The 57,671-nt window shown below is 55.4% G+C and carries 51 protein-coding genes (2 of these 51 cut by a window edge); 24 read left to right on the plus strand and 27 right to left on the minus strand.

Annotated features, from left to right (window positions below):
- The 3 genes from HOV93_RS17430 to HOV93_RS17435 all read right to left on the minus strand — a co-directional run.
- Positions 1 to 615, minus strand: partial view of a hypothetical protein gene (locus HOV93_RS17430; protein WP_207397813.1) — the 5' portion only. It extends 102 nt beyond the left edge of the window; the window shows 615 of its 717 coding nt (coding positions 1-615); its start codon is at positions 613 to 615; its stop codon lies off the left edge, out of view.
- Between the two features lie 13 nt (positions 616 to 628).
- Entirely contained in the window at positions 629 to 754 is a 126-nt protein-coding gene (locus HOV93_RS26195) for a hypothetical protein (RefSeq protein WP_261358620.1), read from the minus strand.
- A gap of 168 nt (positions 755 to 922) precedes the next feature.
- Positions 923 to 2,701 carry a serine/threonine protein kinase gene (locus tag HOV93_RS17435; protein ID WP_207397814.1) on the minus strand — a complete coding sequence of 593 codons (1,779 nt, stop codon included), beginning with the start codon at positions 2,699 to 2,701 and terminating at the stop codon, positions 923 to 925.
- A gap of 296 nt (positions 2,702 to 2,997) precedes the next feature.
- Between HOV93_RS17435 and HOV93_RS17440 the strand changes: the two genes are divergently transcribed.
- Positions 2,998 to 3,267: a glutaredoxin family protein gene (locus tag HOV93_RS17440; protein WP_207397815.1), complete on the plus strand. Its 270-nt coding sequence runs from the start codon at positions 2,998 to 3,000 to the stop codon at positions 3,265 to 3,267.
- 64 nt (positions 3,268 to 3,331) lie between these two features.
- Positions 3,332 to 4,486 (plus strand): glycine oxidase ThiO, encoded by a 1,155-nt coding sequence (thiO, locus tag HOV93_RS17445; RefSeq protein ID WP_207397816.1) that lies wholly within the window; start codon positions 3,332 to 3,334, stop codon positions 4,484 to 4,486.
- Here thiO and HOV93_RS17450 read toward each other — a convergent pair.
- On the minus strand, positions 4,483 to 5,610 hold the full coding sequence (locus tag HOV93_RS17450) for a protein-glutamate methylesterase/protein-glutamine glutaminase (RefSeq protein ID WP_207397817.1): 1,128 nt from the start codon (positions 5,608 to 5,610) through the stop codon (positions 4,483 to 4,485). The genes thiO and HOV93_RS17450 overlap by 4 nt on opposite strands.
- Before the next feature lie 280 nt (positions 5,611 to 5,890).
- Here HOV93_RS17450 and HOV93_RS17455 point away from each other — a divergent pair, with 280 nt between their 5' ends.
- Positions 5,891 to 7,099: an NAD(P)-binding domain-containing protein gene (locus HOV93_RS17455; protein ID WP_207397818.1), complete on the plus strand. Its 1,209-nt coding sequence runs from the start codon at positions 5,891 to 5,893 to the stop codon at positions 7,097 to 7,099.
- 313 nt (positions 7,100 to 7,412) lie between these two features.
- Positions 7,413 to 8,453, plus strand: coding sequence for a hypothetical protein (locus tag HOV93_RS17460; RefSeq protein WP_207397819.1), 1,041 nt, complete (start codon positions 7,413 to 7,415; stop codon positions 8,451 to 8,453).
- Here the strand turns inward: HOV93_RS17460 and HOV93_RS17465 are convergent, their stop codons facing one another.
- From HOV93_RS17465 to HOV93_RS17480, 4 genes are all read right to left on the minus strand, one after another.
- The gene (locus tag HOV93_RS17465) at positions 8,454 to 9,986 is read right to left on the minus strand and encodes a glycosyltransferase family 39 protein (RefSeq protein ID WP_207397820.1); all 1,533 of its coding nucleotides are present in this window, start codon (positions 9,984 to 9,986) and stop codon (positions 8,454 to 8,456) included. It lies immediately after the preceding gene.
- A 243-nt stretch (positions 9,987 to 10,229) separates the two neighbouring features.
- Positions 10,230 to 11,051 (minus strand): ExeA family protein, encoded by an 822-nt coding sequence (locus HOV93_RS17470; protein ID WP_207397821.1) that lies wholly within the window; start codon positions 11,049 to 11,051, stop codon positions 10,230 to 10,232.
- Positions 11,052 to 11,090: 39 nt separating this feature from the next.
- On the minus strand, positions 11,091 to 12,191 hold the full coding sequence (locus HOV93_RS17475; RefSeq protein WP_207397822.1) for a tyrosine-protein kinase family protein: 1,101 nt from the start codon (positions 12,189 to 12,191) through the stop codon (positions 11,091 to 11,093).
- Positions 12,192 to 12,262: 71 nt separating this feature from the next.
- On the minus strand, positions 12,263 to 13,600 hold the full coding sequence (locus tag HOV93_RS17480) for a hypothetical protein (RefSeq protein ID WP_207397823.1): 1,338 nt from the start codon (positions 13,598 to 13,600) through the stop codon (positions 12,263 to 12,265).
- 319 nt (positions 13,601 to 13,919) lie between these two features.
- Between HOV93_RS17480 and metH the strand changes: the two genes are divergently transcribed.
- Entirely contained in the window at positions 13,920 to 17,630 is a 3,711-nt protein-coding gene (metH, locus tag HOV93_RS17485; RefSeq protein WP_207397824.1) for a methionine synthase, read from the plus strand.
- Between the two features lie 70 nt (positions 17,631 to 17,700).
- On the opposite strand, the gene HOV93_RS17490 is transcribed toward metH, so the two are convergent.
- The 3 genes from HOV93_RS17490 to HOV93_RS17500 form a co-directional block, all read right to left on the minus strand.
- Positions 17,701 to 18,528 (minus strand): CBS domain-containing protein, encoded by an 828-nt coding sequence (locus HOV93_RS17490; protein WP_207397825.1) that lies wholly within the window; start codon positions 18,526 to 18,528, stop codon positions 17,701 to 17,703.
- A gap of 317 nt (positions 18,529 to 18,845) precedes the next feature.
- Entirely contained in the window at positions 18,846 to 19,919 is a 1,074-nt protein-coding gene (locus tag HOV93_RS17495; protein WP_207397826.1) for a leucine-rich repeat domain-containing protein, read from the minus strand.
- Positions 19,920 to 20,000: 81 nt separating this feature from the next.
- Positions 20,001 to 21,254: a BaiN/RdsA family NAD(P)/FAD-dependent oxidoreductase gene (locus HOV93_RS17500; RefSeq protein WP_207397827.1), complete on the minus strand. Its 1,254-nt coding sequence runs from the start codon at positions 21,252 to 21,254 to the stop codon at positions 20,001 to 20,003.
- Positions 21,255 to 21,430: 176 nt separating this feature from the next.
- On the opposite strand from HOV93_RS17500, the gene HOV93_RS17505 reads away from it, so the two are divergent.
- The 5 genes from HOV93_RS17505 (at position 21,431) to HOV93_RS17525 (ending at position 27,859) form a co-directional block, all read left to right on the plus strand.
- Positions 21,431 to 22,801, plus strand: a complete 1,371-nt coding sequence (locus HOV93_RS17505; protein ID WP_207397828.1) for a c-type cytochrome — start codon at positions 21,431 to 21,433, stop codon at positions 22,799 to 22,801.
- 173 nt (positions 22,802 to 22,974) lie between these two features.
- On the plus strand, positions 22,975 to 24,312 hold the full coding sequence (gene thiC / locus HOV93_RS17510) for a phosphomethylpyrimidine synthase ThiC (protein ID WP_207397829.1): 1,338 nt from the start codon (positions 22,975 to 22,977) through the stop codon (positions 24,310 to 24,312).
- 648 nt (positions 24,313 to 24,960) lie between these two features.
- Complete coding sequence (locus tag HOV93_RS17515) at positions 24,961 to 26,292, plus strand: MFS transporter (protein WP_235990579.1); 1,332 nt, start codon at positions 24,961 to 24,963, stop codon at positions 26,290 to 26,292.
- Complete coding sequence (locus HOV93_RS17520) at positions 26,292 to 26,900, plus strand: SIS domain-containing protein (RefSeq protein WP_207397831.1); 609 nt, start codon at positions 26,292 to 26,294, stop codon at positions 26,898 to 26,900. The genes HOV93_RS17515 and HOV93_RS17520 overlap by 1 nt, the downstream gene beginning before the upstream one ends.
- Positions 26,897 to 27,859 carry an ROK family protein gene (locus HOV93_RS17525; protein ID WP_207397832.1) on the plus strand — a complete coding sequence of 321 codons (963 nt, stop codon included), beginning with the start codon at positions 26,897 to 26,899 and terminating at the stop codon, positions 27,857 to 27,859. Before HOV93_RS17520 ends, HOV93_RS17525 begins: the two co-directional genes overlap by 4 nt.
- Positions 27,860 to 27,967: 108 nt before the next feature.
- Here HOV93_RS17525 and HOV93_RS17530 read toward each other — a convergent pair whose 3' ends face one another.
- The 3 genes from HOV93_RS17530 to HOV93_RS17540 form a co-directional block, all read right to left on the minus strand.
- Positions 27,968 to 28,327: a hypothetical protein gene (locus HOV93_RS17530; protein ID WP_207397833.1), complete on the minus strand. Its 360-nt coding sequence runs from the start codon at positions 28,325 to 28,327 to the stop codon at positions 27,968 to 27,970.
- A gap of 8 nt (positions 28,328 to 28,335) precedes the next feature.
- A complete protein-coding gene (locus HOV93_RS17535; protein ID WP_207397834.1) occupies positions 28,336 to 28,659 on the minus strand; it encodes a hypothetical protein in 324 nt (107 codons plus the stop codon).
- 199 nt (positions 28,660 to 28,858) lie between these two features.
- Positions 28,859 to 30,238, minus strand: a complete 1,380-nt coding sequence (locus HOV93_RS17540; protein WP_235990581.1) for a sulfatase — start codon at positions 30,236 to 30,238, stop codon at positions 28,859 to 28,861.
- Between the two features lie 440 nt (positions 30,239 to 30,678).
- Here HOV93_RS17540 and HOV93_RS17545 point away from each other — a divergent pair, with 440 nt between their 5' ends.
- The gene (locus HOV93_RS17545; protein WP_207397835.1) at positions 30,679 to 31,635 is read left to right on the plus strand and encodes a DUF1559 domain-containing protein; all 957 of its coding nucleotides are present in this window, start codon (positions 30,679 to 30,681) and stop codon (positions 31,633 to 31,635) included.
- Between the two features lie 56 nt (positions 31,636 to 31,691).
- A complete protein-coding gene (locus HOV93_RS17550; protein WP_207397836.1) occupies positions 31,692 to 32,153 on the plus strand; it encodes a hypothetical protein in 462 nt (153 codons plus the stop codon).
- A gap of 132 nt (positions 32,154 to 32,285) precedes the next feature.
- Here HOV93_RS17550 and ubiG read toward each other — a convergent pair whose 3' ends face one another.
- Together ubiG and HOV93_RS17560 are read right to left on the minus strand one after the other, a co-directional pair.
- Positions 32,286 to 33,080 (minus strand): bifunctional 2-polyprenyl-6-hydroxyphenol methylase/3-demethylubiquinol 3-O-methyltransferase UbiG, encoded by a 795-nt coding sequence (gene ubiG, locus HOV93_RS17555; RefSeq protein WP_207397837.1) that lies wholly within the window; start codon positions 33,078 to 33,080, stop codon positions 32,286 to 32,288.
- A gap of 54 nt (positions 33,081 to 33,134) precedes the next feature.
- Positions 33,135 to 34,379 carry an FAD-dependent oxidoreductase gene (locus HOV93_RS17560; protein ID WP_207397838.1) on the minus strand — a complete coding sequence of 415 codons (1,245 nt, stop codon included), beginning with the start codon at positions 34,377 to 34,379 and terminating at the stop codon, positions 33,135 to 33,137.
- Between the two features lie 248 nt (positions 34,380 to 34,627).
- Here HOV93_RS17560 and HOV93_RS17565 point away from each other — a divergent pair, with 248 nt between their 5' ends.
- Entirely contained in the window at positions 34,628 to 35,944 is a 1,317-nt protein-coding gene (locus tag HOV93_RS17565; protein WP_207397839.1) for a sulfatase family protein, read from the plus strand.
- Positions 35,945 to 36,195: 251 nt separating this feature from the next.
- Here the strand turns inward: HOV93_RS17565 and HOV93_RS17570 are convergent, their stop codons facing one another.
- From HOV93_RS17570 to thrC, 4 genes are all read right to left on the minus strand, one after another.
- Positions 36,196 to 36,951: a 3-keto-disaccharide hydrolase gene (locus tag HOV93_RS17570; RefSeq protein ID WP_207397840.1), complete on the minus strand. Its 756-nt coding sequence runs from the start codon at positions 36,949 to 36,951 to the stop codon at positions 36,196 to 36,198.
- 169 nt (positions 36,952 to 37,120) lie between these two features.
- Complete coding sequence (locus HOV93_RS17575) at positions 37,121 to 37,771, minus strand: hypothetical protein (RefSeq protein ID WP_207397841.1); 651 nt, start codon at positions 37,769 to 37,771, stop codon at positions 37,121 to 37,123.
- A 72-nt stretch (positions 37,772 to 37,843) separates the two neighbouring features.
- Complete coding sequence (gene dapB / locus HOV93_RS17580; protein WP_207397842.1) at positions 37,844 to 38,638, minus strand: 4-hydroxy-tetrahydrodipicolinate reductase; 795 nt, start codon at positions 38,636 to 38,638, stop codon at positions 37,844 to 37,846.
- Positions 38,639 to 38,847: 209 nt separating this feature from the next.
- Positions 38,848 to 40,248: a threonine synthase gene (thrC, locus tag HOV93_RS17585; RefSeq protein ID WP_207397843.1), complete on the minus strand. Its 1,401-nt coding sequence runs from the start codon at positions 40,246 to 40,248 to the stop codon at positions 38,848 to 38,850.
- 719 nt (positions 40,249 to 40,967) lie between these two features.
- Here thrC and HOV93_RS17590 point away from each other — a divergent pair.
- The 8 genes from HOV93_RS17590 to gatB all read left to right on the plus strand — a co-directional run bounded on the left by HOV93_RS17590 (position 40,968) and on the right by gatB (position 48,068).
- Positions 40,968 to 41,378 carry a TraR/DksA family transcriptional regulator gene (locus HOV93_RS17590; protein ID WP_207397844.1) on the plus strand — a complete coding sequence of 137 codons (411 nt, stop codon included), beginning with the start codon at positions 40,968 to 40,970 and terminating at the stop codon, positions 41,376 to 41,378.
- A complete protein-coding gene (locus HOV93_RS17595) occupies positions 41,371 to 41,913 on the plus strand; it encodes a signal peptidase II (protein WP_207397845.1) in 543 nt (180 codons plus the stop codon). The genes HOV93_RS17590 and HOV93_RS17595 overlap by 8 nt, the downstream gene beginning before the upstream one ends.
- 531 nt (positions 41,914 to 42,444) lie before the next feature.
- The gene (locus HOV93_RS17600) at positions 42,445 to 42,957 is read left to right on the plus strand and encodes an RrF2 family transcriptional regulator (protein WP_207397846.1); all 513 of its coding nucleotides are present in this window, start codon (positions 42,445 to 42,447) and stop codon (positions 42,955 to 42,957) included.
- 85 nt (positions 42,958 to 43,042) lie between these two features.
- Positions 43,043 to 43,861, plus strand: a complete 819-nt coding sequence (gene hisN / locus HOV93_RS17605; protein ID WP_235990583.1) for a histidinol-phosphatase — start codon at positions 43,043 to 43,045, stop codon at positions 43,859 to 43,861.
- Between the two features lie 100 nt (positions 43,862 to 43,961).
- The gene (gene rpmB / locus HOV93_RS17610) at positions 43,962 to 44,237 is read left to right on the plus strand and encodes a 50S ribosomal protein L28 (protein WP_105329255.1); all 276 of its coding nucleotides are present in this window, start codon (positions 43,962 to 43,964) and stop codon (positions 44,235 to 44,237) included.
- Between the two features lie 118 nt (positions 44,238 to 44,355).
- Positions 44,356 to 44,649, plus strand: a complete 294-nt coding sequence (gene gatC, locus HOV93_RS17615; RefSeq protein WP_207397847.1) for an Asp-tRNA(Asn)/Glu-tRNA(Gln) amidotransferase subunit GatC — start codon at positions 44,356 to 44,358, stop codon at positions 44,647 to 44,649.
- Positions 44,650 to 44,893: 244 nt separating this feature from the next.
- Positions 44,894 to 46,432 carry an Asp-tRNA(Asn)/Glu-tRNA(Gln) amidotransferase subunit GatA gene (gene gatA, locus HOV93_RS17620; protein WP_207397848.1) on the plus strand — a complete coding sequence of 513 codons (1,539 nt, stop codon included), beginning with the start codon at positions 44,894 to 44,896 and terminating at the stop codon, positions 46,430 to 46,432.
- Positions 46,433 to 46,595: 163 nt separating this feature from the next.
- Positions 46,596 to 48,068: an Asp-tRNA(Asn)/Glu-tRNA(Gln) amidotransferase subunit GatB gene (gene gatB, locus HOV93_RS17625; RefSeq protein WP_207397849.1), complete on the plus strand. Its 1,473-nt coding sequence runs from the start codon at positions 46,596 to 46,598 to the stop codon at positions 48,066 to 48,068.
- Positions 48,069 to 48,087: 19 nt separating this feature from the next.
- Here the strand turns inward: gatB and HOV93_RS17630 are convergent, their stop codons facing one another.
- On the minus strand, positions 48,088 to 48,465 hold the full coding sequence (locus HOV93_RS17630) for a hypothetical protein (RefSeq protein ID WP_207397850.1): 378 nt from the start codon (positions 48,463 to 48,465) through the stop codon (positions 48,088 to 48,090).
- Between the two features lie 114 nt (positions 48,466 to 48,579).
- Between HOV93_RS17630 and HOV93_RS17635 the strand changes: the two genes are divergently transcribed.
- The 3 genes from HOV93_RS17635 (at position 48,580) to HOV93_RS17645 (ending at position 51,297) form a co-directional block, all read left to right on the plus strand.
- Positions 48,580 to 49,395, plus strand: a complete 816-nt coding sequence (locus HOV93_RS17635) for an SAM hydrolase/SAM-dependent halogenase family protein (RefSeq protein ID WP_207397851.1) — start codon at positions 48,580 to 48,582, stop codon at positions 49,393 to 49,395.
- A 110-nt stretch (positions 49,396 to 49,505) separates the two neighbouring features.
- Positions 49,506 to 49,793, plus strand: coding sequence for an SAM hydroxide adenosyltransferase (locus HOV93_RS17640; protein WP_207397852.1), 288 nt, complete (start codon positions 49,506 to 49,508; stop codon positions 49,791 to 49,793).
- A 52-nt stretch (positions 49,794 to 49,845) separates the two neighbouring features.
- A complete protein-coding gene (locus tag HOV93_RS17645) occupies positions 49,846 to 51,297 on the plus strand; it encodes an APC family permease (RefSeq protein WP_207397853.1) in 1,452 nt (483 codons plus the stop codon).
- Here HOV93_RS17645 and HOV93_RS17650 read toward each other — a convergent pair.
- The 6 genes from HOV93_RS17650 to HOV93_RS17675 form a co-directional block, all read right to left on the minus strand.
- Positions 51,294 to 53,237 carry an ATP-binding protein gene (locus HOV93_RS17650; RefSeq protein WP_207397854.1) on the minus strand — a complete coding sequence of 648 codons (1,944 nt, stop codon included), beginning with the start codon at positions 53,235 to 53,237 and terminating at the stop codon, positions 51,294 to 51,296. The genes HOV93_RS17645 and HOV93_RS17650 overlap by 4 nt on opposite strands.
- The gene (locus HOV93_RS17655) at positions 53,224 to 53,907 is read right to left on the minus strand and encodes a hypothetical protein (protein ID WP_207397855.1); all 684 of its coding nucleotides are present in this window, start codon (positions 53,905 to 53,907) and stop codon (positions 53,224 to 53,226) included. Before HOV93_RS17655 ends, HOV93_RS17650 begins: the two co-directional genes overlap by 14 nt.
- Before the next feature lie 224 nt (positions 53,908 to 54,131).
- Positions 54,132 to 54,854: a type 1 glutamine amidotransferase gene (locus tag HOV93_RS17660; protein ID WP_207397856.1), complete on the minus strand. Its 723-nt coding sequence runs from the start codon at positions 54,852 to 54,854 to the stop codon at positions 54,132 to 54,134.
- Positions 54,851 to 56,245 carry an adenosylmethionine--8-amino-7-oxononanoate transaminase gene (gene bioA, locus HOV93_RS17665; protein ID WP_235990585.1) on the minus strand — a complete coding sequence of 465 codons (1,395 nt, stop codon included), beginning with the start codon at positions 56,243 to 56,245 and terminating at the stop codon, positions 54,851 to 54,853. Before bioA ends, HOV93_RS17660 begins: the two co-directional genes overlap by 4 nt.
- 45 nt (positions 56,246 to 56,290) lie before the next feature.
- Complete coding sequence (locus HOV93_RS17670; RefSeq protein ID WP_207397857.1) at positions 56,291 to 57,364, minus strand: hypothetical protein; 1,074 nt, start codon at positions 57,362 to 57,364, stop codon at positions 56,291 to 56,293.
- Positions 57,361 to 57,671 carry the 3' end of a hypothetical protein gene (locus HOV93_RS17675; RefSeq protein ID WP_207397858.1) on the minus strand. 1,351 nt of this gene lie beyond the right edge of the window, so only the last 311 of its 1,662 coding nucleotides appear in the window; its start codon lies beyond the right edge, outside the window — the gene reads right to left on this strand; its stop codon occupies positions 57,361 to 57,363. The genes HOV93_RS17670 and HOV93_RS17675 overlap by 4 nt, the downstream gene beginning before the upstream one ends.

A 57,671-nucleotide genomic window follows, 5' to 3' on the forward strand; every position in this document is an offset into this window, starting at 1 on the left:
GTAACGCTCTCGGGCGAGATAGTTGTTATTGCGCGTATCGAGTAAATGTCCCAGTTCATGAATCAGGACATTGTTCAGATAGAAATCCCGGATCGTGTCTTCGGTCCACTCCAGACGCCAGAAACCCTCTTCGTCTTCCTCCCAGATGGCGCCAAACATCTTGGCTTCCACCACTTGCTCAGGCCGGGGTGGATGGGGGAAATACTCGATGAGCGATTCATCCATGGGGTAAAGATAGATCGCAGCACCCCACTGCATGCCGTAACACGGGAAGCTCAGCTTCTTTTTGGTAAGCCGGCTAAGCTGCACGACTTCCAGGTCTTCGATCATCCACGCAGGAAGTTCCTGCAGTCTCGACCGAATCTCTCTCTCAGTCAAAACATGTCGGAAGCCTTCGCCGGGCGACTGATAAATGTACTTGTAGTTCGTCCCAGTATCGCCGGCCGGTTCGTGCCAATCTTCCGGTGGAACGAAATAGCCACCACTTTCGGCCGTCCGCCCCGATTCTCCTCCACGGCGCCGCGACGCTTGCGTCGGCAAACGAAAATCACGCGACGCGACTTTCGTCTTCGCCACTTTCGTATGCGTGATGCCTCTGTACGACATGCGTGCCATGGAATTCTCTGCGTTAGGCCTGTCGAGCGATCGTGGTCACGTCGCTCATGGTGTCAATCTTGGTCGGTCTTCCTGCGACATGCGGAACCGCGAATTCCATTTCTGGTTTGGGGAACAAGTAGCCGCTGTTTGGGCTCATTGTTCTTCTACCTTATCCTACGTCGCGGTCCGAGGAGTTTTCAAGCGATTTTGTTAAGTCATTTGACAGTAATAGGTTAGGTGTGTGCTAGCGATAGGCGGACAGCACGGGTGAATGCAAGAGACAGGCCAGATTAGCTCTGTCAATACACCTCTTTAGAGTGGGTCTCTAGCCGAGAATGCGGGGTGACATGCGAGCGTCTTCCCAGAAAACATGATCTTCAAGATTGGCCTTTTGGGGCTCAACAGGCTTCGAATTCTCTTCTGCCGACTGATAGCTGATGGCGATAAGGATGCCAATCAACATGAAGAGCACCGCCACCACAATCCAGATGACCACAGGGATCCCTTGGACCACAGAGTTAAGATCGACCGATTCGCCTACACCCGATTGTGAAGCGTTTCTTCGCTTCTTGGCCTCGGCCACTTGTCGGTCTTCGGCCTTTTGCTTGAGTTGCGCCGAAGAGATCAAAAGGGAGCCGCCAACATCGCTCGTTGGGACATCCATGCTAAATGGATCTTCTTCAAATTCCTGAGAATCGAACAAAGACGAACCCGACGAAGAAAGGGCTTCGCTCGAAGGTATATCAATGTCTTCGTCATCTTCCAGGGCCTTGGCAACCGGCAAGGACTCGCCGCTGTGATTTGGGTGTCGGGCCGGGTTGGGTCGCTGGGAAGTATCGTTCGACCGGTCGGCCACTGTATCGCCGATGGCGGGATCGAAGTTGCTGGACGAAGGAGATTCCCGCATGTCCGGGGGCAGCAGATCGTCAACATCGTACGAGGAGCCTGCTCCATCCTGTTGATAGCTCGACTGACGAACGGTTCTCGACCGATTGGCGGCCTGTTGAGCCGCGGTGGAAAGGATAGCCGACCCTGGCTTTTCGTCTACATGAGTTGGCTCTTTGCCGTGAGACTCCATCCACGAACGAAGCTCGAAAGCAACTTCCGCCGCGTCGTAGAAGCGATCTTCCGGCTGCTTGGCGAGCATCTTCTCGCAAATTTGCTGCAGCAATGTAGGGCAGTTCGGACGTGATTTCTGAACCGGATCAGGCATCACGCTCTGATGCTTGGCAATCCGCTGGGCAAGGCTACCCTCAGGAAATGGAGGATGCCCTGTCAGTAGGTAATATAAGGAACAGCCCAGGCTATAGATGTCAGCACGATGGTCAACCTTGTGGCTGTTAACCGCCTGTTCAGGCGCCAAGTAATCGGCGGTGCCCAGTACGTTCTCTTCGTGAGCGATCGTCAGCGAGGTGTTGTCGTCCTGCTTAATACGGGCCAACCCCATATCCAGGATCTTGACGATACCACGATCGTCTCGCAGCAGGTTGGCAGGCTTGATGTCGCGGTGAACCACCCCTTTGTCATGGGCGTGTTGCAAGCCATCGGCTGCCTGAGCGATGTAGTCTGCGGCGGCTTCAAAGGGAACCGGTCCATTTTCCCGCACGATCTGCTGCAGATCGGCGCCAGGAACGTACTCCATCACGATATAATGGGTATTGTCTTCGTTGTCGACGTCGAATGCTCGGACAATATTGGGGTGATCCAGGTGAGCGGCTGCCTGAGCTTCTAAATGGAAACGAGCGAGATACGAAGCATCGTTTACGCGGCGGCGAGGGAGCACTTTGATCGCCACTTTGCGATTCATCAAGATGTGCTCGGCCAGGTAAACGCTACTCATTCCTCCGGTGCCTAGATGCCTAAGTAGCCGGTACTTAGATAGGAAAAAGCCCTTATACTTGCCGTTACGGAGCTTCTCGCAGTGCCAAGCTGTGAGGAGGTGCTTCTCGATGAAGTGCTTTTGCAGAACCTCTAAGTCGTCCGGCAGTTGCCCCTCGTTTGAAGCGCGCAGCTCTTCCACTGCCTGTTCCAAGGCAGTCGATTTGACGAGCTTGCTCTTGTTGATCAGCTCGATAAATCGATTGGAATCAACAACTGCTGGCATACTAATCCGAAATAATGCGTAGTGGAGGATCCCTTCGCCTTAGAAGTGCTTTACTTCCAGGGCTGTTGGGCGGAAAATCCCCTAGTCAGGGAAAGTCATTAGACTGATTCAAAGTATAGACTAACAGAGAGATATAGCTCAAAACAACAATCTCTGGCAATTTTCACTCGTTTGAAGCCCTTGGAAATCATCCCTTTTACTAAAGGGTAAAATCAAATCCCTACATGCATTCGTAGTGGTCTTGGTTGGAGGGAATGGCCGTTGGCTTCAACGAATCTTCATAAGGTGATTAATCGGTGAGTTCCGCAGTCTCTCCACAGATCGTTCTGTATACGCGTCAAGGGTGTCATTTGTGCGACGATGCCGAAGTCTTGGTCCGAAAGTTCGTGTCGGACATTACGTTGGTCGATATCGACAACGATCCGGAACTAACGCAGAAATTTAATACCTGTGTTCCCGTGGTCGAAATAAATGGCAAAGTTCGTTTTCGCGGCAAAGTTTCTCCGATGCTGCTCAAACGGACCCTTGCGGCCGAAGCCAAGCAAGCTACAGGGCGTACGTCTTAAGCCAGTTATCATCGTCGCTAACCTCCCTTCCTCTCGCTCCTTCCCTGGGTTTAGGTGATCTGAATTGCCCTCTTGTACCAGTACTCGCCCTGATTTCTTAATTGTCGGAGGAGGGGTGATCGGTCTCTCGATTGCCTACGAGCTTGCCGGCAAGGGCCGCCAAGTCCTGCTTGTTGAGAAGGGGGCGTTAGGCCGCGAGGCCTCGTGGGCCGGGGCCGGTCTGCTACCCCCAGCAAACCAAAGCGAGGCCTGGGATCCGCAAGAACAACTCCGAGGTTTGAGCCATCAGCTATTCCCTGAATGGTCAGCCCGACTGAAAGCGGAAACACAGATTGATAACGAGTTCGAGGTCAGCGGAGGCCTCTATTTGGCTCGCGATCCCGGCGAGGCCGCCTCGCTGCGTATGGCCTGTGTGCATTACGAAGAAGAAGGAGTAGAGGTCCAACGGCTCGATCCCCCGCAACTCGCCGAGCGATTTCCTCATTTGAAATCGAATCAATCGATAAGAGACGCCGTGTTTCTGCCTGGCGAGGCGGTCGTGCGCAATCCACGGCATCTTCAGGCACTTGTGCAAGGTTGCCGAAATCGCGGGGTTGAGTTCCTTGAGAATACCCAGGTCGCACGCTGGCGATTTCAGGGCGAACAACTCACATCCGTCGAGATCGACGGGCAGGAAATTTCCCCAGGCACCTGCTGTTTGGCGACGGGGGCATGGTCGCAGTTGTTGACCGATCAGGTGCTCGATCAGCGAAAGTTTTCTGGTCGGATGCAGCGTCCAGAGATCGAGCCGATACGAGGGCAGCTTGTGCTGCTAGATGCTGGGCAGCGGTTTTTCACGTCGCCGATCAACGAAGGGGTTCGCTACATTGTGCCTCGGCAAGACGGTCTCGTATTGGTGGGAGCGACCGTAGAGGAAGCAGGCTTCGACAAGTCAACCACTCCAGAAGCGATCGAAGACCTCACGCAGTTTGCCCGACAATGGGTCCCGCAACTGGCCGATGCCAGGCAAGTGAAAGCCTGGTCGGGACTGCGTCCGGCGAGTGTCGATCGTATTCCGTACCTGGGGCAATTGCCCGGCATGGCCAACGTGTATCTGGCCGCGGGGCACTACCGTAGCGGCTTGCATCTTTCGCCGGCAACTGCCACGGTAATGAGCCAATTGATGTGTGGCGAGCAGCCTCAGGTCGATCTTCATCCGTTCCGCGTCAATCGAGCCTAAGAAACAGTGGCTGCGGACCACAAGCGGCGAACCTGGGTAGTGACGGTCGTCGCGGCTTCATCCAGTGAAAATTGGCGGTCGACGTTCCCGGCCAGGTAAGCGACTTTATTCATTCCGTAAACGTCGGAAGTCGCTTCGTCTTGCCCCAGCACATAACCGCCGGCGGCTTTGATTGCTCCGCAGCCATCGGAACCATCGCGACCCATGCCCGTCATGATGACTCCTAACAGGCGATCCTGATAAACCTTCACGGCAGACGACATCATCACATCGACCGATGGCCGGTGACCACTGACAAAGTCGCCATCACGGACACGCAGCTTGCCGCCCTTGGCACCATGGCGGTTAACTTCCAGGTGCATTCCGCCGGGCGCCAGGTAGGCATGGCCAGGCAGAAGAATATCGCCGGTTTCCGCTTCTTTCACGTTGACTCTGGAGAGGGAATTCAAGCGAGCCGCAAATGCTTGGGTGAAGTTGGCAGGCATGTGCTGCACGATCACGATCGGGGGCAGGCCTTCCGGCAAAACCTCGAACATCGCCGCCAAAGCAGGCGGGCCGCCTGTCGAGATTCCCAAGGCAATGCACTTGTCGGATATGGGAAGATCGGGCGATTGAATAGGCTTGGGTACCGCTTTGACTTCGTTCGACAGCCCCAATTTTTCGCGACGTTCTTTTCGCTTCTGCGCACGCTCGCGGCGCATCGTCAGAACTTTTTTCACGTCTGTGTTGCCGACCATCCGAATGCGACGAACAAGCTCGGTCCGCAGGGTGGTTTCTGCTTCTTTAAGACCTTCTGGCTTGGCAATGTAATCGATGGCACCGCGGTCGAGTGCCTCGAGCGTGATCTGGCCGCCAAGCTGTGTGGTGGCGCTGACCATAATGACAGGGATCAGTTGCTCAGAGAGAATCGCTTCGAGGGTCGCCAGGCCATCCATTTTGGGCATCTGGACATCAAGCGTAATGACGTCCGGCTTCAACCTGCGAGCTAGTTTCACTGCTTCCTGTCCGTCCGAAGCCGTGGCGATGACTTCGATATCTGCTGCTTCTTCCAGCAGATCGGAGATCAGTGTTTGGATGAGTTTCGAGTCATCGACTACAAGAACACGCAAAGTACGTTGGACCATTAGCTCGCCCCCAAGTGTATGGTTCCATTATTTTTAACTACAAAGGGAATGAACGTCGTTGGTCGTAACGTGCTCAAAAAACCCTGAGCAAATTTAGGCCATGCCTTTCAGAAGGAGCAGCGACTTGCGCTAAACCACATGGTTTTTCCCACTCTGAACCCGACAGGGCGAAGCGAGAGACCGATTCTCCCCTATAATCATTACAAATAGACGTTGCTCAGATCGCACTGAGCCCAATTTGCTTGGCAACCTTTACCTAGTTAATAGCAGAGGCCATCGGATGGCAGTGGAAACGCCTGCCCAGATTGTGATTGTCGGTGCCGGGCCGATTGGCATCGAAGCCGCATTGTATGCCCGTTTCCTGGGGTATCAGGTCACCCTCCTCGATTCAGGAGACGTGGGCGCTCACCTTCGGAAATGGGAACACGTCCGCCTGTTCGCTCCCTTTCAAGCGATTAGTACCCGGCTAGGTAAATCGGCGCTGGCCGCTCAGCATCAAGACCTTGCGCTGCCTCTCGACGAGCAACTGGTTACCGGCGGCCAATATCTGGAACGATACCTTCAGCCGCTGGCCGCAAGCGATCTGATTGCGGATTGCTTAAAGCTTCGCCACACGGTGCTCTCGATCGCGCGAAGTTCGCAGACCAAAGCAGAAAATTATGGTCAGCCAGCGCGAAGCGAGACCCCGTTGGTCACCCTGGCAAAAGACGAAAATGGGCACGAGCATCTTTTTGAAAGCGACATCGTGCTCGATTGCAGCGGTGTCGGTGCTCAGCCCAACTTCATCGGTGGCGGCGGAAGTCCCGCCGTCGGGGAACTGGCAGCTTGCCAGCATTTTGAATCTGGTGTGATCGATGCGCACGGTAAAGATGCCAATCGCTTTGCCAATCAGCAAATACTGTTAATCGGAGCAGGGCACACTGCGGCGACCAATATTTGCCAGCTGAGTATTTTGGCCCGTGAGTCGCTCGAAACGCACATCACGTGGATTACGCGCGAGGGAAAAGCCGACGGCCAAAACGGTCCGGTGACCGTGATCGAGGATGACACTCTTCCGCAACGCAGGCAAGTTGCCTGGGAAGCGAATCAGCTATTGATCGAAGAGAATGGGCACCTTGATCATTGGCCAGAAACGACGGTGAAGGCGGTTCACTACGAACCCCAGAACGATCACTTTCAAGTGACCCTCGCCGGGAAGCACTCCGGCGTCCATTCGTTCGACCGAATCGTGGCCAACGTGGGCTACCGGCCTGATCTCGAGATGCTGCGTCAGATGCAACTCGATCTTTGCCCCAATACAGAAGGGACTAAGAGCCTGATTCAGCCGGAACCCAATTTCTATATCCTCGGCTCTAAAAGCTACGGAAGAGATTCGAGCTATCTGATTTCGGATGGACTCGATCAAATTCGCCAAGTCTTCGCCATCATCGGTGATCGGGATAACCTCGACTTGTACGCGGAACCTCCCGGCGAGTCGAATCAGGCCTAAACGTTGGGTTGTCAGCAGCACGGGATATCCACGACGTAACGTCTATCTGTCAAGTGGACTATGGCTTTGCTATCACGTAATTTGTGATCAAAGTTTGGTCAATCTTGTTGCGATCTTCTTCGGGAATATTTGGAAAGAGCCTGTTTCCTGCGGGAAAATCACGGAAAACGCACGCAGGTCAGGCCAACCATTTCTTCGATGGCTGCGTACAGCTTGGCGTGCATTGGGCTACTTCATCCCTTATATTACGGGGATTATCACGCCTGATACTTCCGAAGATACTGTCCCCCATCGAGTCTACGAAGGCCTGAAGATGAGTTTGCCTGCGGTGCTGAAATCGATTTTTGGAATGATGTTGCTGACGCTTGTCCTGGCAACCAGCTTGCCAGCCGAACCAGTCGAGAGCGATCAACAGCAGGCCATTCGTCGGTGGATTCGTCAACTCGATGGCGATCGCTATGCCGAGCGACAACAGGCCGCCGGCGAGTTGGCCAAGCTCGGCAAGGAAGCGATTCCGGCCATCGAGAAAGCCGCACTTACCGGTACCGGCGAAGTGGCCAGCCGCTCGGTCGACCTGCTCAAAGGTTTCGCCAGCTCTCCCGAGGATGACACCTCGTCGCAGGCCTACTCAGCACTCAAGCGTTTGGCAGCTGGCGGCAATCAGACTGCCGGCTATATCGCCGAGGAAGCCATCGAGCAGCTCAAGCGTAAGCTCGGTCCCGGTCGCATTACCGATGACCAGCCACAGCAGCCGCCAGGTGACTTCAATCGCTCGGTGCAGATCTCCAACGATTTCAATGGTGACAAGACCATCGATGTCACCGAGAACGGCCAACGGGTCGTCGCTCGAACCATGGCCGGCGGGCGAGTAAGCGTTACCTGGCATCTTCCCGGTGGCAAGGCGCGCACCGTCGAGGCCGAAAGCGTCGACAAGTTGCAGACGCAAGATCAACAAGCATTTGCAAAGTTTCAAGAGCTGAATAAGATTGCCGAGGCCGGCCCCCGGCGACTTCCTAACATGCAGAATGCTCCCCGCGTTCATGTCCGCGTTCCCCAACGTGGCGAAGGCTTAGCGCCGTTTGCCGAAGTCGAACAACGGATGGAAGCCATGCGGGCCCGACACGAGCAGTTCGTCGACCAAATGCAAAAGACCATCCGGGCCCATCGCCTGCCTCCGGAAGGGGATGCCCCGCGAAAGATGGTCGATCAAAAGCAGCTCGAAGAAGTACGCCAGCGACTGTCCGACACGCTGAAACGTCTGGAAAACACCGAAGCCGGGACGATCGACCTTCTCGACTTGAAACGTCTTGACGAAGCTCTAAAACACATCGAATCGACGACCGATGCTTCGTAGTTAGTTCCCTTCGTCGGCATTCACATCTTGCGGAAGCAGCACCCGCCACTGCACGCGTGCGGCCTGCGTTTCTGGAATGGTCACTTCGTACTTGCGGTCAGGTACCGAGTTCAGAAAGTTCTTGACGACCTGGTCTGCTGTCTCTCGCGTACCACGCACGATGAGCACAATCGGTCGGTCTGGTGCCGACCGGTGAAGATACTGCGGCGTCGCTTCTCCTGGGCGGGTGTACGTCAGACCGAAATGTTGCCCGGCGTGTTCGGGAAGCGAGTAAATCGATTCGATGGGCAACAGCGAGTACGACTCCCACTTTTCCATGAAGGGGGGCTGACGTTTGGATGGAAGCCGCAGAACATCAGACTCAATGAGCCCCGAGGCAATCAGAACATCGGTGCTTTCCGTTGAATTCTCTAAGTCGGTGGCCACCGACGCGACCACCGTCCGCCAGTCTTCTCCTCGCATCGGTCCCAGGGAATGGGGCGTACGTAAACCGAACGCGATCACCACCGAGACAATCACTCCGCCGATCCGCCACATGCGAGCCGGGACAAGCGAAGCCAGGCTCACCAGTAACAGCGGGATCAGCGTTTCCGACGAGATCAAGTAGCGGCCAAAAAAGATTGCCGCCAGCCCCGTCGCCGTCGTGCACCAGGCCGCTGCAATCGGGAGGAAAACCATCCCGCCGATCAGCACCACGCGTTTCGCTTCCGCTGACCAACGCCGGGCATAGATCGATGCCAGCAGGGCGACCGGCACCAAAGCAGCTAAGGCCGTTACCCAGCGTGTCCATTCATTTTGCGAGGTCGCCGTGATGAACTGGGCCCAATTCTCGCGACGATCAAAGATGCTGCTCAGATGCGTTAAGGCAATCGCGACACCCACGGCCACGCAACCGGACGCCTTCAGTAGGCGATGTCGCTGGGAAGGACTATCGGACAGCAGCCACATGAACGCGGCCAGGCAGATGGAAAACAGCAACGTGCTGTAATGAAAGTAGAAGCTGCCGACGGTCGCGATCACCAAGAAGACCCAGTCTCGCTGGCGATCGTGCTGTACGATCTGCCAGGCAAGCACGACTTGCATCACAGCGATTACTTGCACAAATCCATACACGCGTGCTTCGGTGGCAAAGAAGATCCAGTCGATATCGATCGCGGCAATCGCACCGGCGGCCACGGCCACCCAAACGTCGCGGCTCCAGCGATGGGCGATCATCGTGATCAATGCCACGCAACACACTCCGCCGATCAGCGATGGAAGACGCAGCGACCACTCGCTCAGGCCGGTAAGCTGAGCCCATGCCCAGACGATCAGAAAGTAGAGCGATGCCTGGTTGCCCATCGCGGCCCGCTCTGGAACCTCTTGAATGCCATCCGAGACGACCCATGCCGTGTGCAACTCGTCGACCCACAAGCTTTCGCCCATCGACGGCAGTCGTAACAGAAGAGCCAAAGCGGCAATGCCCAGTCCCAGCAACGCACTGGTCTTCCAAGAAGGGAGGGCAGAGGACAGGTTAGGCTCGTTGGTATTCACGCCGATTGATTCTAATCGGCATACGCGATCAAGCTAGGGTCCTGCTAGGGTAAACCATTGAATAAGTTGCCGGCAATTTCAGCGTGCCAAGTCGCTTGGAACGCCTGCAACGAATTGCCAAAGGGCTTGATGAATGAACCGCCCGGTCACGGAATTCGTTACCAGAATCGTAAGGGCCAAAGCCCCTGGTAGCCGAGCGGCTAGAGAGAAAGTGCGAACGTAATGCTGAAACAACCCCGCGGTCTATTCAGGAGCGACAGTCACCAGTTCTTCGTGAATCGATTCGACCTGAGCGGCATCGATCACGCGGATTTCTTCGGCGTAGCCAATCAAGAGGGCCAGATCGCACAGGCGGTTGATCTCGCGCGGATTGCCGCGGGTGATCTCGAACAAACGCTGTAAACCTTCGGCGACGAAGATATCATCCTCGCAGCCGGCTACTCGCAGGCGATGCGTGACGTAGGCGGCGGTTTCATCCGGCGTAAAGCAGCGCATTAGCGACTTCACGCCGATGCGGCTTTCCAGGGAAGGGAACCGCTCGACCGCCGGGATGATGGCCGTCTGCCCGACGAGAACCAGCGTCAGGTCCAGCTTGCCGTCGGTCTCGAAGTTGGTCAACAGACGTAGCGTTTCCAGCGAAGCATGGTCGCTCAGGAGATGGGCATCGTCCACGACGATCACGGCGTGGTTGCCTGCTCGTGTGTTTGCCGCCAGAAACTGCTGCAATTGCCAGACGTTCTCGCTCGCGCTGCTGGTGCCGCTGGCCTGAGGGCTGCGACCGAGGTTCATCAGCAGATACGGAATCAGGGCATCGCTGGGTAGTTTCGGGAAAACAAGGTGAGCTTTGGGCGAAAACGTGTCAGGTAGTTGCATCAGCAGCGATCGAACTAGCAGGCTTTTACCAAGCCCGCACGATCCGGCCAAGATAGCGGCCCCGCGGCGGTTTTCGACGGCGTAGCGAAGCTTGAGAATCGCGGCCTGAGCCGACTCGGAAGGGTAGTATGCCGCTTCCGAGTAGGTGTTCTCGAACGGACGAGATTTCAGATTCCAGTACGCTTCGTACATCGAGCTCTCTGCTTTCGCCTACCGTAGGGCAGTGCTGACTTATCGCCAGAAGTTTTCGGCGATACCAATCACGTTGATTTTACGCTGCTCGAGCTTGGGCAAGATTTGGCTCAATTCCTGATCGTGAGTGCCTCGGGCATCGCGTACGATCAGAACGCTATGCATCAAAGCCAGACGCTGCCAAGCTTCCGGTCGATCGCCGCCATCCCACAGAACGATATCGTAATCTTGGGTGAACTGCTGCAGTTGACCAGCCGATAACTCGGCCAGGTTTCGATAGCCGGCCGGCAGGATGGCAATCGGTTGATCGGCGGCCTGAATCATCCCTTCGTACAGGGTTTCGACGGGCTCGGTAACAGGGCCAGCTTCGGTCAGGCCCAGGCGAACGGTCAGGCTTTCGTTGCCGCTACCTTCGTCGATGATCAGAACGCGGCGACCCTGAGCAGCCAGCAACTTGGCCAGGCACATGGTCATCGTTGAGCAACCGGTGCCGTCGCCCAGCGAGACAAGGGCCAGCGATTTGATGGTGCTGGAGATGCTGCTGGCCAGTGCTGCCCATTGATCGTGGCACAGATCGAGAACCATGTCGGTTTCTTCCGGCCAGTGAAGCGTTTCGGTTTCCCACTTAGGGTGTGCTAACCGACGCTGACGATAGGCTGTCGTAGCCGTCGCTTCAGACTTTGTGTCTTCCGTTTCTGTCTCGGCCGCTGTGGGCAATTCGGCCTGGGGTGTCCCAGCGACGAACGTGAAGCTGGGTTCATTCGATGGCTCCGGGGGCTGCTCAGGCTGAGGTTCCCACGTATTAATTTCGATGGTTGGAGTCGGCAGTTCTAGTTTCACGGGCTGGGTCGCTTGTGCAGAGACTGGATTGACCGGGGTGTGCTTGCGTCCCGCCCGAACCATCAGGCGATCGAGCGCTTCGGCCACGGCGGCCGTATTTTGGGCAGCGAGCAGGAACTCGTCTTGCATGCCGGCTTGGTCGCTATCCGATTCGTCATACGAACCGATTAGCGGAGAGCCAGGCATATCGATGCGGATGCCTTGGGTTTTCCAATGTTGCAGTTCGCTGAGGGTCGGTTTACGCGACATCGTGCGAACCGGATCGGATGACTTCTGCTGCGATGATTGGGATGAATTCATGACGGACTCCGACGAGTGGGCCGATTGCTCCGAGTTATAAGCACGTATAAAAGCGCGGTCGAGTTGGCTCATTAGCGAGATTCCAAGTCGAGGGGCTGAATTCCGCCCAGGCGAGCACGAGGCTGAGCAGCTTCCTGCGGCATCGACGAGCCTGAGTAGGGACCGAAGCCCCATTGGCCATTGTCTTGTTGAGGACCAGTAGAAGGCGTGTTCTCGGGCCGGTGGCTGTTGACGACTGGAAAGCCAGCCTGATGCTGGTAGCCTTCGTGGATTTCAGGCATTTGTGTGCCAGGCGAGGGACCGCTACCGGTCGAGTTCTTCTCTACCAGGGTTCCATTTTGCATGGCATAGTTGCTTTCTTCTGCCTGCATCCAGTGGCGTCCGCCACCTTCTCCGGCCGGAGGAGCGTACTGCGATGTCCGCGTATCGCCCATGCCCATCGACCCACCAGGCAAAGGACGCGTTTGCGAAGGTTGCGGTTGGCCTGGCTGAGATTGCGAGCCATCGAAGTTCGGTACGTCGCCGGTCGGTGCGGGGCGGTTACTGCCGGAGTAAGGAGTGATCGGAGGCTCTTCGAAGTTCGGCTCTTTGTTAGAAGGACCGAACTGCCAGACTTGATTCGACGGCGAGTCGATGGAAGGAGCACCCAAGCTGCCCCCTTGGGCAGGGTTGCCGTAAGGGCTGGCCGACGTTTCGACGTTCATCGAAGCTGGCGTCGCGATGTTGGTCATCTGCGTGTCGCGAGACGGATTGGACATCATCGTATTGGGTGACATGCTACGCGAGGGAAGCGATGCCATTTGTGTAATCTCGTTATCCAATGGTTCGATTGTGATCGTTTCGCTTGGATCGGCAGCCGAGCCGGCGTTCCAAGCCGGGGCGTCCCCCAGTTCGCCGGTCGAAACGAACAGGTCTTGCGGTACGTTCTCGACGGGTGATTCGTCCGATCCGCCACTGCCGCTCAGCGCCCAAACGCTGACAAACAGAAGAGACACGGCGATACCACCGAGCACCAAGCGGTTCTTCATCTGGCCGCTGAGCAGCGACACACGACGCTTTTGTCGCGTCTCGCCCGAGTTGTGAATGTAGCTTGGTTGGGCCGAAGGGGCAGGCTCTACACGCGGCTCAGGGGCGGCTTCTGCCTTGGGCTGCGGCAGTGGAGCGGCCTCACGTTGGGGCTCCGGCAACGAAGGGGCAGCGGCTGGGACCAGCAAGCTTTCGTGAGTGTCCCCTTCGTGCGGATCTTCTCCCAAGAGGTCTGAGACCCAATCCTGCTGGGGCGCCGGAGCCGGTTCGGCCGGCGGCTGCCAGGTCAGGTCCTTCACACGAAGGACGATCGGATGACCGTAGAAGGTGCCTTGGGTGTCTTGGGTTTCGTGATTGTGGGGAGTACCCAATGGTTTCGTCATCGTTTCGGCTTCCTTGCCTGACGTAAGATCGACGCACAACGACCACGCGCTGAATGTGGCCCGTTGTCCTATCCATCGGTTCGGTTTGTAACGATCTTTAGCTCTAGATAAGAAAAATTGTGATTTCGGGCTAGGTAAACTTTAGCGATTAACTGCCGCTTGCCTGCCGGTTGTGAGGGAAACGGAAATCTGGGATATTTAGTAGGTTTGAAGTAGTGATTTCCCCCTCGCCATACTGCGATACGCTAGCTGGTTGCACCGCTGCTGCCAGCATCTAAGTCGGGTACTGGCGTGTATTTCAGTTCTCCGGAAGTAGTCCATGCCAGGTCCTCGATTCGCCGGTCGCCAGCACTCGATCTTCAACGACATCCAAAAGCGTATTCTGATTCTCGATGGTGCCATGGGTACGATGATTCAGAAGTTCAAGCTGACCGAAGCGGATGTCCGTGGCGAGCAGTTCGCCAACGAAGAAAAGGATCTTCGTAACTTCAGCGATCTGCTCTGTTTGACCAAGCCGGAGATCATTGAAGGGATTCACCGCGACTTTCTCGAAGCGGGCGCCCACATCATCGAGACCAACACGTTTGGTGCTACGCCGATCGCCATGGATGAGTTCGCGCTCAGCGCATCGCTAGCAACCGATATCAATGTTGCCGCGGTGAAGCTGGCCAGAAAGGTAGCCGACGAGTTCAACGACCGCGATCCGGACAATTTGCGTTACGTGGCCGGTTCGATCGGTCCGACCAGCAAGACGGCCTCGATCTCGCGGCGGATCGAAGACCCCGGCTTCCGTGATGTGAACTTCAACCAACTCGTCGATTCGTACCTGGTGCAGATCGACGCGATGGTCCAGGCAGGCGTCGATATCCTCTTTCCGGAAACGACCTTCGATACGCTCAACCTGAAAGCATGTCTGTTCGCGATTGAAAAATACTATCGCGAGCAGAAGATTGAACTGCCGGTGATGACATCGGTCACCATCACCGACGCTTCCGGACGAACGCTGTCTGGTCAAACGGTCGAAGCATTTTGGAATTCGGTAGCGCACTTTCCAATGCTAAGCGTGGGGATCAACTGCGCCTTGGGTGCCGAGCTGATGCGTCCTTACGTGCAAGAGCTTTCGTCGATTTCGTCGTGCTACATCAGTTGCCATCCGAACGCTGGTTTGCCCAACGAAATGGGCGAATACGATCAGACGCCTGATCAAATGGCGGCCACAATTCGCGAGTTTGCCGAGAGCGGCTGGTTGAATATTGTGGGCGGTTGTTGTGGTAGCACGCCGGACCATATCAAAGCGATCGCCGACACGATGCGCGACTTCGAACCTCGCAAACTGCACGAGCAGCCATCGCTAACGCGGTTGAGCGGTCAAGAGCCGTTCACGATCACGCCGAACACCAACTTCGTAATGATCGGCGAGCGAACCAACGTGACGGGCTCACGGCGTTTTGCCCGACTCATTCGGGAAGAGCTTTTTGAAGAAGCGATCGCTGTGGCACTGCAGCAGGTCGAAAGCGGCGCAAACGTGATCGATGTGAACATGGACGACGCTCTGCTCGACGGCGAAGCGGCCATGACGCGTTATTTGAACCTGATCGCGGCCGAGCCAGACATCTGCAAAGTGCCAATCATGATCGACAGCTCGAAGTGGTCGGTCATTGAAGCGGGCCTCCGCTGCGTGCAAGGCAAGTCGATCGTCAATTCGATCAGCCTCAAAGAAGGGGAAGAAGAGTTCCTCAGCAAGGCCCGACTCTGTCGCGACTATGGGGCGGCCGTGGTCATCATGGCCTTCGACGAAGTTGGACAGGCCGTCGAGCTCGATCGCAAAGTCGAGATCTGCAAGCGTGCCTACGACTTGCTGGTCGAGAAGCTCGACTTCGAACCGACCGATATCATCTTCGATCCGAACATTTTAACGGTGGCCACCGGGATCGAAGAGCATAATGACTACGCGATCAACTTCATCGAAGCAACTCGGCGGATCAAAGAAGTTTGCCCCGGAGCCAAGATCTCCGGCGGGGTGAGCAATGTGTCGTTCTCGTTCCGCGGCAACGACGTCATTCGTGAAGCGATCCACGCCGTGTTCCTGTACCACGCGATTAAAGCTGGCCTGGATATGGGGATCGTCAACGCCGGTCAGTTGACTGTCTACGACGAAGTGCCAACTGAATTGAAGGACTTGATCGAGGATGTCCTGTTCAACAAACGCGAGGATGCGACCGAACGCCTTGTCGATTTCGCCGAAACGGTCAAGCATCAAAAGGGCGCCGGCCCGAAGCAAGAGGATCTTTCGTGGCGAGAACAACCGGTCGAAAAGCGGCTGTCTCACTCGCTTGTCAAAGGGATCGACCGCTTCATCATCGAAGATACCGAAGAAGCCCGTCAGAAAGCCGAACGCTGCCTGCATATCATCGAAGGTCCCTTGATGGACGGGATGAATGTCGTCGGCGACCTGTTCGGTGCCGGCAAGATGTTCCTGCCTCAGGTGGTCAAGAGTGCTCGCGTGATGAAGAAGGCGGTCGCGCATCTGCTTCCTTTTATGGAGAAGGAAAAGGAAGAGATGGGCACGACCGACCACGATGCCCGTGGCAAGATTTTGATGGCGACGGTCAAAGGAGACGTTCACGACATCGGCAAGAACATCGTGGGCGTGGTTTTGGGTTGCAACAACTACGAGATCATCGACCTGGGGGTGATGGTCCACTGCGACAAGATTTTAGCGGCGGCGAAAAAGCATGGAGTCGACGTGATCGGCCTGTCAGGGCTCATTACGCCGAGCTTGGACGAGATGGTCCACGTAGCCCAAGAGATGCAAGCCGCCGGTATGGACATTCCACTGCTGATCGGCGGCGCAACCACCAGCGCTAAGCACACGGCGGTCAAGATTGCTCCGGCCTACGATCATGCGGTGGTGCATGTTTTAGACGCGTCACGCAGTGTGGGTGTGGTCGATCGGCTCTTAAGCAAAGAGAACTCGCCGGCCTTTTTAGAAAAGAATCGCACGCTGCAAAAGGAGCTTGTCGATTCGTATCGCAAGCGTCAGGCGATCACGCTCGTTTCGTTAAAACAGGCCCGCGAAAAGCACTTTGAAACCGACTGGTCAAACGTTGACATTGCGACCCCTTCGTTCACCGGTACCAAGACCCTTAAAGAGTTTCCACTGGAAATTCTCCGCGACTTTATCGACTGGTCGCCGTTTTTCAACTCGTGGGAGTTAAAGGGCAAGTACCCGAAGATCTTTGAAGATGAGTACGTAGGCGAAGAGGCGAAGAAGCTGTTCCACGATGCGAACGAACTTCTCGATCAGATCATTTCCGAGAAGCTCTTTACGGCCAACGGCGTGTTCGGCTTCTGGCCCGCAGCGGCCGACGGAGATGACATTGTTGTCTATGACCCGAACGATCCTGAAGAGGAAATCGAACGCTTCTTTACGCTACGTCAGCAATGGGAACGTAAGGGGCAAAAAGACTTCCGAGCCCTGGCCGACTACATCGCCCCGGTAGGAAGTGGACGACGCGATTACATCGGATCGTTCGCCGTGACGACCGGGATTGGCTGTCAGGAGTTGGCGTCTAAGTTCGATGCCGATTATGACGACTACAACTCGATCATGGCCAAGGCTCTCGCCGATCGTCTGGCCGAAGCGTTCGCCGAGTGTCTGCACTTAGAGGCCCGCAAGGCGTGGAAGTTTGGCGAAGGAGAATCGCTTTCCAAAGAAGAGTTGATCAAAGAAGGCTATCGCGGCATCCGTCCCGCCCCCGGCTATCCGGCTCAGCCTGACCATACCGAAAAATGGACTCTCTTCCGTCTGCTCAATGCCGAGCAAGAGACAGGCATCGAACTGACCGAAAGCCTGGCCATGATGCCGGCAGCAAGCGTATGCGGTATGTATTTCGCCCACCCGGCCGCGCGGTACTTCGCCATTCATCAACTGGGTCGCGATCAGGTTGAAGACTACGCCAAGCGTAAAAAGATGCCGCTGAAAGACATTGAAAAGTGGCTCTCGCCAAACCTCTCGTACGACCCGTAAGCGTGCGAGAGTGATCGTAGAAATCAGGATGCGAAAAGCGAAGCGTATCGCACCCTTCTGAAGCTTGGGGCTATGTCGTGCCGACGGCGTTGACGGCTCCTGAAGCGGCGTTCTTGGGCGATAGTACGAGGAACTTGCTTTGGTTGTGATCGGTCACGTCGAACGCGGCGACCTTTCCGATCAAGCTGAAGTGGCGTACGAATCCTTTGGCCGGAATGATCAAGTTGTCGTCTTGAACCTTCGTCGCGATGGCTTCATCGGCGGTTGCGCGGACGAACTTGATCAGGATTCGCCCGGTCGGTGGATCGTAGCCCAGCACGGCGTAGTCCATCCTGGCTCGCTTGTTCTCGATGTTCTTCAGCGGAATGACCAGGTCGCCATTCATTTTGCGAACGTAAGCAGGGCTGCGAGTCTTGGCATCAATCCGCGGCGAGTACATCTGAAAGGCCGTTTCCATGCCTTCGACGTTGTCATCGGCCAGGTACTGAATGATGTCCGAAATCGAAAGCACGCCGACCAGCGTGTGATGGCTATCGATCACCGGCAAACATCCGATTTTGTTGGTTGCCAACACGTAGGCAGCGCGGGCAAGCGGGATGTCAGGTCCGACAGTGATTGGTTTTTCGGTGGTGATCATTTCTTCCACACGCTTGTGCGGAGCTTCGTGCCCTTCCGGCTTCATGCTACTCATCAACGCACGGACGATATCACGCTGCGAAACGACGCCGATCACTTGTTTGGTATTGTCGACCACTACTACGCGGCGTAACGAATATCGGGCCATCAGGTCGGCGACGATATTGACGTGCGTGCCGACGGTCGCGGTATGTACCTTTACCGACATCACGTCTTGGACGTTCCCCTGTAGTTGCTTCGAGATCGTTTCGATAGCGGTCATGCTTCCCTGACGTCTTCTAATATTTCCGGTCGAGAGAGACGGAATAGCCTGCTCTCTGGCGACTCAATCATCATGTTGATTTGCGATAAGTACCGATAGGCTGGCCGGCGTTATTGAGACGCACGCTTTACCTCTTGCCGATCGGTGAAACTATAGCATCGAAAAATCAACGTGGAGGGGTGCGTTATACCGCGGTGCCTGGGCGATGTCCCCAAGGCTTGGAAGAAGGGGGCCGCTATTGACGATTGCAACGATCGCACGGAATTGAGCGGGGTAAATTCCCTTAAGATGCGTGGCCAGTCACCAGAGGAGTAGGTCTAATTTTCCGGCTTGTACACATGCTGAATTTCTGTTTCCGGAAGCTGCGTGGCAAGGGTCGCTGCTCCTTCGCCGGTAACGCCGGTACGGGTGACTATCAGCGTTTTGAGCTGCGTCATCGGCGCAAGTTTTTGCAGTCCGTCGTTGGTCAATGAGGTCGATCCGAGGTGTAGCCAGGTGACGCTGGGAAGCTTGGTCAGCTCTTCAATCTGAGCATCTCCGATCGAGTTGCGGTCGAGGTTCAGCCATTCGAGCGAGGTCAGTTGGGCCACGTTGGGTAGCGACTGATCAGTGATTTTGGTGGCCCACAGATTGAGTTTCTTCAGACCATTGTGGTTCAGCAAATGTTCGACGGCAGCATCGCTGAAATTGGTTTCACTCACATCGAGATCTTCTAGCGCGTTGAGCTCGGCGAGTGACTCGAAGCCGGATCCGTCAATCTTCGTGCCTCGCAAGCGAATACGTTTTAGCTTGGTGAACGGGGCCAGTTTCGCCAGGTTTGCTTCCTGAAAGGGCGTGCCGAACAGGTACAGTTCTTCCAACTGTTTCAGTCCGACCAGTCTGTCGAAGGTGGCTCCTTCGACGGCCGTTTCATCGAGCCCAAGGACCTTCAATTGTGTGAGCCGACCCACATGCTTCAGGTCGGCATCGGTGATCGGATTTCCCCGGAACTGCAGGTTTTTTAGTTTGCCGCATTGGCAAATTTGGCCCATGGTGGCCCCCGTGACCTGGGTTTCTCGTAGGTCGAGTACTTGCAAGTCTTTCGGTGAGCCAATCCCGTTGAACATGGCATTATTCACAGGACAACCTCGTAGAAGCAGCTTCTGCAGTTTGGGAAGCGTCCCGATTCGCTTCATAAGATTCTCGTCGATTGGTTTTCCTGAAAAGTCAACTAGAACGACCGCGCCGCTGCCATCCTTCTCGATGCGTCCGCCAGCATTGACGAGCATTGCTTCGGCGGCCAGTTCATCTTGAGTGGGGGCGTGGGCACCAAGCTGAGAGGGCGACGAGGTATCGTCCGAATTACAACCAACGACTAAACAGCAAAGTAAAAGAATCAACAGCAGACGCATGGCCTAGGGTCCTCAGCAGAAGCAAATCGCGCGGGGTTAATCCTTATTCTAACGCGAACGTGTTATCTCGGCACCGGGAATTCAGACAGAAACTCCCGCGACGTAGCCGCTCGACCAGGCCCACTGGAAGTTGAATCCGCCAATGCGTCCATCGACATCGCAGATCTCACCGCACAGATACAGGCCTGCCGCAATCCTCGATTGCATTGTCTTCAGGTCGATTTGCGAAAGGGGAACACCGCCGGCTGTCACCTCGGCGACCTTGAAACCCAGCGTTCCGGAGACCTCCAACGGATAGTCGAGGACGACACCTACCAAGCTCTTACGCTGAAGCTTAGTCAGGTCGACGCCCGTTTGCTCAGGCCGGATTTCGCAAAATGCCAGCAAGTGATCGACGAGCCGATCAGGCAGACGCTCGCGCAGATAGCCGCGAATCGAACGACGTCCAAGCGATTGCAGGTCGGCTTGCAGCGTTTGGTCAGAGAGCTCAGGCAACCAGCCGACGCTCAGCCGCACCGCTCGTTCGGCTGAAGCGGCGATCCAGTGGCGGCTTATGTCTAAAACGGCTGGCCCCGAAAGGCCCTTGTGCGTGAGCAGCAGGTCTCCGTGAACCGTTTCAATGCGTTTTCCGCTGGCCTCGGTCAGCTGAAGCGTGGTCGGCAGCGAGATACCGGAAAGCTGTTTCAGAGGATCGCCGTCGGCAAGCTGCAAAGGGACCAGGGCAGGGAAGGTCTTCGGGGTTAGCTCGTGCCCCAATCGGCGAGCCATTTCCAGGCCATGTCCGTCGCTGCCTGTCTGAGGGACGCTCTTGCCTCCGGTGGCCAAGATCACCTTCGTGGCGACTAAGTGTCCCCAAGGACCGGTGATCTCGAACGACGGCTGCGCGGATTCATCGGATGAAGCCCGGATGTTCTCGACGCGGTGATTCAAACAGATCTCGATTCCCAGGCGATCGACTTCGGCCAGCATGGCGTCGAGAACGGTGCGTGCTTTATCGGTCGTGGGAAACAGCTTGCCGGTCGGCTCGCGTTTTAGCCGCACGCCTAGCTCGGCGAAGAATTCGATCGTTTGGGGCTGGGTGAACCGGTTCAAGACTTTCTTGATGGTGTTGGGGGAGCTGCCTGAAAAGTCCTTCGGGGTGACCTTTTCGTTGGTCACATTGCAGCGGCCTCCCCCTGCAATAAGTATCTTTGCACCAATGCGTTTGGCCCCGTCCAAAATGACGATCCGTCGTTTGGCATCGGCCCTGGCCGTCCAAATGGCAGCAAACAGCCCGGCCGCACCACCACCTACAATGGCCACATCGGCTCGGTTTGACGTGTTGTTTTCACTCAAGTTAACATTCCCCTAGAGGGTTGTAATGTGCTTGCCCAGAGGGATGCTGGCAAGGGGCCCCATAGTAAACTGGTCGATTCATCACATTGCTTTCTATAATCAAGGACACCGTTGCCTGGTCAGGTGGGGCTACGGTTAGCATAATATTTTTCAAGTTGTATCCTTTTCGAGATTTCATGATGGAGCGAATCTTCGCTATTCTGATTTTGGTCGCGGTGATCTTGCCGTGCGGTCTGGTCGCGGAAGATCGTGCTGCAGGCGATCGTATGGGCGATCCTCAAGCCGGGTACGAACACCTAATCAATACGCCCTATCTGCCCCCTTATTTCGATCAAGAGACCTTCGACAACGTCTGGCGGGTCTGGCCCAAAACGCTTCGCGATCAGGCCGAACAGGCCGATGCTGACCAGCGGCGGCAAATGGCTTTCGAACGTTACGGTCTGACGGGACGTGTCGAGGACCCCACCAAACCGCTGCAGTATGTGGTCGATAAAAAAGGGACGTGGACGCTTAATTGCTTCTCGTGTCATGGGGGGCAAGTCGACGGTAAAACCATCGCTGGTCTGCCCAATAATCGTTTCGACTTCGCCGGAATCACGGACGAAATCCGTCTGACTAAGGCCCTGCTCGGCAAAAAACTGGTGCCGACAGATTACAGCTCTCTGGTCTTTCCGATGGGTAACAACAAAGGAACGACCAATGCCGTGAACTTTGGTGTGGCCTTGTTGTCGCTGCGGGATGCCGATCTGAAACTAGTCCCGGGGGCCAGCTTTCCCAAGATGTTGCATCACGATATGGAGCCTCCGCCGTGGTGGCATTTTGTGAAAAAGGAGAACCTCTACCTCGATGGTTTTGCGCCCAAGGGGCATCGAGGGCTGCTTCAATTTACGCTCGTCAAGGAAAACAAGGCCCAGGCGTTTCGTGACCGCGAAGAGGACTTTCGCGATGTTTACGCCTATTTGAATTCGCTTGAAGCACCCAAGTACCCCGGTAGTGTCGATCAGGCCCAGGCCAAGCAAGGGCGTATCGTCTTTCATAATCATTGCAGCGAGTGCCACGGCACCCACGGCGAAAACGCAGACTATCCCGAACGCATGGTGCCGATCGACGTAGTGAAGACCGATCGGGCCCGTCTCGATTCGCTCTCGCCGGCACATCGCGAAGGATACGGCCAGAGCTGGTTTAATTCGTATGGTCAGCAGGCCGGCTTGATTGCCGATCCCGCCGGTTATGTCGCCCCTCCGCTGGATGGCGTGTGGGCGACGGCTCCTTATCTTCATAACGGCTCGGTACCCACCTTGTGGCATCTGCTGCATCCAGACGAGCGGCCCAAGCTTTGGCGCTGGAAGAGCCTGGGTTACGATCACCAACGAATGGGTATTTCGGTCGAAGTGCTCGATGAGGTTCCCCGCGGGCTGTCTTCGATCGAAAGACGCGAAGTCTTCGATACGTCGCGGTTTGGTAAAAGTGCCTCCGGACACGACTTCCCAAATGTGCTGAACGACACGGAAAAAGCAGACCTCCTCGAGTATCTAAAAACCCTATGATTTTCGGGCGAAAACACGCCACTTGCCCCCTGATTGGCCCCTCTGCCAGATTGACACGGTAGGGGGACTCGATACCATGAATCGTTGAGCGAAAGCCTTTAAAAAATCAGCGGTTACGACCAAACCGCGTCACACGAAACAGGCCGGCGGCCTGAACAAGGATTCTGAATTTCATGTCGACGCAACTGCTTGCAGCGAAAGCGGGGACCATCACCCCGGAGATGGAGTATGTGGCCAAGCGGGAGAACCTCTCTCCTGAGTTGGTGCGAGACGAAGTCGCCTCGGGTCGCATGGTGATCCCAGCGAACACGGTTCACCTTCAAGGTGGCCTCGAGCCGATGGCGATCGGCCTCGCCTCGACATGTAAGATCAACGCGAACATCGGCAATAGCGCCGTGACGAGTGATCTGACTGGGGAGCTCGATAAGCTGCACGTCGCCGTTCATCACGGGGCCGATACGGTGATGGATCTTTCCACCGGAAAAAACATCGACGAAATTCGCGCTCAGATCATCGCGAAGAGCCCGGTCCCCATTGGTACGGTTCCGATGTACCAAATGCTGGAAAACCTGGGCGGCAACATCGAAGACATGACGCCGCAGCACTTCCTGGACATGGTCGAGCATCAGGCCAAGCAGGGGGTCGATTATATGACCATCCACTGCGGCATTCTGCTGGAACACCTGCACCTGACGACCCACCGCGTGACCGGTATTGTCAGCCGCGGCGGTTCGCTGATCGCTAAGTGGATGATGGCCCATCGCAAACAAAACCCGCTGTATACCAGCTTCGACGATCTGTGCGACATCATGCGTCAGTACGACGTGACCTGGAGCTTGGGCGATAGCCTGCGTCCTGGTTCGTTGGCCGATGCTTCCGACGACGCGCAGTTCTCGGAACTCGATGTCCTGGGCGAGCTGACCAAGCGTGGCCGTGCCAACGGAACGCAGGTTATGGTCGAAGGTCCGGGCCACGTGCCGATGGATCAGATCGAAATGAACATGAAGCGTCAGCAGGAAGTCTGCGACGGCGCTCCGTTCTATGTGCTTGGCCCGTTGGTGATCGACATTGCTCCTGGCTACGACCACATCACCAGCGCCATCGGCGCAGCCATGGCCGGCTGGCACGGGGCAGCGATGCTGTGCTATGTGACCCCGAAAGAGCATCTCGGTCTTCCAGAAGCTGACGACGTCAAGCAAGGCGTCATTGCCTACAAGATCGCTGCCCATGCGGCCGACGTGGCTCGACATCGCCCTGGGGCTCGTGATCGGGACGACGCGTTAAGCCGAGCCCGCTTCTCGTTCGACTGGAACGAGCAGTTCCGCTTGTCGCTCGATCCGGAAACGGCCCAGGCCTACCACGATCAAACCTTGCCGCAAGATACCTTCAAGAGCGCACACTTCTGCAGCATGTGCGGTCCGAAGTACTGCAGCATGAAGATCACCGAGGAAATCCGCCAGATGGCCTCGCAAGACGAATTGATCGCCCTGGATACCGAAAAGGGTTCTTAATCTCCTAGGCATAATTTGGGGTGCCCGTGGCAATCGCGCACGCGGCATCCCTGCCTGCTTTGTGTAAAGCTTTGACTGCTCGACCGTAGGGTGTTGAGCAGCGCAGCGAATCGTACCATGTGCAATGGTTCGCGTCTCCATCAAGATCTCCGGTCCCCTCGCCAGGTGAAAGCGCATGCGTGGACGATGTTCGCATGGATTCGGAGCTTCTCCCTGCGACCGTTCACGCTGTTTAAACATCTTTTGCAGGCGATTGAATTCACCCCCTTGCCGTCCAAGCACGTTGAGGTGAAACGAGACCCACGCTAAAGCGCATTCCATTTCATCAGCAGGGTCTTTCTGTGGTGAAGGGGCGACCGGGGTAACTAGCTGCCACACGATCTCGGCCGGAGCTTTCACCAATTCTCCAAAGGCCGAGCAAATAAGGCACTTGCCAGGGTGTACTTGCAATTTATGGGGGAAGCGCTGCAGTGAGATAGTGCGCGCAGAAAATATTTTGTAGGTCCTCGCGCGGGGCAGCACTCTGGGGGCGAATAGGCCGTCTGGTGCAAGAAACTTCCCAGAAATCTAACGCTCTGAGCTCATTTCGCCGCGTTTTCTATGCGCACTCGCCTAGGACGAAAACCCGATAGTGTTGATAATGCTGCCATGGACGCGCCCTCAAATCCGTATGAATCGCCTGCCGATGACGGCACTACTGTTACGATCCCTGATCGCCTAGCTGGGGATCCGTCTTTCTGGGCGACAACGGCCACGCAGTTTTTCGGCGCGTTCAACGACAATATCTTTAAGCAACTGTTGCTGCTGGTGGCCGTGAACCAAGCCCTGCAAGGCAAAGGTGAAACCGATTACCAGGGGCTGGCCATGGTGGTCTTCGCGGCTCCTTTTGTGCTGTTTGCTGGGCCGACCGGTTATCTGGCCGATAAGTTCAGCAAGACGACCATCATTCGGATCTCGAAGGTGCTCGAGATCGTGGCGATGGCGATGGGGGTCGCGGCCTTCTTTTGGTACGACCAATTGGGGATGACCGGGCTGCTGCTGGTGTTGGCGTTCATGGGCTTTCAAAGCACCCTGTTCGCGCCGGCCAAGTATGGGATTCTGCCGGAACTGTTTCATGGCCGAGACCTGCCCAAAGTGAACGGCGTGTTCCTGATGACCACTTTCCTGGCGATCATCTTTGGAACCGTTCTGGCCGGAATTTTGCGAGATTCGTTGCCAGGCATGTTGTGGATGGCATCGTTGGTGTGCGTGGCGGTGGCGGTGATAGGTACGCTGACGACCATTCCCATTCGCCGGACCAGCCGGGCCACGCCCAATGCTAAATTCACGATGCAGGCCATCGGTATCCCTAAGAAGACCCGGCAACTGTTCGTGCAGGATCGCTCGATCTTGAAGGCCTTGCTGGCCTCGTGCATGTTCTGGCTGTGTGCGGGAATCGTGCAGCAGGCCGTCAATTCGCTGGGCAAAGTGCAACTCGAATTAAGCGATACCGAAACCAGTTGGCTCGGCGGGGCCATTGGGCTGGGGATCGGTTTGGGCTGTATGCTGGCCGGCGTACTGTCGAGCGGCAAGATCGAATTTCGCCTGGTGCAGATCGGTGCGTGGGGGATTTTGCTGTGCTTGGCCCTGATGGCGCTACCTGGCGGAAACCATGGTCATCTGCTGGGGTTGTGGGGCAGCTTGCCGGTGCTGGTGCTGATGGGGATTTTCACCGGGATGTTTTCGGTCCCGATACAGGTTTACTTGCAAGCGAAAGCCCCCGAAGACCAGAAGGGTCAGGTCATCGCCGAGATGTCGCGAGCCAATTGGCTCGCGATCTTTCTGTCAGGGTTCTTGTATTCGGTCTTCGATCAGGTTCTGATCTGGGGAGACCTGGCACGCTGTTATTTGTTTGGATTCACCCTACTCATCATGCTTCCGGTGGCTCTGTTTTATCACCCCCAATCGGAAACGCTCGAATCGGATAAGGATACCCAGTAATGCTCGGAGCATCTCTCGACATCGCGGCTTATATCGATCGCTTCAAGGCCGAACTCGACAAACTGGATCAAGACCAGATCAAAGGGTGGGCTGACTTGGTCTACGAGGCCTACGAGAACGGTAAGTTCGTCTACATCTTCGGCAACGGCGGAAGCGGCTGTAATTCAAGCCACATGGCCGAAGATTTCGGTAAGAGTTCGCTTCGCGAGAAAGACCTGGGCGACGAATCGCTGCGACGTCTGAAGGTGCTCAGCTTAACCGATAACGTTGGGTGGATCATGGCCGTGGGCAACGACATCGGCTACGACCAAGTCTTTCTGCAGCAGGTGATGAACTACGGTCAGGAAGGGGACGTTGTGCTGGCGATCAGTGGCAGCGGCAACAGCGAGAACATCTTAAAGGCCGTCGACTGGTCGAATCGGCACGGGCTCAAGACGCTCGGCCTGACCGGCTACGGCGGCGGAAAGCTCCGCGAGATGGCCCACCATAGCTTTCACGTTCCGATGGATGACATGGGCATGGTCGAAAGCATTCACCTGGCCATTTTTCACTGGGTGCTCAACGATGTGTTTGCTCGCATCAATGATGAAGGTCGTTACGCGAAATGAAAATCATCGGCGTAGAAATTGGTGGCACGAAACTGCAGACGACCCTGGCCGATGCCGATACGCTGGAATCGATTTGCTCGCTTCGCGAAGCGATTGTGCCGGCTAAGGGAGCCGAAGGGATACGTCAGCAGTTGGAAGCGATGATCCACTCGCTTCAGTCGCAGCATGAAGTCGATGCGATGGGCATCGGGTTCGGTGGCCCGCTCGATGCGAAGACCGGAATCATCACCACAAGTCATCAGGTTACAGGTTGGGATCAATTCCCGCTGGCTCACTGGTGTCGCGATCAGTTCGACGTCCCGACGGTAATTCGCAACGATTGCGATACGGCCGCACTCGCCGAAGCGACCTTGGGCTCTGGCAAGGGAAAGCAAAGCTCGTTCTATGTAACCGTGGGCAGTGGCATTGGGGGAGGGTACGTTGTCGATGGGCAGCTTATCGGCACGTCGCGACCGGCGTACGGAGAGATCGGTCATCTGCGTCCTGGTGTGCTGCATTCGGAAGCGGCGAACACGGTCGAGGCAGAATCGTCCGGCTTCGGCATCACCGAGGAAGTTCGCCACATCCTGCAAAGCACTGCTGCTGAAGATCAGGGGAACGACTATTGGGAATTGATGAACTGCTGCGATGGAAGTATCGAGGCCCTCACCACGCAAAACATTGCCGACGCCGCTACCAATGGAAACGGCATTGCCTGTGCGGTTTTGGCCGAGGCGGTCGAGACGCTGGGTTGGGCGATCGCTCAGATGATTACGCTAATGGCACCCGAAGTTGTGGTGATCGGCGGAGGTGTGTCGCTCATGCCAGAGAAGCTTTTCCTGTCGCCGCTGCGAGAAAACGTCGCGACGTATGTCTTTCCGCCACTGGCCAAAAGTTACGAGATTGTTCTGGCGGAATTAGGAGAAGCGGTAGTGGTGCAAGGGGCGTTGCTGTTGGCGAAGCAGTCGTTGGAAAAGTAAATCGTGGAAGAGAAGCGTGACTCCTGGCTTTCACAGATGCGATCGCCGACGGGCTACTCTAAGTTTAATTGCCGTTTGCTCCGTAAACTTCTGACTGTTCCACTCGTCCTACTTCGTAAACTTCCCGCGGAATTCCGGTAGCGGATAGTCGACCAGTGGCAGGTCGAGCCGGGCCAGTTCCCGGAGGCGATCGTAGCCGCGGCTGATGAGTTCTTCGCGCTGTTTGACGAAATCCGAATCGAGGTTTCGCTTGTCGAAATCGCCGGGACACTCGACCGGGGTAAATTTCTCGTGCACGATGAACTGGGCCAGGGCCGGATTGCACTTGGTATGCCGTTCTGGCGTGGTGTGTAGGACCTCGGGATCGAGCATGCCGATCACATAGCGAAGATACAGATCGCTTTCAAAGAGTCGTTCCACAGGCTGTCCGCAGACGTCGCACAGGTATCCTTCGTCGCATTTGGCCATCGGCTACCTTACCACTGAAAGAATTCGAGGCCGGGAATATCGCTCGGGTCGGCCCCGTGTATCGCTTGGACGAGCAATTCGCTGGCCTCGGCCTGCGTCACCGGTTTCTGCAGCGATCCGCCACGCTGCGTATCTGGCAAATCAAGCTGAATGTAGTTCTCTTCCCACATGAATTGTAGGATCTGGCCGTTCTCGCAGTAGATACCCAGGAACGAACCATGCTGCGGCGCGAGCGTTTGCCAGCGGTTCAAAATATCGGCTTCCTGACCATCGATCGTCGCGTTGGACTCGACGCCTTCTTGTGTGACGCTGTCAAAGTAGAAATATTTCATCCTTGAACCCTGAGAATTCGAAACGAAGCGAGAAAGGTAGCCTAACCAGCGGTCGGTTTGGGTTCAACCAGGACTGCCAATCGAAAAAGGCACACCACTCTCGAGAGCGGTGTGCCTTTGAGAGATTTTCAGGCACCGATTGCATTTCGGTCTTCAGGCTTCGCTTTCGTTTCTGGTATTTGGGAGACGGGCAAGACGCCTATTTCCCTTTGTTCTTGTTGAGCTTTTCGGATAGCTCGTCGACGGCTTCCTGGCGTTTGGGTTGCCGAGCGATGTTGGTGTCCTCTTGCGGGTCGCGTTGGTGGTCGTACAGCATCTTGGCGTACACTTCTGCCTGCTTCGAGGAGTACTCGGTATAGCGAAACTTATCGGTGCGAATCGTATCGCCGGCCCCGAAACGTCCGATGGCAAATGGTTTGCCGGTGGCGGAGGGGTCTTTCAGAAGTGGCACGAAGCTTTCGCCTTGGCAGTGTGCAGGGATATCGAGCCCGCACAGTTGGCACAGCGAAGGATAGACATCGACGAACTCAGTCAACGCGGCCGTCTTCTGCCCGGCGTATTTGCCTGGGACTTTAACGATTAAGGGGGCGTGCATCGAAGTTTCAAAACAAGAGTGTTTGCACCAGAGAGTGTGCTCGCCCAGGTTCCAGCCATGATCGCCCCACAGGACCACGATCGTATTGTCGGCCAGTTCCAAGCGATCGAGTTCATCCAGCAATTTGCCGATGTTGGCATCGGTGTAGCTGACACACGCGTAGTAGCCACGAATCATGTTGAGCGCCGTTTCTTCGCTGACGGGACCCTTCTTAGGAATGCCAGCGTAAGCCCGCAGTTCGCCTGAGTTATGGATGGCGGCGTCGGGGGCATTTTTCGGACGGTGGTAGGTCTCGGGTAAAGAGATCGTGTCGGGATCGTACAAGTCCCAATACTTTTTCGGCGCAACGAACGGGAGGTGGGGTTTGAAAAAGCCAACGGCCAGGAAGAACGGTTCATCCTGTTCTTTCAATCGACGGAGGTCTTCGATCGTTTTGTTGGCCAACTTGCCGTCGCCGTAGAAGTCGTCTTCGACCTCGGCCGATTCATAGGCAGGCCCTCGACGTTTGGGCGTTGTTTTCCTGGCGGCGATACTTTCCGGCAATTTGTAAGAAGGGGCACGTGGTCGCCATGGTTCTTCCGTCCAGCCTTTAGCGTTATCGCTAGGGTGATGGAAGATCTTGCCGTTGGAGATCGTCGTGTACCCGGCGTCTTTGAAGTAGGTGTTGAGCGTAGTGATGTTGGGGACTTCCTGCTCAGCCGAGGCAAGATGCGTCACAAAACGTTTGGGGGCAGGGCGAATGCTGGTCATCAGCGCCGCCCGCGAGGCTCCACAGGTGGGAACCATGCAATAGGCCCGCTCGAAGACGGTTCCCTGCGACGCCAGGCGATCGATGTTGGGAGAGTGGATATGTGACTTGCCGTAGCAGCCCAACTCGGGGCGAAGGTCATCGACCGCAATAAATAACACATTAGGACGATCGGCTGCCTGAATTGCTGAGAACGAAATGAGCGACAGCAGCAAGGGCAAAAGTGCACGCAACATAAGGAGGGGATTCCGTTAAAGGGCCGAGGGGAGATTCGAGTTTTATTCTTCTCATGACGGCCGAAAGTTTGCAACTATTTCGGAAAGAATAGTGGCGAATTTCTCAGGGCCGACCAGAGGTTTTGCGACAACGTGCCTGTGAATTGTACATGTAAATTAGTAATGCATGTCTGCATAATGTTTCATTGGGTACTTCCGAATTCGTTGTTATTCTTAAGAAATCACTTGGCGCGGTAAGTGGTTTTGATGAGCAGGTCAGCCTCCGTGTCCATCTCTTGTCTTGGATTTCTCGCTGCTGAGTGAATGGCCGTCCTTGCGGCGTGTTTTCCTTATTTGTATTTCCGCTACGGGACTTATTGCGAGTCCTACGAAGTCACGTACTAAGCGCCTCATAGCTTAGTCGTGGATGTGCCTCCTCTCTTTTCTTAAGGTTTCAAGTCATGTGCAACGCCTCTTGCAGCTTGATGGGTCGTCTTCAACGACGTGGTTTTACTCTGGTCGAACTCTTGGTGGTGATTGCCATTATCGGTGTTTTGATCGCCTTGCTATTGCCGGCCGTTCAACAGGCCCGTGAAGCGGCTCGCCGTATGCAGTGCACCAACCAACAAAAACAACTCGCTTTGGCGATGCACAACCATCACGATACGTACGGAAAGTTGCCTGCCGGTAGCTTTAATAATTCTGCTTGGGGACGCGATTCTTACTCGTGGTACTGCTACATTTTGCCGTTCATCGAAGAGAATGCGATGTACGAAGAACTGAATTTTGATGAGAAGATCAATGGCGGTGCTTCGGTTCGTAGCTACGCTCGGATGCAGCTGTTAGATGCGATGCTATGTCCCTCGGACGATTCCAAAATTCAGGAAGTGGGGGCCGACAACTGGCAGAACTCACTGCACAACTACGTTGTTTGCTATGGCGACTCAAACTTCAACTCAGGCACACCGTGGAACGTTGTCGACGGCTACACCGGCAAGGCCGGAATGTTTGTGCCTGAGCAGGCAGCAGGCCTGCGGGATTGTACCGACGGACTCTCGCATACGCTGTTGTTCTCGGAGATCATCACGCCGTCGCAAGAGGATTACTGGAGCAGCATCGGGCGTGCTCAAGTGGCAATGGGTGCCGGTTTCACCACATTTTTGACTCCCAATGCGGATGCGAACGATCGTACCAACCGCTGTCACTTGGAACTGGGGGGGGCGCTCGGCCAGAAGTGCACCCAGCATGCCGACTGGGACTGGGGAGCCAATGTGGTCGCCCCGCGCAGCTGGCATCCCGGGGGCGTGAACGTGGCTCTGACCGATGGGTCGGTCCGCTTCGTCGCCGAAACGGTCAATCTTACGGTGTGGCGTGGGCTGGGGACTCGCAGTGGTGGTGAAGTCTTAGCCGAGTTTTAGTCGGCTAGGACACTTCATTCCCCTCTGCACGTTTAACCAATAGGAGATTTATCATCATGGCGAACCCCTCATCACGCAGCTTGATATGTTTGGCCTTATTGTTCTTCGCGGCACTGGCAGCCGGGTGCAACGAAGATGGCAAAATATCGGTCGATGGAACGGCCTCTTGGAATGGGCAACCGATCGAAAAAGGCTACATCGAATTGCAACCGATCGGCGAAGGTCACTTTGCTAGTGCCGAAATCGTCGACGGGAGGTTCACTCTGCAAACGACCCCAGGCAAACGTTTGGTGAAAGTGATCGCCAAGAAGAAGGTAGGTGAAACTCCGCCATCGGACCGAATCCCGGAAGCCCAGCCGATCATGTTTCAGTTTGTTCCCCCCAAGTTCAATTCGGAATCAACGTTGGAGATGGAAATCTCGGCTTCCCAACCCAGCTTGGCAGTCGAATTAGAAGGGGAAGAACTGCAGCCTAAGAGCGGTCTTTCTGCGGACGACAAGCGAAAGATGAGTTTGTAATCGGACGAGCGTTGGTATCCTTGCGGCGGACGGCAAGCACCAGGGACCGATCAAGCGGGTTCGAGAAGTTTTCCACGATGAGGCAGCATCGCGGGAAATTTCTCGGCCCGTATTATTGTATCGGTCGAGTGTTCACACTTTGGTTGCGTAGCCCATGTACGAGCAGGCCATGTCGCGAGTCCGGATTGTCTTCATCTGGTCGGCAAACCCGCGAAAATCGATCTTGCCCGTCTTGAGACGACGCAGTTCTTGGACGACACGCAGGCCGTTGATGTTAGGCCCCATTCCCACAAAGTCTTGTGCGGCCATGCCATTGTTGGCGAATAACGCCGTCAGTTCTTTCGGTCGCACAAACATTCGCCAGTCATGGAGGTTTTCTGGGATATAGGATGTCCAGGACCATTCCTGGGCAATTTTGATATAGAACAGCCAACTGATGAACGTACGGTTTACGGTATCAAAGCAGTAAACGCCATCAGGCTTAAGGACACGCGTCGCGTCGGCAATAACTTGTTCTAGGTCTTGCACGTGTTCCAAGACATCGCAGCAGCAGATGACATCGAATGAGGCGTCATCGCAAGGAAGGTGTTCGGCATAGCCAACGTGGTAGGTGATATCGAGTCCCGACTGAATCGCGTGTGCGCGAGCGACTTCAATGGATTCGGCCGAGGGGTCGACACCGACCACTTCGCATCCGCGTTTGGCAAACTCTTCGGTCAGGAATCCGCCGCCGCAACCTACATCAAGCACGCGGCAGTTGGCCAGCTTCTTTCCCAGGCGTTGTTCGAGCACTTCGTCGAAGTAATCAAAGCGGCATGGATTCAGGTGGTGCCGCAGCAGGCAAAGCACTGAGTCTTCGGTCCACCACGTATCGGCGATGCGTGAATAGACTTCGTTATCAATCACGGTGTCAGTCGGAGCAGGCATGCGATAATTCTTTCGCGAGGCAGTCGTGGCAATTAACGATCCGGCCCAGATCTCTTACGAGATCTGCTGCGTGGAACTAGCAGTTGCTGGGAAAACATCTTCCCCGAACATCCGCTGCCGGATTTCTTCGGTAACGGGGCCATCCGGGCCACTTAAAAGATAATCAGGCATCCGTGAATGATCTTTGGCTAACAACGGTAGCACGCGAAACCTTAGTGCATCGTTAGCTTTACCACTGAAATAGAACAAGCGTTCGAACCAATGGCTATAGGTATGAATGATATTGAAATAATGATCGTGAGCTTCCGCATAGCCGTGGCCAGCGGCGTCCCAGTCGTCGGTCGATTTCAAGCGGTCGGTGAGTTCGCGTACGTCACGTAAAGTGATCGCCATGCCTTGGCCATACATCGGGTCGTTATTGGCAGCGGCATCTCCGATCAGCGCGATATTGTTTTTGTATGGATGTGCAATCCAGACATCATCGGAAGGGAAGCTGGCCAGAGGTGCGATCGCTTCGGAGCCTTCAAACCACTCGGATTCAGCACCCGAGGCAATCGCTTGTGCGACTAATTCAGGGACGTCCTTGGGACCCTGGAGTCGAGGACGCGTCGTGTTCAAATAACTGAAATAGACTCGAACACGTTGCCCGCCTTGGGGAAAGAGGGCCACAAGTTGGCTCTGCCGCGTATCGAAGATCGACACGCTGGTGTCTTGCGGGACATTCATATTGTCCATTAGCACACCAGAAAGGATACGTTCGGCTGGATCATTGAGGACTTCAAATCCTCCTAAACGACGTGTGGCAGACATGCGGCCGTCTGCACCGACGACGATCCGAGCTTTCACCGTATGCGCAGCACCGTCCAGCATGAACGTGACCACTGGCTGAGAGTCAGGTTGAATGTCTCGCGCAACTGCTCCACGAAGCACGGTGGCCCCGGCATCGCTGGCAGCTTGTAGCAGAACTTCCTGCATCCTTGGGTGATGAAAAGCCAGCTCCGACGATTGACACCGAGTGGTCGTCGGAAGATGGCGGCGTTCCAGCTTCATCTTGCCGAGATAGCCTTCGACCCAAGGGACCTCTTGGGCACACGTATCGAGCAGCAACTGAAAAATTCCGAGCGATTTCGCTTCGGGACTTCCCCAGGGGGCCATCGCATCGCCACGGACGCGATCTTTGAAAGTGCGATCTTTCTCAAGAACGAGAACACGGGCACCATGTTGGGCCATTACTTTGGCCAACGTAGCGCCACCCATGCCGCCTCCGATGGTGACAATGTCGTAGCTGTCGGAAATCATTCAGAACTCTGGATCGAATCGAGGTCAAACTGCGATAGAGCAGGGGTACGCAGGAATTTATGATCTTTATAAAATACTAGGAAGTCTGGGGGGATTCTACTGTTGGTGTTGGGAATGTTATGAAAAGGATCAGCCATCTCCTGGGTGGCCGTTTGCTGGAGTCGCTGTGGACTTTTGTTGACCATGGCCTTGAGCTGTTTCAAAATGGTGCTCGACTTTTCTCCGTTTCCTCATGCCGAGATCCCATCATGAAATCTGCCTGTTTTGCTTTCTCGTTGCTATTGCTCTTCGCTGCGGATGTTATCGCCCTGGGCACCCCAGACAGGTTGCCCAACGTCCTTTTGATCGTGACCGACGACATGGGCTACGGCGATATGAGCAGTCAGGGGGCGAAAGGGTTTAGTACGCCAAACCTCGATAAGCTGGCGGGGCAGGGGACTCGCTTTACTAGCTTCTATGTGGCTCAACCGGTTTGCACGGCCAGTCGTGCGGCGTTTTTGAGTGGGTGTTATCCGAATCGCTTGAGCTTGCAAGGGGCGCTCAATCACACCAGCAAGAATGGGATTCACCCTGACGAATATCTATTGCCTGAGATGTTCCGAGACTTGGGCTATGCCACCGCCGGCATGGGCAAGTGGCATCTGGGTACGGTGATGGAGTTCTGGCCGACGCGCAACGGTTTCGACGAGTGGTTCGGCACGCCTTATTCCAACGACAACACCAAGTACCACCCAGTATTGGCCGACGAGATGCCCCCATATCCGTTGTACGAAGGAGAGACGGTCGTCGAGTTGGACCCGGATCAGAGTCAGTTCACCAAACGTATCACGGAAAAGGCCGTCTCTTTCATCGAACGGAACCAGGAGCGTCCCTTCTTTTTGTACCTTCCACAAATCATGCCGCACGTGCCGGTCTTTGCCTCCCAGCAGTTTCGCGGGAAAACCGAACATGGCTTGTATGGCGACGTGATCGAAGAGCTTGATTGGTCGGTCGGCGAGCTGATGCGCACCCTCGATCGGTTGAAACTAGCCGACAATACGATCGTCATCTTCTTCAGCGACAACGGGCCTTGGCCCAGCTATGGCGAGCACGCCGGAGACGCTGGCCCGTTCCGCGAAGGAAAGCTGACGACCTTTGAAGGGGGGGTGCGTGTGCCATGCATCATGCGTTGGCCAGGGCACATTCCGGCGGGTCGCGTGTGCGACGAGCCGGTCATGTCGATTGACTTGGTTCCCACGCTGACGAAGCTCGTCGGCGGCCAGATGCCTACCAAGAGGATCGATGGACTCGATATTGCCGACGTGCTGCTAACGCAAGACGGTAAAACACCTCACGACGCCTTGTTCTTCTTCGGGGGCACCGGGCTTCAGGCCGTTCGCAGCGGGAAGTGGAAGCTGCACTTTCCACACCCCTATATCACTGTGGCCGGCGAGCCAGGTAAAGGTGGTAAGCCGTCGAACTGGGGAAAGAACCCAGCCCAGTCGATTACCCAAAGCGGCATCGAAGGGATCGCCAGCCGCCACGGGGGACGTGTCGAACATATCGAGCTGAGCCTTTTGATCTGAGCAGTGACCCAGGCGAAACGAAGAACCTGGCCGGCCAGCATCCCGAGGTGGTCGAGCGACTCTCGAAGCTGGCCGAACCCATCCGTAAAGACCTGGGAGACTCGCTGACCGGCGTCGAAGGAAACGGCGTGCGAGAAGCTGGCTGGGTGAAGTAACGCTTCTACGGCCACGGCTCCTTCGAAACAACATTGCCCCGACAGATGCGGGGCAATGAAAGGTCGAAGCGTTGTGTTGATCGATCGAAATGAGAATTACTTCTTCGCTTCGGCGAGGATCTTTTTGCCTTCTTCGGGGCTAATCTCGCGGACGAAAATGTTTCGCCAACGAATCTCGCCACCATGCGTTTGCAGCATGATTGGACCTTCCGCTGGTAGTGGCTTGCTACGGTCCCAGTAGTTTTCCATCACTGCGCCGTCGACGACCAACTTGTCGTTCAACCAAACCCAGGTCACGTCGCCGATCTGGCGAACTCGTACTTCATTCCACTCACCAAAGGGGCGATCTGCCAGCACCAAAGGATCGCGTCCCGGGGCATCGACGGCGTTGTTCCACAAGCTACCCGAGCCAAGATGGCGTTTGATATCAGGCTGCTTAGGATTGAAAGGCGTGTTGATGTCCCAGATCTGAACTTGAGGCGTGCCGCGCAGATAGATCCCGCTATCGGCCTTGGGGACCGTTTTGTAGTCGATCAGAAATTCGATGTCGCCCAGATCTTCTTCGGTCGTGGCGTAGGGGCCGTGGCCGTCGTTGACGAGCTCGCCGTTTTCGACCGTCCAGTGCTCGGCAAATTCAGCACGCTGTTTTTTGTGGTTCTCTTCTTTTTTCTCGCCGGTCAGCTTCGCCGATTGGTGAGGGTTCAAGCCGTACCAGCCGGTCAGGTCTTTTCCATTGAACAACGCTCGAAAACCTTCAGGCGGCTTAGGTTCTGCCGCATGGGCCGAGACGACAAACAAAACGGCAGCCAAGGCCAGGCTTAAGAATTCAACACGAGGCAAGAGATGTTTCATGGTGTGCTCCAAGGTAAGGAAGGTTTGATCTGGTGGGGTCTCATCGATGAGGTAAGAGCACAAGTATAAACCAATGGAAAGGAGAATGGTTCCCCTTTCCTGCGGGGGGAATGTTCAAGTCAGCCGTGCTGGGCTGTTTTTTTCTTACAGCCCCAGCACGTCATGCAGCTTAAACAGCCTGGGCTAAGACCTCGTCATGCTGCTTTGCCAGGTCAACGCGGAGGATGCCGGCGACCAGTCGCGGAAAGTCCGAACGCTGTACGAGCCGGGCAAGACGCTGTGGATCGCTGGGCAGTTCCAACTTCTTCGCCGCATCGGTCACTTTTGCATCGGCGAACGGGTAGACCTCGCCCCAGAGCCCTTGCACTTCCCGCAAAAAGATTTCGGCTCCGACTGGTCCGACCCCTTGGAACTGTTGCAGCAGCCGTTTCTCTTGCCCCACATCATGCCTGGCTTCAGCCCGAAGCTGGCGGAGATCGCCATAGTAGCGTTTGAGAAGAAAGTCGGCCGTTTGCCCGAGCTGCGTCGAGCCCTGCTTGTCGAAGCGTTTGTAGCCGCGATCGGTGATCACCTCGACTCGCTGCTGCCAACTGGCTTCGGCCATCTTTCTGGGCGTGGTCAAATCGGCGTACTTCAACGCCGTAGTCGCTTCGACAGCCTTCTCAGCCGAAATTCGGGCACTGAGCAGCAGCGATTCGCAAAGCAGCTGAAACAGCGGAGCCGGTGCATCTCGCAGGCGAATACCGGCTTGTTGAGCGTAGGTTTCGCCGTGAGTATTGAGAATCGTCTTGGCGATTGCTTTGGGCGTAGGGTTAGTCATGGGTTTTCTCCTATATGTATGAATTCATAGGAGAGCAGTGCAACGTCTATGCCAATCGCTTTTACCCGAAAATTACAGCCCCAACACATCATTCATATTGTACAACCCAGGCTTCTTACCCGCAGCGAACTTGGCCGCTTGCAGTGCTCCGCTGGCGTAGCAGTCGCGGTTGCTGGCTCGCACGGTCATTTCGATCGTTTCGCCGAGCAGGCCGAAGATGATCGTGTGTTCGCCGGGATTATCGCCGGTGCGGATGGCGTGGTAGGCGATTTCGTTGTGAGGGCGGGCACCGGGGCGGCCTTCGCGGCCATGCACGTGGTTGGTGATGCCCATCTTGTAGGCGATCAGTTCCCCAAAACGCAGGGCCGTTCCACTGGGGCTGTCTTCTTTGAAGCGATGGTGACGTTCGAGGACCTCGACGTCGGCCCCGCCTGGGATGTCCTTCAATGCTTCCGCGGCGATCTCGCAGAGCTTCATAGTCAGGTTGACCGTGGTGCTCATGCTAGGTGCCCAGACGACTGGGATTACATTGGCCGCTTCGCGGATCTTGGCCTGATGTTCTTCTTCCAGGCCGGTGGTTGCCATGACGAGAGCGGCCTTGGCATGGACGGCCCGCTCGACGGCCGCATGCGCTCCGGCTGGCACGGAGAAGTCGATGATGGCGTCGTACTGAGCGGAAGTTTCCTCAGCCAGTCGAATGCCAAGCTCGCCGATGCCAGCGACGCTACCGGCATCTTGGCCGAACTTGGTGTGCCCGGCATGCTCGAAACAAGCCACGACATCGAGGTCGTTGTCTTCGCTGCCCAAGGCAACCAGTCGCTGCCCCATGCGGCCTGCGGCTCCGTTGATGGCGATTCGTGTGGCCATGACGTTCTTCTTTCGTGCGTGTTGTAAATTCGATTGAAGGGGGGCCTATCCTGTCTCCTCTCCCTTTGAAAGGGTGAGGGTTGGACAAGCGGGTACATAGTTCGCCCCCTCACTCTAACCCTCTCCTCCTCAGGGGAGAGGGGACAAGATAAAGAGTAAGACCATGCCCACGCAGACGTGGGCATGACACCTGAGATCGTTTGATTTGCTTAACCGTACAACTGAATTGCCTGAACGATGTCGTCCATGTCGTTCTTCACGGCGACGGCCCGGTTGGCGAAGGTGGCTCGTTTGACGCCGCGGCTGCCGAGGACGTCGTTGAACGTTTCCTGATCGGTCGTGTGGTAGGCGACTGTCGCGTTAGGATCTTTCAGTAGGTGGCCGGTCAAGATGCAGACGACACGATCGCTGGGGGCGATGATCCCTTGCTCGCGAAGGATCTTCGCGCCGGCCACGCTCGCGGCACTGGCCGGTTCGCAGCCCATGCCGCCGCCACCGACTTGGCTCTTGGCGTCCATGATCTCTTGATCGGAAACCTGCCGTACGACGCCGTCGCAGTCGTTCAATGCCCTCAGGCACTTATGCAAGTTGACGGGACGGTTGATTTCGATGGCGCTGGCCAAGGTCGAAGCTTTACGCTGTTCCTCGTCCATCTTCTTGTAGTAGTCGCCGATAGTCTCGCGCGGGAAATAGCCGTCGTTCCAGCGAACATCGTGATTGTTGTAAAGCTGATCGAGCGTATCGGCTCCGCTGGCGTTGATGACGGCCAGGCGAGGGATTCGGCTGATGAGGCCCAGATCTTTAAGCTCGACAAAGGCCTTGCCGAAGGCGCTGCTGTTGCCGAGGTTGCCGCCGGGGACAACGATCCAATCGGGTGGTTCCCACTGCAGAGCTTCCAGCACGCGGAACATGACCGACTTCTGACCTTCCAGGCGGAAGGGGTTCACGCTGTTGACCAGATAAATGCCCATGTCCTTGCTGACTTCTTTCACGCGGGCCATCGCGTCGTCGAAGTCGCCGGCGATTTGCAGGGTGAGTGCGCCATAGTCGAGTGCCTGGGAAAGCTTGCCGTACGAGATCTTCCCGGTGCCGATGAAGATGACGGCTTTCATCAAGCGGGTCACGCTGCAGTACATGGCCAGCGAGGCACTCGTGTTGCCGGTCGAAGCACAAGCGGCACGCTTGGCGCCCACCATCCGAGCATGCGTGAATGCGGCGGTCATGCCGTTATCTTTGAAGCTACCGCTGGGGTTCATCCCTTCGTATTGCAGATGCAGTTTGCCGGCATCGAGCCCAACGAACTTGCCGACGTGGTCGGTCTGCTGGAGAAGCGTCTGACCTTCGCCCAGAGTCACGATTTGTTCATCCGTGGCGTATGGGAACAACGAACGGAAACGCCAGACCCCACTAAAGTTGAGCGGATTGGTACGCTTGGCCCAGTTCGCTTCGATGTCTTTCCAGGTTTTAGGGGGGGCGCAGCGATCCCAGTCGTAGGCGATGTCTAAGAGATCGCCGCACTTGGGACAAGCCACGAGAACTTGGGACAAATCGTACGTTTGGCCGCACTCGGGCGAGATGCAGCGTTGAAAGGCAGCAGGGGTCGTGGTCACGCTTTGAATTGCTTGTTGTCAAAGGGTTTGGGGGATCACGGGAGACGCGTCGCCGCGCCGCAGTTTGCCCGAATTGGTGGTGCTCCCTTAAGTTTAGAACACGGTAGCGATTCTACGGGATGAGAGTGTCATTAGAAAAGAACGGTTCGGGGGGAAATAGCCGCAAAGCAACCCTTGGGAGAGCATTTAGTTCGCGACGATAGGTCCAATCGGGGTGATCCTGTGCGTAAATTGGAAGAAAAATAACCGAAAGCCTGCGCAGAATGCCAACTGCTTAGAGTGAAGCGATGATTAACGATCCACGGCAAGGGGACCCGGTGAAGGGTGGTGATGCCTCTGACGGCGCGAGCGTAACTCGGGAGATTAGCTTAAAAAAGGGCGATTCATGCGAGGAATGTAGACACAATGCTTCACAAACGCCGCAACCGACTATCGCCATTGGAAATAGCTTAGACGACCGTAAACAACGTTAGATATAGCATGTCAGACGTACTTCAAGACTGAAATCTTGTGATCCGGGCACGATTCTCTATGAGGCCTTCTTTTGGAGGGTGCGTTTTGCGATTCTTGTGATTGGTCAAGCAGTCTGAGGACAGTACCTAGCCTGGAAATTGCTTGGGATTTGTTTGACCATTTCCTGACAGGATCGGTAAACTGGAAATTCTCCCCATTACTAAGGCAATTTTGGCAATGATGGGTCCCGTATCGCGAGGTATGTCATGGGAAGTACACGCAGTAGCCAAGGGGCTTACTCCAAGAGTGAGGCCCAGCCGTATCTAGAGAAACTGAAGCTATTGCGATCTCGCATGCTCGGCGATACGAACTATCTGGCGGATTCCGCTCTGAAACGGACCCGCAGCGAAGCTGCCGGTGACCTCTCGAAGATGCCGATCCATATGGCCGACATTGGGTCGGACAATTACGAGCAGGAATTCTCTTTGAATCTCCTGGCGGCCGAGCAGGTGACCTTGGCAGAGATTGATTCTGCCCTGGCCAGAATTGAATCAGGCGAGTATGGTGCTTGCGTCGAGTGTGGACAACGCATCAAGAAGTCGCGACTCAATGCCATCCCCTTCACCCACTACTGTATCGACTGTGCCAGCGAGCGAGACCAAGAAAGCCGTGGATAGCCAAGGTGCTGTTCCCGTTAGCCGTTACGTTCTATTCCTGACACTGGCCATCGCAGGGTGCGTGATCGACTTGTGGAGCAAGTCGGCTGTGTTTGCCTGGTTGGGCATGCCAGGACAAAACCGCTTCTACTGGCTTATCGAGCCGTACATTGGCTTTCAAACCTCGCTCAATGAAGGTGCGCTGTTTGGCCTGGGGCAAGGGTATACCTCGGTTTTTGCCATGTTTTCTGTCGTTGCTGCGTTGGGAATTCTGTTCTGGCTATTTGTTGCCAAAGCGGCCCATGATGTGATTCTGACGACAGCACTGGGGCTGATCACCGGTGGTATCTTTGGAAACCTGTACGATCGTCTGGGCATTTGGGGACAGCCGGCAGTGCGCGACTTCATTCTCTTTCGGTACAACGAACAGTATGTTTGGCCGAACTTCAATATCGCCGATGCCTTGTTGGTCTGCGGCGCAATCTTGATGCTCTGGCACTCTGTATTCGTTGCCAATGCATCAGTCAGCGATGATGCGTCGGGTGACGCGTCGTAGCGGCCTAAGCCGGCTCACGGTTGGATCGCTTTCTATTGCGACTAGGTTGTCCGGGCTTCTCTGGCAGCACTTCACTTGAAGCTTGTGCGGATTAAACCGTTGCACAATGCGGATGAACTCGCCTTTGACAGGACTCTAGGGGAGACTAGTTGTCATTAGTGCAGAAGTGGTCATAAACTACTTTTGAAAATCTCCCTTTTATCTGTACTTTTCGGTTGAAACCCCCATGATTTGGGTGTATCTTTGGTTTTTACCGCATGTGGGGTGTAAGTAATAAGATTGGTGAAGTGATTGAATTTGCATTTTGAGCTTGTTCTAGCTTTCGCGGATGTACATTTCTTCACCAGTCTGATCCGTCTCATTTGAGTTGCTTTTAGGAAAGGTAAACTCAGAGCACGTCGCGCCGCGCTAGTTCGTTGGATATCGGGGAAATTTACGACGCATCGCGTAGGCTTCGAGCAAATTTGATCGGAGTAGTGCTTCACAATGCGTCCCAACTAAAGTCGTTCCATCTTTCAAGAGGGCAGTGGAATGAAACTATCGCGAACCGTCGCCTATGCTTTGCAGGCGACCATGCAATTAGCCGTATCAGATTCGGACACGCCAGTTCCTTGCAGTCAAATTGCTTCTAAAGGGGATATGCCGGAGCGATTTTTGCTTCAAGTCCTCCGCAGTTTGGTTAATCACGGGGTGTTACGCAGCACGCGTGGTGTCGATGGGGGGTACATGCTGATTCGATCTCCTGGCGAGATTTCGCTACTCGATGTCATCGAGGCGATTGAGGGCCCGTTGGATTCGAAACTGCCGTTACCTGCCGACCCAGAAGACTACACGCAGCAGAACCTGCAACAAGCGTTGCAGGATGTCACCGCGACAGCCCGTAAGCAGTTGACATCGATCAAGATCGCTCAACTAATCCAGGCCCCCACGCTTGAATCGATTGACGTAGGTACTACCGATGACGAATTGCCGCTCACACCGACCGGCCCAGAATCGCTCAGCGGAGGAGTACCCCAAGCAGCGGCGCGAGTCCATTCGGCTTGAAGCCGTGCATGAGTGGTCGATGGATATTAACGTTCGGTGAAGCCGTTTCGGGGGCTTGTTCCCCACGTAATGCCGTTCTATTCTCATGTCCATGAACAACTCACAAAGCGATCTCGAAAAGCGTTTGGAAACAGCACGTCGTCTGGCTCGTCTGGCCGGGAAAAGCACGTTGGAGCACTTCCAGCGTGCGGATCTTACTTATGAAAAGAAGGAAGATTCCTCCCCGGTCACCGTAGCCGACGAAAATGCCGAAAAGATTATTCGCCAAGGGCTTGCCGAAGAGTTTCCCGACGATGGCATCATCGGTGAAGAGTTCGGCAGCCAGGAAGGCTCGACTGGATTCAACTGGATTGTCGATCCTATCGACGGTACCAAGGCGTTCATCGCCGGCGTGCCTCTTTTTGGAACCATGATTGGTATTGAAAAGGATGGAAAATCCCGCATCGGGGTGGTTTATATTCCTGGGCTGGACGAAATGATCTCGGCTGCCGAAGGTCAGGGGGCCTGGTACGAGCGACCCAATCACGACCCGGTCCGTGCCCAGGTCAACAAGACCGCGAAGCTGGCTGATGGGATCATGGTGACCAGCCAGGTGAGCACATTCAACAAGCGTAACGCCACGCAAAGCTTCCTCGAGCTTGAGGAAAGGTCTTTCGTAACCAGAACTTGGGGCGATTGCTACGGTTATATGCTCGTCGCCACCGGGCGTGCCGTGTGCATGATCGACCCGATGATGAGCATCTGGGATGCAGCGGCCCTGCAGCCCATAATGGAAGAAGCTGGCGGGACATTCACCAGTTGGACCGGCGAATCGACCATCTACAGCGGCGACGGGATTGGGACCAACGGCATGGTGCTCGAGGAAATCCTGGAAGTTTGCCGCAAGTATCCGATGCCGGAATAGCTCGGCTCAATTTTCTCTGCACCTTGCGGGCCAGAACACATCTCGGTAAGATGGTCTGTTTCGTATCAAGCAATGGACGACCGTCTAGGAGTCGCTGGCAATGGCCAACGTGTGTGAAATTTGTGGCAAGGGCCACAGCATGGGCAACAAAGTTACCCTCCGTGGTAAGGCGAAGTACCTGGGCGGTGTTGGTACCAAAATCACTGGCATCACGCGTCGTAAGTTCAAGCCGAACTTGCAGACTGCTAAGGCTGTGATGCCCGATGGCGAACACAAGAAGCTGAAGGTTTGCACACAATGCATCCGCAGCGGTTATGTGAAGAAGGTTGTGCGTCACCGCCCCTTCAAGCTGCCTTCGGAAGAACGCGGTCGCTAATTGGTAGTTCGCACTGCCAACCTGAATGGCAGTGGTTCCCTGCATCTGGTCTCATCGCCCCTGGGCGGAGATGGCTAGGATTAGGGGTTCTTTCGAGAACTAACTCCGGAGAAGTTCGATGTCCTCGCTGACCCGAGAAGAAGTCGAAAAGGTTTCGCTGCTGGCGCGTTTGCGTTTGTCGGAGGAAGAGCTCTCGACCATGACCGAGCAGATGAGTCAGATCGTCAGCTACGTCGAGCTTCTGGAAGAGGTCAATACCGACGATGTCGAGCCGATGGCTCACGCCGTCGAACAGACGAATATCTTCGCTGAAGACGCCGTGCACCAGTCGCTACCACGCGACGCTGCCCTGGCCAACGCCCCGAAGCGGGACGACGAGTGCTTCCGCGTTCCGGCCGTTTTAGGCGACTAGACTACACTGTCTATATTATGACCCTCGATATCGGTGTGCACCACGGTGCTGCGTCTGATCGAATGGGTCACCTTCTTGCTAGTTCTCGCTCCAACTTCTCGGCTTGAATGCCGTTTCGACGACTAGTCAACTGCGGCCAATTCCGCCATCATAGGCATTGAATTTAGTTTCCTTCGCTGAAACTCAATGATCGCCCAAATCGGCTTGTCCGCATCACTGACGGAAAGAAAAGGCAAAACGCACGATGGCTTTGTATGAAGCGTCCGCCACCCAGTTGTTGTCTCAACTTGCATCAGGCGAAGTGACCTCAGTCGAGGTGACCCAGGCCTGTCTTGATCGGATTCGCCAGCATGACCCTGCCGTGGGTGCGTTTCTGAAGGTAATGGACGAAAAGGCGCTGGCCCAAGCTGCCGAGGTCGACCGCAAACGTACCGCAGGTGAAGAGCTGGGCCTGCTCGCTGGCGTTCCGGTCGCCGTCAAAGATCTGCTGTGCACCGAAGGGGAAGTCACTACGTGTGCTTCCAAGATGCTCGAAAACTTCGTTCCGCCGTATAGCAGCACGGTCATCAAGAAGCTGGAAGCTGCGGACGCCGTTATCATCGGTAAGACCAACATGGATGAGTTCGCCATGGGTGGTTCAACCGAGAACTCGGCTCTGGGCAAGACACGCAATCCATGGAACAACGACTTGGTTCCAGGAGGTTCTTCCGGCGGTGCAGCCGCGTGCCTGGCAGCCCAGATGGTGCCCCTTTCGATCGGTACCGACACGGGTGGTTCGATCCGCCAGCCTGCTTCGTTTTGCGGTGTTGTCGGACTGAAGCCCACCTACGGCCGGGTCAGTCGTTTTGGTCTCATCGCTTTTGCCAGCAGCTTGGACCAGGTTGGTCCCATGGCTCGCACGGCGGAAGACACCGCGTTGTTCCTGGAAGCAATGAGTGGTCACGACCCTCAGGATTCGACTTCGGCGAATGTCGCCTGTCCGCTTTTCAGCAAATCGGTCGATCAGCCGCTGGAAGGCCTGCGGATTGGCTTAGTGAAAGAGCACTTCGGCGATGGCCTCGACGGTGAAGTGGAAAAGGCCGTTCGAGAGGCCGTAGCCGTTTACGAAAAGCTGGGCGCGAAGGTCGTCGACATTTCGCTGCCGCATAACAAGTATGGCATCGCGACCTACTACATCATTGCCCCGAGCGAGGCCTCGAGTAACTTGGCTCGCTTCGATGGTGCCCATTACGGCCACCGCTGCGACGAAGCTGCGATGCTTGAAGCGTTGCAAAAGGAAAAGGAAGCTTTCGTCGCTGCCGGCGACGAAGTTGGTCTGAAGCGAATGGACACCCCGCTGATTCGCATGTATCGCCAGAGCCGCGCCGAAGGTTTTGGACCGGAAGTGAAGCGGCGAATCATGCTCGGTACCTATACGCTCAGTGCCGGGTATTACGACGCTTTCTACCTCAAGGCTCTGAAGGTTCGACGTTTGATTCGCGAAGACTACGACAAGGCATTCAAAGCCGTCGACGTGATCGTCGGCCCAACGGCCCCGAACCCTGCGTTCGCCGCCGGCTCGAAGACCAACGATCCGCTGGCCATGTATTTGGAAGACTTGTACACGGTGACCGCCAACCTGGCCGGTATCCCGGCCATTTCGATTCCGTGTGGAATGACCAGCGGAGGCCTTCCGGTCGGCCTGCATATGCAAGCCCCGGCCTTGGAAGAAGACCGCCTGTTACGAGCCGCCTACATGTTCCAAAAAGAAACCGATTGGCACGCCAAGACGCCGAGTTTGTAGAAGACAGTCAAGCTACCAGGGGCTTTTGCGCTCTTGGCTATTTTCGGCCGTCCCTTAGGGACTAAGAACTAAGACTCTCGATGAGGACATTAACTCCTGATCGAAATAGAAGATTGACTGGGTTGGCTTAGCGAACCCGTGAATAGACTGACCAGGAAAAGTCATGAGCGACGATTACGAAATCATTATCGGGCTGGAAGTTCACGTGCAGTTGGCGACGGAGACTAAGCTCTTTTGTCGCTGTAGCACGAAGTTTGGGGCTTCGCCTAATACACAGACGTGTCCCGTTTGCCTGGGGATGCCGGGCTCGTTGCCGGTCATGAATCGCGAGGCGTTTCGACTGGGGCTGAAGACGGCCTGTGCGTTGAATTTGAACGTGCCTCGCTTTACGAAATGGGACCGCAAGAACTATTACTATCCGGATCTGCCCAAGGGATATCAGATCAGTCAGTTTGATCTTCCGATGTCAGAAGACGGCTATCTATGGATTAGTGATCCTAAGGAACAATTCGAGGCCAAGAAGGTCGGGATTACCCGTGCTCACTTGGAAGAAGATGCCGGCAAATCGATGCACGATGAAGCCGCCGGTAAGGCCGATACGCGGATCGACTTAAACCGTACCGGGACGCCGTTGTTGGAAATCGTGAGCGAGCCGGACATGCGTTCGCCGTTGGAAGCGAAGGCCTACCTCGATGAACTGAAGTTGATTCTGACGTACCTGGGCGTTTCCGACTGTAACATGCAGGAGGGAAGTCTTCGCGTCGATGCCAACGTCAATCTGCACATCAAGTCGGATAGCCCCAAGAAGATCGCGACGCCAATTGTCGAGATCAAAAACATGAACAGCTTCCGCGCTGTCGAGCGGGCAATCGCCTACGAGATCACTCGACAGTACGACCAGTGGCAAGAAACCGGCATGACGATCGACCTGGCTCCCAAGACAACGCGTGGTTGGGACGACCAAGCCCAGGTCACGCGTCCTCAGCGGGAAAAGGAAGATTCGAGCGACTATCGCTACTTCCCCGATCCGGACCTCGCCCCGGTAATTACCACGGCAGAAGAAGTCGAAACGGTCCAGCAGTCGCTATGCGAGCTTCCGATGGCGATTCGCGAGCGACTGCACAGTGGCTACGGCATTCCGGCCTACGATGCCGATGTGATCGTGAATCAGGGCATCGCCGCCGTGAAGTACTACGAGGCGCTGGCCCTCAAGACAGGCGACGCGAAGATGTCCAGCAACTGGATCCAGCAAGATGTGCTGCGGTTGCTAAAGGAACGCGATCTGGAGTTCGACCAGTTTCCGATCTCGGTCGAACGGCTGGCAGGCCTGCTCAAAGCGATCATGAATAAAGAGATCGATACGACTCGGGCCAAAGATGTTTTCACCCAGATGCTCGACAGCGACAAAGACGCGCCGTCGATCATGAAGGAAATGGGGATTGAAAAGGTCGACGATTCGGAACTCGACAACCTCGTCAAGGAAATCCTGGAAGCCAATCCCAAGGCGGTCGAAGACCTGAAAAACGGCGTGCAAAAAGCGGTCGGAGCGCTCATCGGTCAGGCCAAAAAGAAGAACCCTAACATCGACCCCGGCACCTTCCGTGCGAAGTGCATGGAGTTGGTAAAGGATATGTAATGACCGGCCACGCTGGCATTCAGATTCGCTCGAGTGTCAGCCACTGGTGAGGTGCAAACGCAGAATAATAGCCTACCAAAAGTAGCTTCCAACCTTTCAGGCTACCGCTCACTTCCAGGTCAATAATGTCCCCTGGTTGGGCTTCCACATAGACTGGCGTGCTTTTCGCCCAGTCGATACTCGCGACAACGATCAGTTCGCCGGGAGTCACGGGAATTGAGATCGTTTGATCTGTGCGAATTCGATCGCGTGGGGAGCCATCAACCGATATTTGATAGGCCCTTAGCCAGTCCTGATATTGCCAGTGACGCGTGACGCGAAGGGTCGCTTCGCCCGTAGTGGTCGGAGTATTTCCGGGGGCGATTCTTGGCGATTCGTATGGATTGATATCCGGCATGACAAACTGCGGGATAGATGGAACGAAGTGGGAGTATCCAGTCTGGATCGTTATAATGCTGGAAGCGTTCTCAATGCAACTTTTTGCCATCATTCAATTTCTGTTTACTGTCATATGTTTACCCCCGGCGGAATCATCGCGCTTACGACCGACTTTCAGGCCGATTCGTTTTACATCGCTGAAATGAAAGTCGCGGCCCATCGGGTCGCTCGGGATGCGATGATTGTCGACGTCACGCATGCCATCGCACCACAAGATGTCAAGCAAGCGAGTTGGACCCTTTTGCGGGCGATCGAAGCGTTTCCTGAGGGGACTGTCCACGTGGTGGTTGTTGATCCAGGCGTCGGGACCAACCGGAAGATTCTCGCGGCGATGATCCACGGACAGGTCATCATCGGACCAGATAATGGGTTGTTCGATGTCGTCGCATCACGCTATCCGGTGACAGCCGTCGTTGAACTGAACAACGAAGTCTATTTCGGACCGCGTCGTTCCTGCACGTTCCATGGACGAGACATCATGGCCCCGGTCGCGGGGCATCTGGTTCGGGGAATTCCTTTGGTAAGTCTTGGCGATGCTATTCACAGGCCGTTGGTCACTCCTCAGGCGAAGGCCAATAGTTTCGCCGAGGGGACTGAGAACGAGATACATGGTCAGTTCGTTTACGCCGATTCGTTTGGGAATTGTGTTACGAATATCTTTGAAGACGACATCCCCGATGATTGGGATCGTTCGCAGCTACGAGTCGAGTCAGGGTTGTTTTCTGTTAACGGCATTGCCTCCACCTATGGCGAGCGTGAGCCTGGGGCTTCGGTGGCCTTGCTGGGCTCTTCCGGGCAATTAGAGTGGGCAGTTGTGCAGGGAAGTGCCGCCCAGAAGTATGGGTTCAATGTGGGGACGGCCGTTAAGATCGTGCGTGAAAGCCACTGATCGGGTGGTTTGCTGCCCTTAGAAACCGCAAGATGGTTGGCGGAATCGGCTAAGATAGCTAGAATCGCTCGCAAGATTCCTTCTCTTCCCTGCATCAGGAATAGGTCAACGTGCCGAGTCGTATTTTCGGAAAAGTCGTATCCATCTCGGAAACGGGAGACGCCATTACCGACTTGGCTCATGGGCAGTTGGCGGATATCCCTCAAAGCGATCAGACCTCGATCGAGTGTGGCGGACACACGACATTGGGTATCTTTCCGCTGGATCACGATCAGCCTGAGATGACTTATGTAGCGGTTCTCGGCAGTAGTGGTTGCCTGGAACTTTCTCTGATTGGTGACAGTGCAGCGAAGTTTCTAGGACTGAAAGTCAACGACGAAGTCACAATTAAGTGGTAGTTAAGCCAAGCAGGCAAGTGCGTCCCTTCTCAAGCGGCCAAGAGTTTCTCGTATGACGCACAACCGTTTCGAGTCGCCTGAGTCACAAGACGGGTCGGAATCTTCTTCCGCCAGCGATTTATCTGGTACTGACCATCAACCCCGGAAATTCGGATTCTGGGCAGCTTATTTCCTGGTCGTGGCCAGCATGGTGGGGGCAGGAATTCTGACTTCTTCTGGGTTCACACTTCATGACACTGCCAATCCGGCTGCATTGATGGTGATCTGGACTCTTGGTGGGATTCTTGCTTTGTGCGGAACTGTAACGATCGCCGAACTGGCCACCATGCTTCCCAAAGCAGGCAGCGATTATCTTTTCGCTCGCGAAGCATTCGGGCGCGAAGCGGGAATTGTCGTTGGCTGGGCGACATTCGTATTAGGCTTTGCCGCACCTACGGCTGTCGTGGCACGTCTATCGGCCAATTATCTTTCGATTCCCATGACCGAGCGTTTTGAGTTCGGGCTGGTTGAACCCTATCTAGAACCGATCCTGGCGACGCTGTTCGTTGGCTTGTTGATGACGATTCACTGCCTCGGCCATCGCGAGAGCAGCGGCTTGCAGGTGCTTTCGACGCTAGTGAAGATCTCGCTATTGGTGGGGCTGGTAGTTATCGGCCTAAGCTTCGGCCAAGGGGATTGGAGCCACTTTGCCGCGAGCCATATCCCGCAGTCCCAAGAGTTTTTTACGTTGGGTATTGGCTTGATCTACGTCAGCTATGCCTACACCGGTTGGAATGCGGCCGCCTACGTTGCTGGTGAAGTCCGTGACCCTGAACGGCTATTGCCGCGAAGCTTGATTGCCGGGTGTGCGTCGGTGATGGGACTTTATTTGCTGGTGAATCTGACGTATGTGTTTGCGTTGGACCCCCATGAAATGACGCAATTGAGTATTCCAGAGGTCATTCCGGTGGCTCAACTCGCGGCGAAACAGCTCTTTGGTAGCCAAGTGGCGAGCGTGGTATCTGTTCTGTTGGGGCTGGGAATGTTGGCCTCCGTTAGTGCCTACATGCTCTCTGGTCCACGCATTGCATTTGCGATGGCGAAAGACGGCGCGTTCCCGCGTTTCGCTGCCAAGTTGCACGACCGACGTCAGACGCCTGTCGCGGCCATTGTCGTTCAAGGTTTGATCGCGATCGGCATGCTGTGGTCAGGCCCCTTCTTAGCTATCTTGAACTACACCGCGATCGGTCTGGCCGTTGTATCGGGGTTAGTGGTTGCGAGTATTTTCCCGTTGAGAAATCGGAAAGACTTGCCTCACCCTTATCGGATGCCGCTTTATCCATTGCCACCCATTTTGTACTTGATCTTGATGGGTTGGATTGTGGCGACGGGGTTGATGCAAGATATACAAGGTCTGCAACTCGCCGAAGCGAAGCTTCCGACAACGATGCTCAGCTTGCTGACGATTTTGCTGGGGTTGCCGGTAGCTTACTTTTTGGCTCGACGTAACCGGCGGCCTGGCTAAACCGAGGCAGCCGCAGCGTGGAAGCGAATCAGTTCAATTAGCTTCGCTCGATCGACCGGCTTGGTGGAATAGTCGGTGCATCCAGCTTCGATGCAGCGATTACGATCTTCGGCCATCGCATGGGCCGTCAAGGCAATAATCGGATTGGGGTAGCCATCGGCCCGCAACTTCATTGTGGCCGTATAGCCATCCATGATCGGCATTTGCATGTCCATCAGGATTAGATCGAAGGGGCTCCCCGCGATACTGGCTGCGGTTGCTTTCTGGTAGCCGAGTTCGCCGTTCTCTGCCAAGTCGACTTCGGCTCCCGCTTTTTTCAGCAGGAACGATATCAAACGCTGGTTGTCGGGGCCATCTTCGACGAGCAGAATCCTCAAGTCTCGGAGGGCATTCTTTGTATCGGTGGGTTTACTCTTTTCCAGATCAGGGGCGAAAGGCGTTGTTTCTGGCTCTTGGAAGGAAACATTATGCAGCGGACCCGGATCGATAATAAGCCGAAAGGTGGTACCACTATGAGTGGTATCGAGAATGGTTAGATCACCACCGAGTAAACCGGCGAATCGCTTGCTAATGGTGAGCCCCAGGCCTGTTCCACCGAAACGCCGCGACATCGATCCATCGGCTTGGGTGAACGGTTGGAATAATTTGTCACGCATTTCTTCCGAGATACCGATGCCGGTATCCGTCACGTCAATTTGGATTCGACGATTGGGCGACTTACCGACAAGACCGACTTGCATGTTCACGGTGCCTTCGTGGGTGAACTTGATCGCGTTGCTGAGCAAATTCATGAGGATCTGCCGCAAACGTGTCGGATCGGTCAAAATCATTTCAGGGATTGGACCGCTGTAGTCAACTTTGATATTCAGCTTTTTCTCTTCCGCACGCACCTGCATCAATTGGCGAATGTCTGCAATGAGGCGGTGAAGCGAGCAGGGAAGGTTCTCGACTTGGAACTTACCGGCTTCGATCTTCGAGAAGTCCAAAAGGTCGTTAATGAGCGAAATCAAGTGAGAGCCGTTGCGACGAATCGTCTCGATGGCTTCGATTCGTTCGACAGGAGCTTTGTAGATGTCCCCTGTTTCTAACAGCACGTCGGCAAATCCTAGGATTGCCGTGAGGGGTGTCCGGATTTCGTGGCTCATATTGGCTAGGAACGAGCTCTTGGCTCGGTTCGCGCCCTCGCTGGCTTCAATGGCCTTGCGAAGTTCATCGGTTTGCCGTTCGAGACGTTCGTGAGATTCTTGCAGAACCAAACGCTGCAATTCGATTTCACGGGTTCGCTCAGTCACTTCTCGCTCGACTTCGGACTGCATTTTTTCCATTTCGGCGCGGCGATTGGCGATGACCGTCATTTCTCGACAACTGATCCAGGTCGAGTAAATCAGGAAGACATCCTCGAAAATCACCCAGCCAACATGTTCTAGCGAACGCTGCAAACCAAAAATCGAAATTCCATAGAGCGATTCAGGCCACAGCAAACCACGTGCGATATGATCGACGGCAATTACGATCGAAGCCGTTGTCAGAACCTTCCAGTCGCGATAGAACGCCAGGAAAGCTAACGAGCCGAAAATATGAAAGTGCGCTTCGATACGACCACCCATCAGGTGAATCAGCAGCGCCGATGCTAATGCCTGGCCAACAGCAATGGTCTGACGTGTTATGGCCTTGCCGGGATAGTAATTTGCCAAGAGGATAGGCAAACTACAAATCAGCCCACCGATGACCAGGGCGGACCAGATGTGCGGGTGAATGTAATGAGTACGACCTGCCCAAGAGAACGGCGAGACCCACAACGCGATCCCGATCCCGGCGAGCCACTGAAAGAACATCAGCCACGCGAACATATGGTCGGTGCGGCGAAATATCGAATCGCGATGCTCTTCGAGAAGTTCACGAGCGCGGTCATTAATGGGACGATCTTCACTCATCGCCATGTTTTGATCCTCGGCTGTTGATCACTACATCGGATGGCGAATCGAGTATTGGGCAGCCGAAAACGTTTGTTTTGTCGCAGCTTGTTTTCCCGTCGAGAACGTATTGGACGATCGAATTGCGTCCCAGGTTTTCCCCTTCATGCCCTCGTGCCGGCGTGATGCCGCCACTGAAAACCCGTCGGCCGTCGCTAGTGTAAAGCAACGAATGGCCTGAGGTTAAAGCACCAAACTGCTGTGCGAGTTTGCCGTCGGTATCATTGGTGATGTTCACATTGGGGATCGCCAATGCCTGGCGAACTTTGCTGGTATCTTCCCAGTGTTCATGAATTGGGGAATAGAAAACTACTTGTGTGTTAAGACGTGCGCCGCAGATCGACTGAATACGCGTCAATTCGTTAAGTGTCGCGACCGAGCAAGGGCATTGTGGATGAATGAAGACTAGAAGATTGGCACGCTGTGTATCGAGCTTGATGGCATTGTTCGCCGGCCAAACCATGGCTTCGTCGCTTCGCTGCCCTGGCATATTGTGGTACGCCAACAGTGCCGTGAAGGCACATCCAATTAGCACCACCCAAACAATCACAACAATGGGAAGCATCGACAGGACACCGTGCGCTGATACGCCCGGGGCGAGGTCTTCCTTTGTCGTGAGTTCTAGGTTGCCATTCATGTGTGACTATCCGCTTCGTTGCTTGCCCCTGCCGGTCTCTCGATGGATTCCGTGCTGAGCCAAAGTTTAGGTCAGATAGACAATCAAAGCGTCGTTCGATGAATGTGATGGTATTAACCGTAGGTAAACTCTACCGGTTTTGACGATATTGCCTGTTAGTCCGGTGTCCAACGGCGCGAATCGAGCATTGTCAGAAGTATGAATGTACAATGCCCACGCAGGTTCTAGGCAAGAAAGTGCTCTTGGAAGAGCCGGAGCAAGGTTTCGCAATGGGGTGCCGCTTGGCATTGACGACGAAAGACATCGAAAGGAACCTGGGCGATGCGTTCGCAATACTCTGGGTAAGCTTCCACTCGACTAAGCAGCGTTGGTAACGTCAGCTCGGGATGGAACTGCGTGCAATAAATGGGGCAACCATCGAATCGAAATGCCTGCTGAGCAACCGCTTCGGTCGAGGCCAATAGAGTAGTCCCCGGCGGTAACTCGATCACGCGGTCTTCGTGCCCCATATAGGCCTCGAAGCTCTCGGGCAGTTGCGAGAATATCGGGTCGAGCTTGCCGGCATCGGTCAGCGTAACCAGGCTGGTTCCCAGTTCCGCGTGCGGCAGGTCGTGAATGACTTTGCCACCGGCGGCCCTGGCCAGCGATTGAAATCCCCAGCACGACGCGAATGTTGGTTTTCCACTTTCCAGCAAACGCTGCAAGCTGACCATCGCATGCTTCATCCAAGGGGCATTGCTGGTCACGCTGTAACGCCCTGAGCCGCCAATCATTACCATATCGAATTCGGCCAGGTGCGAAGCTTCGAGACGCATCGATAACAGGTCGAAAACGGTGATCGACTCTGGTGTAGACTGCAATGCGTCAGCAAAACAGCTGATCTCTTGCAGGCGAATCGGATCATCGAAATCGCGAATCTGGATCAGGAGGTAACGCGTGTCGTTCATGGTAAGGAGGCTTTACTCAAAGTGACATGGTCAATTGCCTGAGAAATGACCCGGCACATGGTATCGATTTGCTCGATGGAAACGGCAAGTGGGGGCATGATCACAATCACATCACCCAGGGGTCGGATCCACAGGCCATGCTGCAGGGCGAACTGACAAACCTGATGCCCATGTCGCTCTGACCAAGGGAAATGCTCACCGGTCTCGCGATTCTTAACCAGTTCGACGGCCGCGATCATTCCATATTGGCGCACGTCGCCCACATGAGGATGCTCGGCCAAGTGGCTCAATTGCTGCTTAATGCGTTCGATTTTAGCAGGAAGTTGTGCAAGCGTATCTTCTTGTTCGAAGACATCGAGCGTCGCTATCGCCGCTGCGGCACTCAAAGGATTTCCGCCGAATGTATGGCCATGGCATAACTGCTTGGCGTCCGAGTAGTCGCCCAGGTACGCATTCCAAATCTGGGTGGTTGCGATCGCGGCGCTCATGGGCAGATAACCGCCAGTGAGGCCTTTGCCAAGACAAAGAATATCAGGCACGACATCCTCTTGTTGGCAGCCGAACATGGTGCCGGTACGCCCCATGCCCACGGCCACTTCGTCGGCAATCATCAGTACGTTGTACTTCCGTGTTAGGTCGCGGACACCTCTCAGGTAACCTTCCGGCTGCACGATCATGCCGGCTGCACCAAGGACTAACGGTTCGATGACGACGGCCGCGATTGATTCGTGATGTTGGGCCAACGTTTCTTCTAAGGTGTTCAAATGGTGCTGACAACTTGCGGCGCGCGTTGGCAGACGGCGATCGGGAATCGGAAGCCGCTCAACGGGGAACATCAATGGTTTGAACACTGCGTTGAAACGATCGATGCCACCCACGCTGATCGTGCCGATGGTGTCACCGTGATAAGCGTCCTCGAACCCGATGTAAGATGTCTTTTGGGGTTGAGGTTTCTCGCATTGATGCCAGTATTGAAACGCCAGTTTGATGGCGACTTCCAGGGCCGAGGCCCCATCGCTGCAGAAGAAGGTGTGATCCAAGTCTCCTGGGGTCAGTTCTGCCAGACGTTTGGCTAGTTGAATCGTCGTGCTGTTGGAACATCCCAGATTGGTGACGTGCGCCACTTTCCCCAATTGTTCTGTAACAGCGGCGTCGATGGTCGGATGCCGATGCCCATGGACATTGCACCACATGCTGCTGACTCCATCGATCAGACGACGCCCTGCCGTATCGATTAACTCGCACCCTTCCGCCGATTCAATGATCAGTGGCTCGTAGCAGGCCATTTGCGTGAAGGCATGCCAGACATATTGCTTGTCCCAGTCGTTTAGCTGCTGCGTGGTCGGAGTCATAAGCGAGAAAGAAATGAGGCCTGAATGAAAAGACCCCATTGTAGAGCATCAGACAAGCGAGGTCAGGCTGGGGCCTGTCGCACGCTATTGCGAAGACGATCGAGAACCTTGTGGGCTCCCACCAATCGGGTAGTCTTTCGGCAAAGGCCGCGCGGCCGTCGTGAACCCAATCTCGTACAGGTCATCTCGAACTTTACGGAAGTCGGCATAGCTGTCTGGATAGGTCCAAATGGTGATGGTGGTACGCCCTGGATCGAGCGAGGCAACAATATCGCGGAAACGCGACCCAGGTTGCAAAGCTTCATCGACCGTAAAACCGATCTCTTCGGATTCTGGTTCCAGAGTGAAATTCTGCAGCTCAACACCGCCACGGGTAGCTGTTCCGAGCGATGTTTCCATTTCGTACGATCGACTCGCGAGCGTGTATTGCATGACATAGCCGTTCATCGGACCAACACGTGCGACCGCTTTTCCATCTCGACGAGCGCGGTCGATGTGGCTACGGGCATCGTTCTTCATGGCTTCTACTAAACGCTCCATGGGGACGTACGAGATACGTCCATGCCTTAAGCGAAAGTGTTCTTCCTGACCGAAGACAGTCTTTGCCAGCGGGGTTGGGTAGTGGGCTAGTTCTTTTACTTCAGGCCGGTAATCACGCAAGCTCTCGATTTGATCGTACAACTCTTCGAGCTGCGAGGTGGTCTGCAGCAACTCGCGCTGCTCGGCGACTTCCTGTTGTTTCGTACTGGAAAGCTCTTGTTGCTTTTGGTTCAACGAGTTTTCTGCGGAAGTTAGAAATAGTTGAAGCTGATTACGTTCTTCGAATGCGAGCTTCGCTTGCTGTTGAACGTCGACGATCTCTTGTTGAATTGAGGCCACATCCTGTGCCATGCTGTTCAGTTCGGCCAGTGTCGGGCCCTTGGGTTTTGGTGGCAATTTGGGTGGTTCTGGTTCTGGTGCCGGAATCGACAGGGATGGCGGCTTTGCCGTGACTTCTGTTTGCCCAATCGCGGCATCCACGATTGCATCGCGAGCCGTAATGCCCACCACCATGATTAGAATGATGAGGATCCCGACAAGGTTCGTGACCACGTCGAGAAACGAATCGAGCGACGGGGCGTTCTTGTCGACACTGGATGACTTGGCTGGGCGTCTCACTTTCGATTCACCTCGATCCCGGAACCGTACATAAGCGTTTCCAACTGCCGCACCACAGGCTCGCCGCCTGGCTCGACGGTGACTTGCAGGATGGGCTTCCAATAGAAGTTACGGCCTGCCATGCCCCAACTGTCGATGCGCGTATGAATCAAGCGAACCAACTTGTCGACGGCTGCTTCCATGTCGCCATCGACGGGAACTGTTTCGGCGGGACCGAGCACGCCTCGTTCCTGAACCAGCGTCATTTGCGCGCCGCTGACCACTAGTGTCACCGGGCGGGTAATGGCCGTGTTCTTCGGACCTGCCG

Origin of the sequence: Bremerella alba (assembly GCF_013618625.1) — a bacterium.
GTDB lineage: Bacteria > Planctomycetota > Planctomycetia > Pirellulales > Pirellulaceae > Bremerella > Bremerella alba.

Excerpts from the sequence above, each read along its gene's own strand:
- HOV93_RS17545 (WP_207397835.1), top strand. The coding sequence starts at position 30,679 with ATGTGCAACGCCTCTTGCAGCTTGATGGGTCGTCTTCAACGACGTGGT.
- metH (WP_207397824.1), top strand. The coding sequence starts at position 13,920 with ATGCCAGGTCCTCGATTCGCCGGTCGCCAGCACTCGATCTTCAACGAC.
- HOV93_RS17480 (WP_207397823.1), bottom strand. The coding sequence starts at position 13,600 with ATGACGAAACCATTGGGTACTCCCCACAATCACGAAACCCAAGACACC.
- HOV93_RS17660 (WP_207397856.1), bottom strand. The coding sequence starts at position 54,854 with ATGAACGACACGCGTTACCTCCTGATCCAGATTCGCGATTTCGATGAT.
- HOV93_RS17450 (WP_207397817.1), bottom strand. The coding sequence starts at position 5,610 with ATGGTCCAACGTACTTTGCGTGTTCTTGTAGTCGATGACTCGAAACTC.
- bioA (WP_235990585.1), bottom strand. The coding sequence starts at position 56,245 with ATGGGGTCTTTTCATTCAGGCCTCATTTCTTTCTCGCTTATGACTCCG.
- HOV93_RS17475 (WP_207397822.1), bottom strand. The coding sequence starts at position 12,191 with ATGAATTCATCCCAATCATCGCAGCAGAAGTCATCCGATCCGGTTCGC.
- HOV93_RS17470 (WP_207397821.1), bottom strand. The coding sequence starts at position 11,051 with ATGTACGAAGCGTACTGGAATCTGAAATCTCGTCCGTTCGAGAACACC.
- HOV93_RS17525 (WP_207397832.1), top strand. The coding sequence starts at position 26,897 with ATGAAAATCATCGGCGTAGAAATTGGTGGCACGAAACTGCAGACGACC.
- rpmB (WP_105329255.1), top strand. The coding sequence starts at position 43,962 with ATGGCCAACGTGTGTGAAATTTGTGGCAAGGGCCACAGCATGGGCAAC.
- HOV93_RS17560 (WP_207397838.1), bottom strand. The coding sequence starts at position 34,379 with ATGATTTCCGACAGCTACGACATTGTCACCATCGGAGGCGGCATGGGT.
- HOV93_RS17590 (WP_207397844.1), top strand. The coding sequence starts at position 40,968 with ATGGGAAGTACACGCAGTAGCCAAGGGGCTTACTCCAAGAGTGAGGCC.
- HOV93_RS17600 (WP_207397846.1), top strand. The coding sequence starts at position 42,445 with ATGAAACTATCGCGAACCGTCGCCTATGCTTTGCAGGCGACCATGCAA.
- HOV93_RS17550 (WP_207397836.1), top strand. The coding sequence starts at position 31,692 with ATGGCGAACCCCTCATCACGCAGCTTGATATGTTTGGCCTTATTGTTC.
- HOV93_RS17570 (WP_207397840.1), bottom strand. The coding sequence starts at position 36,951 with ATGAAACATCTCTTGCCTCGTGTTGAATTCTTAAGCCTGGCCTTGGCT.
- HOV93_RS17530 (WP_207397833.1), bottom strand. The coding sequence starts at position 28,327 with ATGGCCAAATGCGACGAAGGATACCTGTGCGACGTCTGCGGACAGCCT.
- HOV93_RS17645 (WP_207397853.1), top strand. The coding sequence starts at position 49,846 with ATGACGCACAACCGTTTCGAGTCGCCTGAGTCACAAGACGGGTCGGAA.
- HOV93_RS17455 (WP_207397818.1), top strand. The coding sequence starts at position 5,891 with ATGGCAGTGGAAACGCCTGCCCAGATTGTGATTGTCGGTGCCGGGCCG.
- gatA (WP_207397848.1), top strand. The coding sequence starts at position 44,894 with ATGGCTTTGTATGAAGCGTCCGCCACCCAGTTGTTGTCTCAACTTGCA.
- HOV93_RS17505 (WP_207397828.1), top strand. The coding sequence starts at position 21,431 with ATGATGGAGCGAATCTTCGCTATTCTGATTTTGGTCGCGGTGATCTTG.
- ubiG (WP_207397837.1), bottom strand. The coding sequence starts at position 33,080 with ATGCCTGCTCCGACTGACACCGTGATTGATAACGAAGTCTATTCACGC.
- HOV93_RS17520 (WP_207397831.1), top strand. The coding sequence starts at position 26,292 with ATGCTCGGAGCATCTCTCGACATCGCGGCTTATATCGATCGCTTCAAG.
- thiC (WP_207397829.1), top strand. The coding sequence starts at position 22,975 with ATGTCGACGCAACTGCTTGCAGCGAAAGCGGGGACCATCACCCCGGAG.
- HOV93_RS17575 (WP_207397841.1), bottom strand. The coding sequence starts at position 37,771 with ATGACTAACCCTACGCCCAAAGCAATCGCCAAGACGATTCTCAATACT.
- hisN (WP_235990583.1), top strand. The coding sequence starts at position 43,043 with ATGTCCATGAACAACTCACAAAGCGATCTCGAAAAGCGTTTGGAAACA.
- gatB (WP_207397849.1), top strand. The coding sequence starts at position 46,596 with ATGAGCGACGATTACGAAATCATTATCGGGCTGGAAGTTCACGTGCAG.
- HOV93_RS17515 (WP_235990579.1), top strand. The coding sequence starts at position 24,961 with ATGGACGCGCCCTCAAATCCGTATGAATCGCCTGCCGATGACGGCACT.
- HOV93_RS26195 (WP_261358620.1), bottom strand. The coding sequence starts at position 754 with ATGAGCCCAAACAGCGGCTACTTGTTCCCCAAACCAGAAATGGAATTC.
- HOV93_RS17630 (WP_207397850.1), bottom strand. The coding sequence starts at position 48,465 with ATGCCGGATATCAATCCATACGAATCGCCAAGAATCGCCCCCGGAAAT.
- HOV93_RS17635 (WP_207397851.1), top strand. The coding sequence starts at position 48,580 with ATGTTTACCCCCGGCGGAATCATCGCGCTTACGACCGACTTTCAGGCC.
- HOV93_RS17565 (WP_207397839.1), top strand. The coding sequence starts at position 34,628 with ATGAAATCTGCCTGTTTTGCTTTCTCGTTGCTATTGCTCTTCGCTGCG.
- dapB (WP_207397842.1), bottom strand. The coding sequence starts at position 38,638 with ATGGCCACACGAATCGCCATCAACGGAGCCGCAGGCCGCATGGGGCAG.
- HOV93_RS17540 (WP_235990581.1), bottom strand. The coding sequence starts at position 30,238 with ATGTTGCGTGCACTTTTGCCCTTGCTGCTGTCGCTCATTTCGTTCTCA.
- HOV93_RS17460 (WP_207397819.1), top strand. The coding sequence starts at position 7,413 with ATGAGTTTGCCTGCGGTGCTGAAATCGATTTTTGGAATGATGTTGCTG.
- HOV93_RS17490 (WP_207397825.1), bottom strand. The coding sequence starts at position 18,528 with ATGACCGCTATCGAAACGATCTCGAAGCAACTACAGGGGAACGTCCAA.
- HOV93_RS17495 (WP_207397826.1), bottom strand. The coding sequence starts at position 19,919 with ATGCGTCTGCTGTTGATTCTTTTACTTTGCTGTTTAGTCGTTGGTTGT.
- HOV93_RS17655 (WP_207397855.1), bottom strand. The coding sequence starts at position 53,907 with ATGAATGGCAACCTAGAACTCACGACAAAGGAAGACCTCGCCCCGGGC.
- HOV93_RS17650 (WP_207397854.1), bottom strand. The coding sequence starts at position 53,237 with ATGGCGATGAGTGAAGATCGTCCCATTAATGACCGCGCTCGTGAACTT.
- HOV93_RS17535 (WP_207397834.1), bottom strand. The coding sequence starts at position 28,659 with ATGAAATATTTCTACTTTGACAGCGTCACACAAGAAGGCGTCGAGTCC.
- HOV93_RS17435 (WP_207397814.1), bottom strand. The coding sequence starts at position 2,701 with ATGCCAGCAGTTGTTGATTCCAATCGATTTATCGAGCTGATCAACAAG.
- gatC (WP_207397847.1), top strand. The coding sequence starts at position 44,356 with ATGTCCTCGCTGACCCGAGAAGAAGTCGAAAAGGTTTCGCTGCTGGCG.